Annotated in this window: 52 protein-coding genes and 5 pseudogenes (2 of these 57 only partly in view); 27 read left to right on the top strand and 30 right to left on the bottom strand. The window is 44.9% G+C overall.

All coding sequences use genetic code 11. The annotated features are described in order from the left end of the window. From mobQ (FN001_RS01315) to FN001_RS01305, 3 genes are all read left to right on the top strand, one after another. Positions 1-40, top strand: partial view of a MobQ family relaxase gene (gene mobQ / locus FN001_RS01315; protein ID WP_008394607.1) — the 3' portion only. It extends 1,535 nt beyond the left edge of the window; the window shows 40 of its 1,575 coding nt (coding positions 1,536-1,575); its start codon lies beyond the left edge, outside the window; the stop codon is at positions 38-40. A 66-nt stretch (positions 41-106) separates the two neighbouring features. Next, positions 107-751 (top strand): CHC2 zinc finger domain-containing protein, encoded by a 645-nt coding sequence (locus FN001_RS01310; RefSeq protein WP_142410546.1) that lies wholly within the window; start codon positions 107-109, stop codon positions 749-751. Continuing rightward, positions 720-2,057, top strand: coding sequence for a virulence-associated E family protein (locus tag FN001_RS01305; RefSeq protein WP_142410545.1), 1,338 nt, complete (start codon positions 720-722; stop codon positions 2,055-2,057). The genes FN001_RS01310 and FN001_RS01305 overlap by 32 nt, the downstream gene beginning before the upstream one ends. Before the next feature lie 28 nt (positions 2,058-2,085). Here the strand turns inward: FN001_RS01305 and FN001_RS18655 are convergent, their stop codons facing one another. Continuing rightward, positions 2,086-2,325, bottom strand: a complete 240-nt coding sequence (locus FN001_RS18655) for a hypothetical protein (RefSeq protein ID WP_004612762.1) — start codon at positions 2,323-2,325, stop codon at positions 2,086-2,088. On the opposite strand from FN001_RS18655, the gene FN001_RS01295 reads away from it, so the two are divergent. The 22 genes and pseudogenes from FN001_RS01295 to FN001_RS01200 all read left to right on the top strand — a co-directional run bounded on the left by FN001_RS01295 (position 2,299) and on the right by FN001_RS01200 (position 35,931). Further along, positions 2,299-2,496 (top strand): hypothetical protein, encoded by a 198-nt coding sequence (locus FN001_RS01295; RefSeq protein ID WP_006873181.1) that lies wholly within the window; start codon positions 2,299-2,301, stop codon positions 2,494-2,496. The two genes, FN001_RS18655 and FN001_RS01295, sit on opposite strands and share 27 nt — an antisense overlap. Then, a pseudogene (locus FN001_RS01290) lies at positions 2,497-4,166 on the top strand (recombinase family protein). It abuts the gene before it with no gap. Between the two features lie 105 nt (positions 4,167-4,271). Then, positions 4,272-4,340, top strand: coding sequence for a hypothetical protein (locus tag FN001_RS01285; protein WP_082241415.1), 69 nt, complete (start codon positions 4,272-4,274; stop codon positions 4,338-4,340). Positions 4,341-4,343: 3 nt separating this feature from the next. Continuing rightward, entirely contained in the window at positions 4,344-5,216 is an 873-nt protein-coding gene (locus tag FN001_RS01280; RefSeq protein ID WP_038259682.1) for a VirB6/TrbL-like conjugal transfer protein, CD1112 family, read from the top strand. Positions 5,217-5,279: 63 nt separating this feature from the next. After that, positions 5,280-5,675 (top strand): PrgI family protein, encoded by a 396-nt coding sequence (locus FN001_RS01275; protein ID WP_002596354.1) that lies wholly within the window; start codon positions 5,280-5,282, stop codon positions 5,673-5,675. A 67-nt stretch (positions 5,676-5,742) separates the two neighbouring features. Further along, positions 5,743-8,085, top strand: coding sequence for a VirB4-like conjugal transfer ATPase, CD1110 family (locus FN001_RS01270; RefSeq protein ID WP_418536083.1), 2,343 nt, complete (start codon positions 5,743-5,745; stop codon positions 8,083-8,085). 257 nt (positions 8,086-8,342) lie between these two features. After that, a pseudogene (locus tag FN001_RS01265) lies at positions 8,343-10,178 on the top strand (M23 family metallopeptidase); the annotation flags it as partial. Between the two features lie 114 nt (positions 10,179-10,292). Next, positions 10,293-10,673 (top strand): annotated as a pseudogene (locus tag FN001_RS18650) (C40 family peptidase); the annotation flags it as partial. 21 nt (positions 10,674-10,694) lie between these two features. After that, positions 10,695-10,979, top strand: coding sequence for a hypothetical protein (locus FN001_RS01260; RefSeq protein WP_002596357.1), 285 nt, complete (start codon positions 10,695-10,697; stop codon positions 10,977-10,979). Next, positions 10,954-12,678, top strand: coding sequence for a CD1107 family mobile element protein (locus tag FN001_RS01255; RefSeq protein ID WP_002596358.1), 1,725 nt, complete (start codon positions 10,954-10,956; stop codon positions 12,676-12,678). Before FN001_RS01260 ends, FN001_RS01255 begins: the two co-directional genes overlap by 26 nt. 3 nt (positions 12,679-12,681) lie before the next feature. Further along, positions 12,682-14,781 (top strand): type IA DNA topoisomerase, encoded by a 2,100-nt coding sequence (locus FN001_RS01250; RefSeq protein WP_014081130.1) that lies wholly within the window; start codon positions 12,682-12,684, stop codon positions 14,779-14,781. Positions 14,782-14,796: 15 nt separating this feature from the next. Continuing rightward, positions 14,797-15,159, top strand: coding sequence for a helix-turn-helix domain-containing protein (locus FN001_RS01245; RefSeq protein ID WP_002596360.1), 363 nt, complete (start codon positions 14,797-14,799; stop codon positions 15,157-15,159). 982 nt (positions 15,160-16,141) lie between these two features. Continuing rightward, a complete protein-coding gene (locus FN001_RS18310) occupies positions 16,142-16,492 on the top strand; it encodes a TnpV protein (protein WP_227143085.1) in 351 nt (116 codons plus the stop codon). A 227-nt stretch (positions 16,493-16,719) separates the two neighbouring features. After that, on the top strand, positions 16,720-23,901 hold the full coding sequence (locus tag FN001_RS01240) for a DUF3849 domain-containing protein (protein ID WP_243121912.1): 7,182 nt from the start codon (positions 16,720-16,722) through the stop codon (positions 23,899-23,901). A gap of 166 nt (positions 23,902-24,067) precedes the next feature. Further along, positions 24,068-25,096, top strand: coding sequence for a PDDEXK nuclease domain-containing protein (locus FN001_RS01235; RefSeq protein ID WP_002596362.1), 1,029 nt, complete (start codon positions 24,068-24,070; stop codon positions 25,094-25,096). A 104-nt stretch (positions 25,097-25,200) separates the two neighbouring features. Then, complete coding sequence (locus FN001_RS01230; RefSeq protein ID WP_014081126.1) at positions 25,201-29,229, top strand: YodL domain-containing protein; 4,029 nt, start codon at positions 25,201-25,203, stop codon at positions 29,227-29,229. Positions 29,230-29,232: 3 nt separating this feature from the next. Next, a complete protein-coding gene (locus tag FN001_RS01225; RefSeq protein WP_014081125.1) occupies positions 29,233-29,460 on the top strand; it encodes a transposon-transfer assisting family protein in 228 nt (75 codons plus the stop codon). Positions 29,461-29,645: 185 nt separating this feature from the next. Then, the gene (locus FN001_RS01220) at positions 29,646-31,760 is read left to right on the top strand and encodes a penicillin-binding transpeptidase domain-containing protein (protein ID WP_014081124.1); all 2,115 of its coding nucleotides are present in this window, start codon (positions 29,646-29,648) and stop codon (positions 31,758-31,760) included. Beyond that, positions 31,708-32,949 (top strand): DUF6070 family protein, encoded by a 1,242-nt coding sequence (locus tag FN001_RS01215; RefSeq protein ID WP_142410543.1) that lies wholly within the window; start codon positions 31,708-31,710, stop codon positions 32,947-32,949. Before FN001_RS01220 ends, FN001_RS01215 begins: the two co-directional genes overlap by 53 nt. Continuing rightward, positions 32,949-34,220 (top strand): DUF6070 family protein, encoded by a 1,272-nt coding sequence (locus FN001_RS01210; protein WP_014081122.1) that lies wholly within the window; start codon positions 32,949-32,951, stop codon positions 34,218-34,220. The genes FN001_RS01215 and FN001_RS01210 overlap by 1 nt, the downstream gene beginning before the upstream one ends. A gap of 65 nt (positions 34,221-34,285) precedes the next feature. Continuing rightward, positions 34,286-34,969 (top strand): helix-turn-helix domain-containing protein, encoded by a 684-nt coding sequence (locus FN001_RS01205; RefSeq protein ID WP_142410542.1) that lies wholly within the window; start codon positions 34,286-34,288, stop codon positions 34,967-34,969. Then, positions 34,966-35,931 carry an IS3 family transposase gene (locus FN001_RS01200; RefSeq protein WP_185911801.1) on the top strand — a complete coding sequence of 322 codons (966 nt, stop codon included), beginning with the start codon at positions 34,966-34,968 and terminating at the stop codon, positions 35,929-35,931. The genes FN001_RS01205 and FN001_RS01200 overlap by 4 nt, the downstream gene beginning before the upstream one ends. A 181-nt stretch (positions 35,932-36,112) precedes the next feature. Here FN001_RS01200 and mobQ (FN001_RS01195) read toward each other — a convergent pair whose 3' ends face one another. The 5 genes from mobQ (FN001_RS01195) to FN001_RS01175 all read right to left on the bottom strand — a co-directional run bounded on the left by mobQ (FN001_RS01195) (position 36,113) and on the right by FN001_RS01175 (position 39,139). Then, positions 36,113-37,693, bottom strand: coding sequence for a MobQ family relaxase (mobQ, locus tag FN001_RS01195; RefSeq protein ID WP_142410540.1), 1,581 nt, complete (start codon positions 37,691-37,693; stop codon positions 36,113-36,115). A 187-nt stretch (positions 37,694-37,880) separates the two neighbouring features. Beyond that, positions 37,881-38,024, bottom strand: a complete 144-nt coding sequence (locus FN001_RS17930; RefSeq protein WP_009274458.1) for a hypothetical protein — start codon at positions 38,022-38,024, stop codon at positions 37,881-37,883. Between the two features lie 299 nt (positions 38,025-38,323). Then, positions 38,324-38,620 carry a DUF3847 domain-containing protein gene (locus FN001_RS01185; RefSeq protein WP_002594808.1) on the bottom strand — a complete coding sequence of 99 codons (297 nt, stop codon included), beginning with the start codon at positions 38,618-38,620 and terminating at the stop codon, positions 38,324-38,326. Next, positions 38,613-38,954, bottom strand: a complete 342-nt coding sequence (locus FN001_RS01180) for a DeoR family transcriptional regulator (protein WP_003020305.1) — start codon at positions 38,952-38,954, stop codon at positions 38,613-38,615. Before FN001_RS01180 ends, FN001_RS01185 begins: the two co-directional genes overlap by 8 nt. Then, positions 38,951-39,139 carry a hypothetical protein gene (locus tag FN001_RS01175; protein ID WP_005930722.1) on the bottom strand — a complete coding sequence of 63 codons (189 nt, stop codon included), beginning with the start codon at positions 39,137-39,139 and terminating at the stop codon, positions 38,951-38,953. The genes FN001_RS01180 and FN001_RS01175 overlap by 4 nt, the downstream gene beginning before the upstream one ends. A gap of 483 nt (positions 39,140-39,622) precedes the next feature. On the opposite strand from FN001_RS01175, the gene FN001_RS01165 reads away from it, so the two are divergent. Then, a complete protein-coding gene (locus FN001_RS01165) occupies positions 39,623-40,429 on the top strand; it encodes a helix-turn-helix domain-containing protein (RefSeq protein WP_142410539.1) in 807 nt (268 codons plus the stop codon). Positions 40,430-40,490: 61 nt separating this feature from the next. Here the strand turns inward: FN001_RS01165 and FN001_RS01160 are convergent, their stop codons facing one another. The 24 genes and pseudogenes from FN001_RS01160 to FN001_RS17920 form a co-directional block, all read right to left on the bottom strand. Next, positions 40,491-41,453 (bottom strand): DUF3658 domain-containing protein, encoded by a 963-nt coding sequence (locus FN001_RS01160; RefSeq protein ID WP_014078537.1) that lies wholly within the window; start codon positions 41,451-41,453, stop codon positions 40,491-40,493. Between the two features lie 16 nt (positions 41,454-41,469). Further along, on the bottom strand, positions 41,470-41,859 hold the full coding sequence (locus FN001_RS01155) for a TnpV protein (RefSeq protein ID WP_117534454.1): 390 nt from the start codon (positions 41,857-41,859) through the stop codon (positions 41,470-41,472). Then, a complete protein-coding gene (locus FN001_RS01150; protein ID WP_330423314.1) occupies positions 41,819-42,181 on the bottom strand; it encodes a helix-turn-helix domain-containing protein in 363 nt (120 codons plus the stop codon). The genes FN001_RS01155 and FN001_RS01150 overlap by 41 nt, the downstream gene beginning before the upstream one ends. Positions 42,182-42,251: 70 nt before the next feature. After that, positions 42,252-42,404 (bottom strand): annotated as a pseudogene (locus tag FN001_RS01145) (Maff2 family mobile element protein); the annotation flags it as partial. 107 nt (positions 42,405-42,511) lie between these two features. Next, positions 42,512-44,011 (bottom strand): annotated as a pseudogene (locus FN001_RS01140) (VirD4-like conjugal transfer protein, CD1115 family); the annotation flags it as partial. 137 nt (positions 44,012-44,148) lie between these two features. Continuing rightward, the gene (locus FN001_RS01135; protein ID WP_071143481.1) at positions 44,149-46,032 is read right to left on the bottom strand and encodes an AAA family ATPase; all 1,884 of its coding nucleotides are present in this window, start codon (positions 46,030-46,032) and stop codon (positions 44,149-44,151) included. Further along, positions 46,029-47,597: a MobQ family relaxase gene (gene mobQ, locus FN001_RS01130; RefSeq protein ID WP_242700206.1), complete on the bottom strand. Its 1,569-nt coding sequence runs from the start codon at positions 47,595-47,597 to the stop codon at positions 46,029-46,031. Before mobQ (FN001_RS01130) ends, FN001_RS01135 begins: the two co-directional genes overlap by 4 nt. A 160-nt stretch (positions 47,598-47,757) precedes the next feature. Continuing rightward, positions 47,758-48,093: a DUF3847 domain-containing protein gene (locus FN001_RS01125; RefSeq protein ID WP_071143482.1), complete on the bottom strand. Its 336-nt coding sequence runs from the start codon at positions 48,091-48,093 to the stop codon at positions 47,758-47,760. Between the two features lie 102 nt (positions 48,094-48,195). After that, entirely contained in the window at positions 48,196-48,570 is a 375-nt protein-coding gene (locus tag FN001_RS01120; RefSeq protein WP_072851246.1) for a hypothetical protein, read from the bottom strand. Positions 48,571-48,588: 18 nt separating this feature from the next. After that, positions 48,589-49,212, bottom strand: a complete 624-nt coding sequence (locus FN001_RS01115) for a hypothetical protein (protein WP_097783055.1) — start codon at positions 49,210-49,212, stop codon at positions 48,589-48,591. A 90-nt stretch (positions 49,213-49,302) separates the two neighbouring features. Next, a complete protein-coding gene (locus FN001_RS17925; RefSeq protein WP_185911833.1) occupies positions 49,303-49,494 on the bottom strand; it encodes a hypothetical protein in 192 nt (63 codons plus the stop codon). A 60-nt stretch (positions 49,495-49,554) separates the two neighbouring features. Next, a complete protein-coding gene (erm(B), locus tag FN001_RS01105) occupies positions 49,555-50,292 on the bottom strand; it encodes a 23S rRNA (adenine(2058)-N(6))-methyltransferase Erm(B) (protein WP_001038795.1) in 738 nt (245 codons plus the stop codon). 124 nt (positions 50,293-50,416) lie between these two features. Further along, on the bottom strand, positions 50,417-50,485 hold the full coding sequence (locus FN001_RS01100; RefSeq protein WP_011100846.1) for a 23S rRNA methyltransferase attenuator leader peptide ErmL: 69 nt from the start codon (positions 50,483-50,485) through the stop codon (positions 50,417-50,419). A 210-nt stretch (positions 50,486-50,695) separates the two neighbouring features. Then, entirely contained in the window at positions 50,696-51,307 is a 612-nt protein-coding gene (locus FN001_RS01095) for a recombinase family protein (protein ID WP_071143484.1), read from the bottom strand. 70 nt (positions 51,308-51,377) lie between these two features. Then, entirely contained in the window at positions 51,378-51,680 is a 303-nt protein-coding gene (locus FN001_RS01090) for a hypothetical protein (protein ID WP_071143485.1), read from the bottom strand. 154 nt (positions 51,681-51,834) lie between these two features. Then, on the bottom strand, positions 51,835-52,029 hold the full coding sequence (locus tag FN001_RS01085) for a transposon-encoded TnpW family protein (RefSeq protein WP_071143486.1): 195 nt from the start codon (positions 52,027-52,029) through the stop codon (positions 51,835-51,837). 79 nt (positions 52,030-52,108) lie between these two features. Continuing rightward, positions 52,109-53,956 carry a recombinase family protein gene (locus FN001_RS01080; RefSeq protein ID WP_207732025.1) on the bottom strand — a complete coding sequence of 616 codons (1,848 nt, stop codon included), beginning with the start codon at positions 53,954-53,956 and terminating at the stop codon, positions 52,109-52,111. A 43-nt stretch (positions 53,957-53,999) separates the two neighbouring features. Then, on the bottom strand, positions 54,000-54,374 hold the full coding sequence (locus FN001_RS01075) for a conjugal transfer protein TraG (protein ID WP_142410538.1): 375 nt from the start codon (positions 54,372-54,374) through the stop codon (positions 54,000-54,002). Beyond that, positions 54,371-54,847, bottom strand: a complete 477-nt coding sequence (locus FN001_RS01070; protein ID WP_002596311.1) for a PcfB family protein — start codon at positions 54,845-54,847, stop codon at positions 54,371-54,373. The genes FN001_RS01075 and FN001_RS01070 overlap by 4 nt, the downstream gene beginning before the upstream one ends. 119 nt (positions 54,848-54,966) lie before the next feature. Further along, a complete protein-coding gene (locus tag FN001_RS01065) occupies positions 54,967-55,392 on the bottom strand; it encodes a hypothetical protein (RefSeq protein WP_002596310.1) in 426 nt (141 codons plus the stop codon). 114 nt (positions 55,393-55,506) lie between these two features. Then, positions 55,507-56,055 carry a hypothetical protein gene (locus tag FN001_RS01060; RefSeq protein ID WP_002596309.1) on the bottom strand — a complete coding sequence of 183 codons (549 nt, stop codon included), beginning with the start codon at positions 56,053-56,055 and terminating at the stop codon, positions 55,507-55,509. A 78-nt stretch (positions 56,056-56,133) separates the two neighbouring features. Continuing rightward, a complete protein-coding gene (locus FN001_RS01055) occupies positions 56,134-56,790 on the bottom strand; it encodes a hypothetical protein (RefSeq protein WP_002596308.1) in 657 nt (218 codons plus the stop codon). A 92-nt stretch (positions 56,791-56,882) separates the two neighbouring features. Next, positions 56,883-57,251 (bottom strand): hypothetical protein, encoded by a 369-nt coding sequence (locus FN001_RS01050; RefSeq protein ID WP_014081156.1) that lies wholly within the window; start codon positions 57,249-57,251, stop codon positions 56,883-56,885. Positions 57,252-57,289: 38 nt separating this feature from the next. Next, complete coding sequence (locus FN001_RS17920; RefSeq protein WP_002596306.1) at positions 57,290-57,451, bottom strand: hypothetical protein; 162 nt, start codon at positions 57,449-57,451, stop codon at positions 57,290-57,292. Positions 57,452-57,551: 100 nt separating this feature from the next. On the opposite strand from FN001_RS17920, the gene FN001_RS01045 reads away from it, so the two are divergent. Continuing rightward, positions 57,552-57,671 carry the 5' portion of a helix-turn-helix domain-containing protein gene (locus FN001_RS01045; RefSeq protein ID WP_002596305.1) on the top strand. 87 nt of this gene lie beyond the right edge of the window, so the window shows 120 of its 207 coding nt (coding positions 1-120); it begins with the start codon at positions 57,552-57,554; the stop codon falls past the right edge of the window.

The raw sequence follows: 57,671 nt of genomic DNA, 5'->3' as shown, positions 1-57,671 counted from the left end.
GGCGCAGACGAAACACAAACAACAGGATATGGAACTTTAACAGGCACTTGCCATTTTCAGATTGAGAATGATAAGTGCCTTTTCTTTTTTACAAGGAGGAATTGATTTGAATGTATTTGAAGCTGTGAAGCAGTCCGTTACGACAAGACAGGCTGCGGAGCATTACGGAATCCGGGTAAACAGAAACGGGATGGCTTGCTGCCCGTTCCACAACGATAAGACCCCCAGCATGAAGCTGGACAAGCGTTTCCACTGCTTCGGATGTGGTGCAGATGGGGATGTGATTGATTTTGTAGCTGCCCTGTACGGGCTGGGGAAAAAGGAAGCCGCCGCACAGTTGGCGAGTGACTTCGGGCTTGCCTATGAGGACTGGAAGCCACCGGGCAGGGCAAGGAAGCCCAAGCCCCGGCAGAAATCCCCGGAAGAACAGTTCCGGGAAGCAAAGGCACATTGCTTCCGTGTCCTTGCCGATTATCTACACCTCTTACGGGTATGGAAAACCGACTATGCCCCGCACTCCCCGGAGGAAGCGTTTCATCCCCGGTTCGTGGAAGCCTTACAGAAGCAAGACCAAGTGGAATATCTGCTGGATGTGCTGCTCTTTGGGGAGACAGAGGAAAAAGCAGCTTTGATTACGGACTACGGGAAGGATGTGATACAGCTTGAAAAGCGAATGGCAGAGCTTGCCGCCGCAAACGCAGCAAGAACTAAAAAACACCATGAACGCCATGCAGCCGCCCCAGAGCATTGAGGAAATCAAGGCGGGGCTGGAAACTACCGAGAAAGGCGGTGTCCGTCAGAGCATACGGAACTGCCTGACCATATTCCAGCGTGACCCGCTGCTTTCCGGGGCTATCGCATACAACATCCTGACCGACCGCAAGGACATCATAAAGCCCATCGGCTTCCACAGGGAAAGCACCGCCCTGAACGATACGGACATGAAGTATCTGCTTCTCTATCTGGAAGAAACCTACGGGCTTACCAATGAGAAGAAGATTGATAACGCCATCGGGATTGTGGCGAATGAAAACAAGTACCATCCCATCCGGGACTATCTCAATACCCTTGTGTGGGACGGGACAGAGCGAATCCGTTTCTGCCTGCGGCACTTTCTGGGGGCTGACGCAGACGATTACACCTATGAAGCGTTGAAGCTGTTCCTGCTGGGCGCAATCTCACGAGCCTTTCAGCCGGGGTGCAAATTTGAAATCATGCTCTGTCTGGTAGGCGGTCAGGGGGCTGGCAAGTCCACCTTCTTCCGTCTGCTGGCAGTCCGGGACGAGTGGTTCTCCGATGATTTGCGGAAGCTGGACGATGACAATGTGTACCGTAAGCTGCAAGGTCACTGGATTATCGAAATGTCGGAAATGATGGCAACCGCAAACGCCAAGAGCATTGAGGAAATCAAGTCATTTTTAAGCCGGCAGAAAGAGGTTTACAAGATACCCTATGAAACCCACCCAGCAGACCGCCCCCGTCAGTGCGTGTTTGGCGGCACTTCCAATGCCCTTGACTTCCTGCCCCTTGACCGTTCCGGCAACCGCCGCTTTATCCCCGTCATGGTGTACCCGGAGCAAGCCGAGGTTCACATTTTGGAGGACGAAGCCGCTTCCAGAGCCTATATCGAGCAGATGTGGGCAGAAGCGATGGAAATTTACAGAAGCGGCAGGTTCAAGCTGGCTTTCAGCCCTGCCATGCAGCGGTATCTCAAAGAACACCAGCGGGATTTTATGCCGGAGGACACCAAAGCCGGGATGATACAGGCGTATCTTGATAAGTACACCGGGAGCATGGTCTGCTCCAAGCAGCTCTATAAGGAAGCTTTGAACCATGCCTTTGACGAGCCGAAGCAATGGGAAATACGGGAAATCAACGAGATTATGAACCAATGCATTGACCGCTGGCGGTACTTCCCGAATCCAAGAATGTTTTCCGAATACGGCAGACAAAAGGGCTGGGAGCGTGAAAACCCGGCAACGGACTTATGCAACCCGTCTGAAAAAGCAATGGATGGCTTTGTGGAGGTCACAGAACAGATGGAGCTTCCATTCTGAAAATGACAGCCCGTTGCACCCCCTGTTGCTATCCCGTTGCCGAGCCGGTTGCCGGGGAAAACCCCTTATTTCCGGGCTTTTCTCCCTTATAACAACCAAAACAACAGAAAAATAAAAGAAAAGTATAAATAGTAATCATCGCCAGATTGAGATTGTTTGCAAGGTCTTTTGAAGCCCGTTGCCGGACTTCGTTGCCGACACCCTCTGTCTGGCTATTTTCATGTATGGAGGATAACTGCCTATGGCAAAAAACAAAACAGAGATTCATGTGACTACTGTGTTTGACGGGGAGCTTGACGCAACCGATGTGTTCGTCAGCCTGATTTCCCAGAAATATGGAAAGACAAATTCAAAAGAATATCTTGCTAAAAAGAAAGATTTGAAGTATAATGAAGATGAGGTTCAAAAGAGCCAGATACCGTCTGGATTGTGTGGGTAAATGGCTATGATGAACGAAATGGAATACAGAACAATCGGTTCGGCACTTGCCGGGGGCTATCGTGCGGCGGTCTATTGCAGGCTGTCAAAGGACGATGACCTGCAAGGCGAAAGTGCCAGTATCGCAAACCAGCGTGATATGCTGGAAAAATACTGCGAAAAGCAGGGATGGGAGGTTGTGGCAGTCTATCAGGACGATGGTTTCACAGGTCTTAATATGGAGCGTCCTGATTTACAGAGAATGTTGAGAGCCATTGAGCGCAGGCAAATCAACCTTGTCATCACGAAAGACCTCAGCCGACTGGGGCGTAACTATCTGCAAACCGGGCATTTGATTGAGGACTTTTTCCCAAGAAACGGTGTCCGCTATATCGCCATGAATGACGGTATCGACACCCTGCGTGATAACAACGATATTGCCCCGTTCAAGAATATCCTGAACGAGATGTACAGCAAGGATATTTCAAGAAAGTCCATTCCTCTTATCTTCTGAAAGCGCAGAAAGGACAGTTTACCGGGTGTCTTGCCCCCTTTGGGTATCGGAAAGACCCAGAGGACAGAAACCATCTGCTCATTGACGAGGAAACCGCCCCGATTGTGCGGCTGATTTTCGGATATGCCCTAAACGGTCATGGTCCGAACTATATCCGCAGACGGCTGGAGGAAGAAAAAATCCCCTGCCCCACATGGTGGAACCGGGAACGGGGGCTTCGCAATACCCGCACCAAATGGGAAAAGAAAGACCCGGAAAACGGGCGGTATATGTGGGACTTCTCCGTTATCAAAGACCTTTTGATGAATCCCGTCTACACTGGGGCGATTGCTTCCCAGAAAAAGGACTACCGCTTCAAAATCGGCACGATTGGGGAAAAGAAGCCGGAGGACTGGATTGTGGTGGAGGGACAGCATGAACCGCTGATTGACCGCATGAGCTTTGACATTGTGCAGAACAAGCTGAAATCCCGCCAGCGTCCGGGGCAGACCAATGAAATCAGCCTGTTTGCCGGACTGATAAAATGCGGCGAGTGTGGGAAGTCGCTGACGATACGCTACACAAACGCAAAACATCCCCAGCAGATTTATTCCTGCAAGACCTACAATGCCTTTGGAAAGAACCACTGCACCCAGCACCGGATTGATTATGACACCCTTTACAGCCATGTGCTGCGGAAAATCCGGGAATGTGCCAGAGCTGCCCTGATGGACGGGAAAGCGGTTGCCGACCGCCTGACTAATACCTGTGAAGCCGAGCAGCGGGAACAGCGGGAAGCAATGGAACGCTCCCTTACAAGGGACGAGGAACGGATTGAGGTTCTGGATAAAATGGTCATGCGGCTTTATGAGGATATGATTGCAGGGCGTATCAGTGAGCAGAATTTCAACACCATGCTGGAAAAGACACAGACCGAGCAGACGGAGCTTAAAGCAAAAGTGTCCGAGGGCAGAAAGCGGCTGTCCGATGAAGCCCAGCTTGCCAATGACGCAAAACAATGGGTGGAAGCCATTCAGGAATATGCCAACATCACAGAGCTGGACGCAGCCACCCTTAACCGCTTAATCAAAGAAATCGTCGTGCATGAGCGCATTGACGAAGATAAAACAAGACACATTTCTATCGAAATTCATTTTAATCTCAAACCCATCCCAGAGGTGGAACAGGTCACTGCCTGACCTGTCCCGCCGGGACGGTTCTCTTAAAAACACCATATAGATTTTTTGTACGCCGCCGCCCGCCATCGAGCAGAGTTTTACACCTAATTGGGGATAAAACAGCTCATGGCGGGTGGCGGTATTGTAATTGTGGCACAGACGGTAATTCCGCAGCTTACAAGCCTGTTTTCCTAAGTCATGGGAGCGATTCTCGACAAGATAACTGAATTTATAAAGGAAATACTGCAAGGGTGGGTCATGGACAACCTTACTACGATGTTTACAGATGTGAATGATAAGGTCGGAACAATCGCAGGGGAAGTCGGCAGGACACCCAGTTCATGGAACAGCGGAGTGTTTTCTATGATAGAGAACCTTTCGGAAAATGTGATGATACCCATAGCGGGCATGATCATCAGTGCGATACTCTGCTATGAGCTGATTACAATGGTCATGGATAAGAACAATATGCATGAAGTAGGAAGCGAGTTCTTTTTCCGTTACCTTATCAAAGCCTGTATCGCTGTGCTGCTTCTCAGCTACACCTTTGACATCACAATGGCGATTTTTGATGTGGGAAACCATATCGTGACCAGAGCAGGCGGTATTGTTTCGGGTTCCACTACCATTGATGTGACGGATACCCTAAAAACCATGTTTGACAGTCAGATTGATACAATGGGCATCGGCGAGCTGATCGGGCTTGGTATCGAAACTATGATTGTCAGCTTATGTATGAAAATCATCTCCCTGCTTATTACCGTCATGCTTTTCGGGAGAATGATTGAAATCTACCTTTATATTTCAGTAGCTCCGGTTCCCTTTGCCACATTCAGTAACCGGGAATGGGGCGGTATCGGCAACAATTATATCAAGGGACTGTGTTCACTGGCGTTTCAGGGATTTTTCATTATGGTATGCGTGGCAATCTATGCGGTGCTGGTATCCGGCATTGCGGTTGCGGACAATCTGCACACAGCACTGTGGTCGGTGGCAGCTTATACCGTTGTTCTGTGTTTCAGCCTGTTCAAGACAGGTTCCCTTGCGAAATCAATCTGGAATGCTCATTAGAACACATTTCAAAGAAAGGAGGGAACAGCCGGGGCTTGCAGTATCAGCTCCGGCTGTGATGTTATGGCAATATCCGTAGCAGTGCCAAAGAATTTAAGCGGCATAAAGACAAAAGTAGCGTTAAATCTGACGAAACGCCAGCTTATTTGCTTCAGCGGTGCAGGTGCGGTAGGGATTCCCTTTTACATTTTTACAAAAGGGTTTATCGGCACACAGGCATCGGCACTTTTGATGGTAGCGGTCATGCTGCCTTTTTTCTTTCTGGCAATGTATGAGAAGGACGGATTTCCGGCAGAGAAGATTCTGTATTTTATGATAAGGCAGAAATTCCTCACACCGGGGATTCGTCCCTACAAATCAGAAAATATTTACAGAAGATTAGAAGAAACAGAGCGTATAAAAGAGGAGGTGCGTAAACTTGAAGAAAAAGCAGGCGGCAGAAAAGCCGGACAGACATAAGAAAAAAGGAAAAACGAAGCCGGGGCTGACCTTTGTGGAGCGGAGAAGGCTTGCGGAGTTAAAACACATGCTTGCCGGAACGAATAAAAACGCAGAAAAGCCCACCACAGCACAGAAGACCATTACCTTTCAGAAGATGTACCGGGACGGTATCTGTCAGGTCACTTCTGGCTTTTATACGAAAATGGTGGAGTTTTACGATATAAATTATGACCTGCTGGAAATCGAGGATAAGGGGGAAATACTGGAGGAATACAGCAGGCTTATCAATTATTTTGACCCGTCTATTAAATTTGAGCTGTTCCTGTTCAACCGACAGGTTAACGAGCAGACCTTAATTGACCAGTTTGACATTCCATTGCAGGCAGATGATTTTGATGATATTCGTGAGGAATACACGCAGATGTTAAAGAAACAGGCTGCAAAGGGAAATAACGGTATTATCAAATCAAAGTATCTGATTTTTGGAATTGAGAGTAAAGGCTTTAAGGAGGCAAGGGCAAAACTTGTCAGCATTGAAGCAGATGTGATTAAAAATTTGACTAATCTGGGCACACACGCTAAGAGCCTTGACGGAAAGGAACGTCTGCGTATCCTGCATGAGTATTTTAACCAGGATACTATGGAGCCTTTCCGTTTTTCTTTTAAGGAACTGGCGGAGTCGGGAAAAAGTGTGAAAGATTACATCGCTCCGCCGGGATTTGATTTTCGCTATCCGAGTCGTTTTAAGGCGGGAAAAATGTATGGCAGTGTGCATTATCTGGATATTATTGCCCCGAAGTTTGATGATGAGTTGTTGAAAAAGCTTCTTGATCTGGATGCGAACCTGACTATTACCATGCATATGCAGACAATGGATCCGGTCAAGGCGATTAAGATGCTAAAAGGTGCTTTGACGAATATTCAGAAGATGAAGATTGAAGAGCAGAAAAAGGCGGTAAGGTCAGGTTATGACATGGACATTCTTCCAACGGACATTATCACTTATGAAAAAGATACCCTTGACCTTTTGGACGATTTAAACAGCAGCAATCAGAAAATGGTAAAGATGACATTTCTTCTGACCTGCTATGGCAGAAACAAGCGGGAACTGGAAAATATCACGCAGAGGGTATCCGGCATTATCCAACAGGCGAACTGCAACCTCAGATGTATGCAGTATTTACAGGAGCAGGGACTGATGGCATCGGCACCAATCGGGTGCAACGATACGGGAATTGAACGGGATTTGACAACAAAGAGTACCGCTATCTTAGTACCGTTCTGTACGCAGGAATTATTTATGCCAGCTCCGGCTATTTATTATGGTTTAAATGCCCTTTCCAACAACATGATTATGGCAGACCGGAAACGGCTTCGTACACCAAACGGTGTGATTCTTGGTACACCGGGAAGTGGTAAGTCTTTTAGTGCAAAGCGTGAGATTCTTTCCTGTTTCCTGATGACAAAGGACGATATTGTGGTCTGCGATCCGGAGGGCGAGTATTTTGCCCTTGTGGGAGCATTGCACGGACAGGTGGTAAGGCTGGCAACCAATTCCAAAGATTATTTAAATCCGATGGACATTCAGCTTTCCCATAAAGGGGATAAGGAAGCCTTAAAGCTGAAATCCGATTTTATCATTACTCTGTGTGACTTGATTGCCGGAGGAAAGAACGGTCTGGAAAATGATGAGAAAGGTATCATTGACGAATGTATCCGTCATATTTACGATGCTTATTTTGAAAATCCCGTACCGGAGAATATGCCTATCCTTGAGGATTTGTATAATGCCCTGTTAGAGCATAAGAACAAAAAGGCAGAACGGATTGCAAACTCCCTTGTGCTATATGTGCATGGTTCGCAGAATTATTTTAACCACAGGACGAATGTAGACAGTCAGAACCGTATCATGTGCTTTGACATCAGGGACTTGGGAAACCAGTTGAAAGAGCTTGGAATGTTAATCGTACAGGATGCGGTCTGGAACAGGGTATCGCAGAACCGGGAGCGTAAGATTGCCACCCGCTATTATTGTGATGAGTTCCACCTTTTGCTGAAGGAGAAGCAGACCGCTATCTATTCGGTGGAAATCTGGAAGCGTTTCCGTAAGTGGGGCGGTATTCCTACGGGGCTGACGCAGAACGTAGGCGATTTTTTGAAGTCGGAGGAAATCGAGGGAATCCTCGGCAATTCCGATTTTGTATATCTCCTGAATCAAAATGCAAAGGATCAGGCAATCCTTGCAGATAAGCTGGGATTGTCAGAAAAACAGCTTGCCCATGTAACCAATTCCGAGCCGGGGTGCGGACTGATTCTGTTTGACAACGTGGTTATTCCGTTCGTAGATAAATATCCGGTAGATACCAAGACCTTTGCGGTTATGAATACCAAACCAGAGGAAAGTGTAAGGCAGGAGGTAAATGAGTAGTGGCGGAGAAAAAGAAACAGAAACCGGCTGCATTTGCACAGGAGAAAAAAACCTTTACCGGAGAAATTCCAAAGAAAGCAAACGAGGGTAAAGGTAAAAAATCCGCAGCATATCAGCCGAGAGATGCAGATACCACTTCTGGACACGATGTCCAGAGGTCGAAAAATACAAAGAAGTATCAGAAAGCAGATGCTTCTGGACAGAATGTCCAAAAGTCCGAGGGAGCAGAAGCCGGAGAGAAGTCTAAAAGCGATTTTATGCAGCCGGACAGCACTTTTACGGAGGAAGCCGGAGAGGAGCAGGGTAGAAAAATTGCCAGCGATGACTACCGCCACAGGGACACCTATCATTCGTCACAGAAAAAGGGCAGGTATCAAAGGCGGGAGATAAAGAGCCGGGAGCGAGTAAAGCAATTTGATTTTGAACAGGATTTCCAGACAAAGGACACTACCTTTACCGAAGAGGCAGAACCGGAATTTCATGGAAGCAAAAAGTTAGACCGACTGCAAAAGAAAGCGGAGAAAGCCAGAAAAAAGACGGAAGCTGCAAGAAAGAAGATTCCAAAGAAAACGGAGTATTCTCTGGAGCGTGTTTTTGATGAAAAGACGGGCAGAACAAAGTATGTATTGACTTCTGTAAAAAAAGAGAAACCATTCAAACCGGACAGTCCGGTAAAAAGAGCGGCTGGCAGGGTGGGAATGGAATCTTCTAATTTTGCCCATAGTAAGGTTGCCGAAGTGGAGAAAGAAAATTCCGGTGTGGAGGCTGCCCACAAGACAGAGCAGAGCGGGGAAGATGTTTACCGCTTTTTCAAAGGGCATTACAAAGGGAAAACGGAAAGACGGAGAGCGAAAGCTGCAAAGCTGGAGAAAAAGCAGATGCAGAAAGAGGTCAATTTCCGTTATCAGAAGTTCTTGGAAGAAAATCCGGAAATGCAGGAAAAGACCATTCAGAAGCAGTTGCAGAAAAGACTGCAAAAGCAGCGTATCAAACGGGAATATGCAAAAGCAAGACGGGCGGGACAGACAGCGAAAGCCGCAAAGGAAACAGCGGCGAAGTCCGGGAATCTTTTTACAGCGGCAGCCAGAAAGATACAGGAGATTGCATCAAAAAATGTTTCGCTTCTGCTTGCCATAGGAGCCTTTTCGGTGCTTCTTGTGATGATTATGACAGCAGTATCTTCCTGTGGGGCGATGTTTGCCGGAGGAATCAGTACCACGCTGGCAGGAAGTTATATGAGCGTTCCGGCAGAAATAGATGCGGCAGATTTAGCTTTTTCTGAACTGGAAAAAGAATTGCAGGCAGAGATTGATGCCATAGAAACCACTTATCCGGATTATGATGAGTACCGTTATAATCTGGCATCTATCGGGCATGACCCATTTGCACTGATCAGCTATCTGTCGGCAGTCCATACGGAATTTACTGCAAGTGAGGTACAGGCAGAAATAGAATATCTGTTTGATGAAATGTATGAGTTGACACTAAATCCTACAGAGGAAACGAGGACAAGGACGGTAACAAAAACAGGCACTCATACGGTAACAGACCCGGTTACGGGGGAAACAACAGAAGAGGAATACGAGTATGAAGTGGAAGAGGAATATACCGTAACCATTCTGGAAGTGACCCTGACAGCAAAAGATTTAAACGTAGTAGTTGCCGGACGCATGAATGAGGAGCAGAGAGAAATCTATGCTTTTTATAACCAGACCCACGGGCTGACACAGCAGTTTTATAAGCCCCTTGATTTATATTGGTACAACTATGTGAGCAGTTATTATGGCTGGCGTATCAATCCGGTCACAGGGCAGGAACAGTTACATCGGGGCGTAGATATTGCAGTACCTACCGGAACAACCGTATATGCGGCGATGGACGGGACAGTAACTACCGCAACTTATGACAGCTATTACGGAAATTATGTAGTGATTGAAGATGAAAAAGGCTACTGCACAAAATATGCCCACATGGATACCTTAAATGTCCGGGCAGGACAGAGCGTGACGCATGGAAATGTGATCGGAACAACAGGGAATACGGGAAGCAGTACCGGAAGTCATTTACATATCGAATGTCTGTATCAGGGGGAATATTATAACCCTCTTTTTTATTTTGAAGCAGGCACGGATACGCTGTATGGCGAAACGCCGGGCAGCGGAAGCGGCGGAGGAAATGTGATACCGCCGGATTCCTATGACGATGCAACCGTGCAGGCACTTATGGAAGAAGCGGCGAGATATTTAGACTATCCCTATGTATGGGGAGGCTCCAGTCCGTCCACCAGCTTTGACTGTTCCGGTTTTGTCTGCTGGGTATTTACAAACAGCGGTGTCCATAACCTGCCACGAACCACAGCACAGGGCATTTATAACCAGTGTACGCCTGTGTCGGCGGCAGATGCAAAGGCGGGGGATATTATCTTTTTTACAGGTACATACAATTCGGGCGTACCAGTCAGCCATGTGGGGATTTACTGCGGAAACGGGGTCATGATTCATTGCGGAGATCCAATCAGTTACGCTTCAATCAATTCGTCCTATTGGCAGAGCCATTTTTATGCGTTTGGAAGATTATCAGGAAATTAAAATAACAGGAAGTGAGGAACGATGACGAAAGAGAGAATTGTAAAGGAGCTTTCCAAAGTCCGGGAACAGCTTGCGGGATTGCAGGCGAGGGAGAGGGATTTGGCGGAACAGCTTCAGATGGCAGAGGATGCGGAGAAGATGAAATTCATTGAAAAGAATAAAATCTCTCTGGATCGGCTGATTCTGTTAAACAAGGTCAGCGAAGAAGAAATTATGCGTCTGCTGAAAGAAAAAGAGCAGAAAGAAGCAGCACAATCAGAAGAAAGGGAGGCTTACAGCCATGAAGAACAGGAAGTTATCATCTAAGGCAGTTATATCACTGATATTGTCCGCTGTGCTATTTACCATGCCTGCGGTAGCGTTTTCTGTAAATGGGAACTACGCAATCAGCGCTTTTGCCGAAGAAACAAAAGAAACCGAAGAATCCAAACCGGAGGAAAGTACGGAGCAGACACCCGGCGAAAGTGAAACTGATGTCAGTACGGAGGAAAATACAGAAAACAGTACCGAGGGAAGCACGGAAGAAACTACGGAGGGCAGCACGGAGGGAAGCACCGAAGGCGGCACCGAAGAGAATACAGAAGGCAGTACCGATGAAAGCACCGGGGATGGCACTGTATCGGGAAATGATAAACCGGAGCCGGTATGTAATTGCGAAGATCAATGCGGTGCGTATGAGTATGACAAAAACTGTCCCGTCTGCGTCACAGATTATAAGCTCTGTACCTATAAAAAACCGAATGTGAGTATCAAAATCAGACAGCCGGAGGAGTGGCATAATGACATTGTTTCCGTTTCTTTCAGTGTAAAAGATACCGCAGATACGGGGAATTTTGAAATCGCAAAGATAGAGGCAAAGGTAGGGCAGAATGGAAGCTGGACAGATGTGACGGAGGAAAAGAAATTAAGGATTTCCGAGAACTGTACCGTGTATGTGCTTGTCACAGACCAGAAAGGCAATACCTATGAGAAGAACCGTGCCATAAAGTGCTTTGATACCGTAAAGCCGACCTTAAATGCGGCAGTCAGTGACGGGCTTTTAAGCATACAGGTACATGATACGGATTCCGGTGCAAAGGCGGTATATGTCAATGGATATGAGTTTACAGATCTGACGGGCGGTACGTTAAATATCCGCCTCCAGCAGTTTGACGCAGGGTATGAGTATTTTACCATTTCTGCAATGGACAATGCCGGAAATATGTCTGAGGTTTATAAAACGAAAAATCCGTACTATAAAGACCCTGCCGATACCAGTGATGGGAATCCGGCGGAGCAGCTCCCGGAGAGTGCGACCCCGACGAAACCGGGGAGTGCTACGGGAACCGTGACGGAGCATACCAAAACAGACAGTAACGGAAATACCACATCACAGACAAGTCCTGCCGAACAGAAAAAGCAGGCAATGAAAGAAGCTGCGGAGGCAGAAAGCGGGAAAACAGAAAGTACGGAAAAATCCGGTCAGGGCAAGGAGTTTTATACTATTCAGACCGCCACGGAGAAAGTTTTCTATCTGATTATTGACCGGGACGGAGAGGAAGAAATGGTATATTTTTTGACTGAGGTTACGGAAAATGACCTGTTAAATGCAACTTCCGATAACAGTGAAACCTTGCCGAAAAATTCCGCTGCGTTGGAATCTGCAATTCCGAATGGGGAGAGTGCATTGCCAAACAACAACGGAGAGCAGGCAGATACAGAGGGAAAGGAAACGGAAACAGAAAAAGGTACGGAAGGTGCAGAGAGTACGGGAAATACAGAGGAAACCGAACCGGAGCCGGAAGTGAAAGAAGCACCGAATCCGATGATTTCGTATGTGCTGATTGGTAGTCTTGCCTTAATCGTTATCGGAGCTGCTTATTATTTTAAGGTTGTCCGCAAGAAAAAAGAGGACTTTATCGAGGACGAAGATGAAGATGAGGAAGATAACGAGGAGTATGAAAACGAAGATGAGGAATCGGAGGAAGATACGGAAGAAGATTTCTTTGACGAACAGGAGGAATAAGGTATGCAGTTGGTGGTTACAGAGAAGCCCAGCGTAGCACAGGCAATTTCCCATGTGATCGGGGCGAAAGAGAGAAAAGACGGTTACATGGAGGGAAACGGATTTCTCGTTTCATGGTGTGTAGGACATCTGGTAGAGCTGGCACAGCCGGAGATGTATTCAGAAGCATGGAAAAAATGGAGCTATGAGAGCCTGCCCATGATACCGGAGCAGTGGCAGCATGAAGTGAAAAAGGAAACAGCAACGCAGTATAAAATCTTGAAAAATCTGATGCACGATACAAGAGTTGAAAGTGTGGTGTGTGCCACCGATGCCGGACGGGAGGGAGAACTTATCTTCCGTCTGGTATATGAACAGGCAGGCTGCCGGAAACCAATGAAACGCCTGTGGATTTCATCAATGGAGGAGAGTGCAATCCGTGACGGGTTTGAAAACTTAAAGCCGGGAAGCGATTATGACAGCCTGTACCAGTCTGCACTTTGCAGACAGCAGGCAGACTGGCTGGTGGGATTAAATGGTACGAGATTATTTACTGTACTGTATGGCGGAAAGGTATTAAAGGTGGGCAGAGTACAGACGCCCACCCTTGCCATGCTGGTAGACCGTGAAGTGAAGATTATGAATTTTGAAAAAGAGCAGTATTACATGGCTCATATTCTGATGGATGGGATAGATGCCATGACAGAACGGATTGACGATAAGGCAAGGGCAGAAAGTATTGCTGCAGCGTGTGAAAGTCAGAGTGGAGTGGTTCGTTCCGTTATAAAGGAAAATAAAAGCGTTGCACCACCAAAACTTTATGACCTTACCACGCTTCAGCGGGATGCCAACCGTATCTTTGGTTTTACTGCAAAGCAGACATTGGAGTACACCCAGAGCCTTTATGAGAAAAAGCTGGTCACTTATCCGAGAACGGACAGCCAGTATTTATCCGATGATATGGAAGAAACTGCAAAAGCGGTAATCGGGGCAGTTTATCAGGCGATTCTCTTTGAGGAACAGACCGGAGCAGAGCCGGATATAAAAAGAGTGTTGAACAGTAAAAAAGTGACCGACCACCATGCAATTATTCCCACCATAGAAATTACAAAGACAGACCTTTCCGCTGTGCCGGAGGGAGAAATGAAAATCTTATCCCTTGTCGCTAATCGTCTGTTATGTGCAACCGGGAAAAAGCAGTTGTATGAAACGGTAAAAGCAGAGTTTTCCTGCGGTGGTTACAGCTTTCATGTATCCGGAAAAACGGTTCTGCAGAACGGGTGGAAAGAATTTGAAGCAGCATTGAAACGTACCTACCGGGTAGAAAAAACAGATGAGGATAAGGAAGAGAAGAAACTGCCGGAGCTTTCTGAAGGCATGACGTTTCCAGTTATCCAGACAAAGGTAACAGAGCATTTCACGCAGCCTCCCAAACATTTTACCGAGGACAGCCTGCTTTCTGCGATGGAACGTGCCGGAGCAGAGGATATGGGCGATGAGGTGGAACGCAAAGGACTTGGCACACCTGCCACCAGAGCTGACATTATTGAAAAGCTGGTCAAAGACGGTTTTGTGAAACGGGAGAAAAAGCAGATGCTTCCCACCGAGGACGGGATGAAGCTCATTACTGTTCTGCCGGATATGGTAAAATCCCCGAAGCTTACAGCAGATTGGGAGAATACGCTGACTTTGGTTGAAAAAGGCGAATACACCATGCAGGAGTTCATGGATGGCATTGAAGATATGGTGCGGGAGCTGGTGCAAACCTACCACAGTATCAGTGACGATCAGAAGTCTTTGTTTGGAACGATGCAGGAAGTGCTTGGAAAATGCCCGAAATGCGGCAGCGATGTAGTAAAAGGAAAATTCGGTGCTTACTGCAAACAAAAATGCGGCATGAATGTGGGTAGGGCAATGGGAGCAACGTTTTCCGATACACAGATGAAAAGTCTGCTTGAAGGGAAAAAGACCCTTGTGAGAGGATTAAAAGGGAAAAAGGGAAGCTACGATGCGTACCTGATTCCGGAGGGAATTGAGGATTATTCTTATATCAAAGACGGAAAGGAAATCAAAGGTTCGCAGTACAAATTCAAGATGGAATTTCCACCGAGAAAAAGCAAGTGAAAAGGAGACAGAAAAATGAATACAGAAATGAAAAAGACCGTTGTTTACAGCACCGGAGATAAAATTTTAAACATTATGAAAGAGCAGGATATGGATATTCCAGAACTTTCTTTGCGGTGCGGTGTCAGGGAAGATGTATTGATGGATATTCTGGCAGGTATCCGGGAAGCAGATATAAGTACGCTCTGCAAAATTGCAGACGGACTGGAGATTTGTGTACGGGAGCTTTGCCCTGATGAAGAAAGCTATGTCGTTCCGGTGGAAAAAGATATCCTTGCAAAGCTCATTGTGATCAGCGAGCTGAAGGAGATGGAATTGGAGGAGCTGATTGGCACAATTCTGGAAAACGGTATCGAAGAACACGGTTTTTATGAATAAGGCGGCGGGGGTTATCCCCTCCGTCATTTTGGAGGAATGCTTATGGTAACAAAATATCAGATGATTTCCTATCTGGCGGAGGATACCGCAAAAGAGATAGCGAAAAACGGGCAGGAGTGGACAAGGTATCTGACTACCGCTGCAAGGCTTTATAAATATCCGTTCAATGAACAGATACTTATTTTTGCACAACGACCGGATGCAACAGCCTGTGCGTCCCTTGAACTATGGAATGAGAAGATGAATTGCTGGGTAAACCGTGGAGCAAAGGGAATTGCCCTGCTGGATACGGAAAATTCCTATACAAGATTGAAATATGTTTTCGATGTGTCCGACGTACATAAGGCAAGGCGGATAGGACGTGATCCGAATTTGTGGGAGTTGCGTGAGGAGCATAAAGAAACAGTCCTGGCACAGCTTGAAAAGACATACGGAGAAACGGATAAAAACAGCTCCTTTGAACAGCGGATAATGGAAATATCCAATCGGATTGCTTTGGATTATTATGAAGAACTTCTGCCGGAAATCGAATATGTGAAAGAGGGCAGCTTTTTAGAGGAACTGGACGAGTTAAATGTAGGTGTCAGGCTTCGTGATACGCTTTCTTCCAGTATTGCTTACACCATACTGTCACGATGCGGTGCAGATATGGAACTGTGGAAAGACGAGCAGGGATTTGAATATATCAGCGACTTTAATACGATGAAAACCCTGTCTGTTGTTGGTACAGCCACCACAGATATGTGCAAGCCGCTTTTAATGGAGATAGGCAGAACCATAGGAGCGTATGACCGCCAGATTGCCCGCAGGAAGGCACAGGAAAAAGCTAATGCAGGACGCACACAAACTTCTTTGGAAAATACGGAGAAAGTGCTTGCAAATGAAGCAGATACAGACTATAATGCTTTAAAGCGTGAAAGCGAAAAGGAGCTACAAAACAATCAGGAGATAGAAATACAGAGCAAAAAGGAGGATGCGGCACATGAAACTGACATACGAAAAGAACGGGGATTATCTGATTCCGAACCTGACAGCGAACGAGGAACCGGAGGGAACGCTGACGAAGTACGGTATGATGCGGAAGAACTTCTTACAGGAACACCGGAAAGGGATTTATCAGGGCATGATACTGGCGGGCGAGCTGAAAGCACACTGTCTGGAGATACAGGAGCAGGCAGAGCAGAGAATGGAAGCCCTGAGCGAACAGATGGCGAAAGCAGAGGGAGTGAACGAGGAACTGAAAGCAGCCGATCAGATGAAGTGGGTAGCGAAGATGAACAACATCAGACATTCAGCGGAGGAGATCGTGCTGACGGAACTGATTTACAGTTAGAAAATGACATACAGGAAGAAGAAATACCAGAACCGGATAGTGGAGAACATTCATTATCCGGTTCTTTTTTTCCGAAGCTGTCTGAAACAGAGCAGGGGGAGGACTTACAGCGTGGTATTTTATGCAGTGATGAGTTCCTGAAGCATAAAAGACCGGAAATAGCTGGGTATTTTCAGATAGAGCAGGATGCAAAGATTCAGGCGGATTATCTGAGAAATTCGTTCCGCATGGAAGAATACACCGAGTTCAATATCGGGGAAATGCGGGGCGGCTACCGTGCCGATGAGGACGGTATTACCTTATGGAAAGGCAATTATCTGACCCGTGAAGCGGAAAGCAGGCTGTCATGGGAGGAAGCACGTTTTCTTGTCAATTCCTATATGGAGGACGGAGTATATCTTCTTCCAGGAGAAACCGCAGAGCGGATTGAAACAGCGGGAATGTACCAGCAGCTTGACTTATTTTCCATGTTTACGGAGCAGGCTGGCAATCTTGCCATGAAACAGGCGGAAACAGTGACACCGATACGGTCAGAAACAAAGATACCGCCGGAGCAGATAGCGGATATTCTGCGGAGCGGCGGAGGCAGGGATAACAGCAGAAAGCGTATCTACACCAAATATCAGCAGGGAAAGACACCGGAGGAGATGGCTGCTTTCTTACAGAAAGAGTATGGAACAACCGGAAAGGGCTTTGAATTTGACGGAAAGCAGTTAGCGGTATGGTTCAATGAGGATGGGATGCGTGTCGGATATGGCACATCGACAGAGCGTCCGGTGCTTCAGATGAACTGGCAGGAGGTGGAAGCAAAAATCCGCTCACAGGTAGTAAACGGTACCTATATGGGAGCAAATGAAGCTTATCTGACTGACGAAGCAGAACGTGACCGGATTGCAGGGCATCTCTTTTTCTTTTTCCGGGATGGCATGGGAGAACTGCCGGAGGAGCTTGGGCTAAAAGCAGGAAATTATCCGGAGGCTCATGCAAGAATGATAGAATACCTTTCTACAAAAGAAGGAGTTGAGCTTGTGGCTTCCCACATGGATCAGGCACTTCATCAGCTTGAAACCGGAGAGAAAAAGCTACGTTTCCGTTCAGTTATGCCAAAAGAGGAGCTGCGGGAGGAACTTGACAATCTGCTGATAGAAAAACAAATCTTTCCAACCGCAGACCATGTGGAAATAAAAAGGGAGGATTTTATTACTCAGGACGAGATAGACCATAATCTTGGCAGGGGAAGTGGATATTCACATGGTTCTTTCCGCATCTATGATTATTTTCAGGAAAAGCATGACAGCAAAGAAGCAGCGGAATTTCTGAAAAAAGAATATGGCATTGGAGGCGGCTCTCATGCACTTGCCGGAGCAGACCATAGCTGGCAAGACCACAACTTTAAAGGGATTGAATTAAAAAAGGGAAATATCTGCGAACCTTATGCGAAAGTGCTGCTGTCTTGGAAAGTAGTCGAAAAGCGTATCCGAAAGCTGGTGGCGGAAGATAAGTATTTATCTCCGGCAGGGAAAGAAGCCTATGCCCGGTACAAAGAGGAAGAAGCACAGAAAGCGCTGGAAAAAGCACAGGCGGTAATAGAACGGAAAACGAAGGTTGCCTGTAAAGAAGCCATTGAACGGACGATTTCGGAAAAATTTGACGGGTATCGTCTGCCGAAAGATACACCGGATGAAGTAATCCGAAAATATGGTAGCGAGCGTGTCAGCTATGTACTTGCCAATACTGTCATGCACCTGACGCACGATGGCAGATTTTCTCCCGACAATAAGGCATGGGCAAAAGAAATAGAACCGTATGCCAAGTATGAGAACCGTGATTTGATTGTTTCTTCCCATCCGGCGGTCTTAAATGGATTTATCAATCAGACAAGACGGTATATGGAGCAGGAAAAGGAGATTGCGGCACAGCAGATTACCATTGACGGGCAGTTGTGTTTAAAGATTGATGAATGGAAGTCGGAAGAAAATAACTATGTGCTTGGAAATTCCATGCAGGACAATGCGTTCTTTTACGTACTCATAAACGAAAATGTCCATTTTGAATATGATTACAAACCGAGCAGGGAAGAAATTGAAAACGATTATTTGAATCTCATTGCAATGGAAGATATAGACCGACACGAAGCGGAGGTATTTTCACGCATTGAAGGAACGGAAGATGTAGCGGAAACAGAATCACGATTCTCAGTTGAGGAAACCAGCGATGCCTTTGAGCCGGGACAGGATTTTGCAGTATGGGATCATGGCAGGGAAGATTATTATATAAAAGAGGACGGTACAATTCCCACCTTTGAAACAAAAGAGGAAGCGGAACACTATCTGCAAAGCATGGAACCGGACACTTCTGGACACGATGTCCAAAAGTCAGTGGAAGAACCTGCCATAGAAAAGCCTGTGAAGCAGCCTGCACCAAAGATTGATAAATCCAATGCGGTCAATTTCCACATTACAGACGATGCGTTAGGAGCAGGCAGTGCGAAAGAGAAATTCCGACGAAATATAGAAGCAATCCGTACTTTGGAAAAGGTGGAGAGCGAGAACCGTATCGCCACACGGTCGGAACAGCAGATTTTATCACAGTATGTTGGCTGGGGCGGGCTTGCCGATGCCTTTGATGAAAGCAAATCTGCATGGGCGGGAGAATATCAGCAGTTAAAGGAATTGTTATCGTCGCAGGAGTACGCTTCTGCAAGGGAAAGCACCTTAAATGCCCACTATACCAGTCCTGCCATTATCCGCAGTATTTATGATACCTTAGACCGTATGGGATTTGAAAAGGGGAATGTATTAGAGCCTGCAATGGGTATCGGAAATTTCTTCGGAATGCTGCCGGAGAAGATGCAGGAAAGCCGACTTTATGGTGTGGAGCTGGATGGTATTACGGGCAGGATTGCAAGACAGCTCTATCCGAAAGCGGATATTAAAATATCCGGTTTTGAAAAAACAGACTATCCGAATGATTTTTTTGATGTAGCAGTCGGCAACGTGCCATTCGGACAGTATAAGGTAGCGGATAAACAATATGATAAAAATAATTTCCTGATTCATGATTATTTCTTTGCAAAGACATTAGATAAAGTCCGTCCCGGCGGTGTGGTTGCTTTTGTTACCAGTAAGGGAACAATGGATAAAAAAAGTCCGGAGGTCAGAAAGTATCTGGCTCAGCGAGCGGAGCTTATGGGGGCGGTCAGACTTCCGAATACAGCATTTAAGGAAAATGCAGGGACAGAAGTCACTTCGGATATTTTGTTTTTTAAGAAGCGTGACCGTGTGATGGACATAGAACCGGATTGGGTACATTTATCAGAAGATGCAAACGGTATCGCCATGAATACCTACTTTGCGGAACACCCGGAAATGATTGTTGGGAAGATGGAAATGGTCAGCGGTCCCTATGGCATGGAAAGCACCTGCCAACCGGATGCCACAAGACCGTTTGCAGAGCAGTTAATGGATGCGGTCAGCCGGATTGACGGGGAAATCGAAGCAGTGGAGACGGACGAGCTTGCGGATGAGCTGGCAGATGCCACCATTCCGGCAGACCCGGACGTAAAGAATTACAGCTACACACTGGTGGAAGATAAGGTATATTACCGTGAAAATTCCATTATGAAGCCTGTGGATATGTCAGAATCCATGCAGGAACGCATAAAAGGCATGGTAGGAATCCGAAACTGTACGCAAGAGCTTATCAATTTGCAGTTGGAAGAATATCCGGATACTGTGATTAAGGAAAAGCAGAAAGAATTGAATACCCTTTATGATACGTTCAGCAGAAAATACGGTTTAATCAATTCCCAGACCAACAAAAGAGCCTTTAATCAGGACAGCAGCTATTGTCTGTTATGTTCTCTGGAAAAGCTGGATGACGAGGGAAATTTCAAAGGCAAAGCGGATATGTTCACGAAACGTACCATTAAGAAAGCGGAAGTGGTTACAAGCGTGGATACAGCAACGGAAGCTCTGGCAGTATCTTTATCAGAAAAAGCAAAAGTGGACCTTTCTTATATGGCGGAGCTGACCGGAAAAGAGATTGATACAATCAAAGAAGAACTGACGGGCATTATCTTTCAGAATCCGGTCACAGACAGGTGGGAAGCAGCGGACGAGTATTTAAGCGGCAATGTCCGGGATAAGTTGCAAACAGCGAAGATTTACGCCGAAAACCACCCGGAATACAACATAAATGTGCAGGCACTTACACAGGTGCAGCCCACAGAACTGGATGCCAGCGAGATTGAGGTGCGTATCGGTGCCACATGGGTTGAACCGAAATATATTGAAGATTTCATGCGTGATGTTTTTGAAACACCGCAGCATCTCTTCAACCGGAATACAATGGGGATTCAGTATTCCGATGTGACAGGACAGTGGAATGTAAAAGGAAAAAGTGCGGATTACGGAAACAGTCTTGTAAATATGACTTATGGTACAAACCGGAGAAATGCTTATCAGATTTTAGAGGATTCTCTGAATTTAAAGGACAGCCGGGTGTACGATACCGTGATAGAGGACGGAAAGGAAACGAGAGTCCTGAATAAAAAGGAAACCATGATTGCCAGTCAGAAACAGGAGGCAGTCCGGGAAGCCTTTAAGAACTGGGTATTTGAAGATCAGGAACGTAGACAGGACTTGGTGGCGAAATATAACAAGCTCTTTAATTCTACCAGACCAAGAGAATATGACGGTTCCCATTTGAAATTCCCTGGCATGACACCGGACATCGACCTTAGACCGCACCAGTTAAATGCGGTGGCACACCAGCTTTACGGGGACAATACCCTGCTTGCTCATTGTGTGGGAGCAGGAAAGACTTTTGAAATGATTGCTGCAGCAATGGAAAGCAAGCGGTTAGGGTTATGCCAAAAGAGCCTGTTCGTTGTTCCCAATCATTTGACGGAACAGTGGGCGAGTGACTTTTTGCGGTTATATCCCGGAGCAAATATTTTAGCGGCAACGAAGAAAGATTTTGAGCCAGCCAACCGGAAGAAATTCTGTTCCAGAATCGCCACCGGAGATTATGATGCTGTCATTATCGGGCATAGCCAGTTTGAAAAAATCCCGTTGTCGCAGGAAAGACAGATAGGCATTATCGAAAGACAGATTGATGAGATTGAGCTTGCCATAGAGCAGGCGAAAGCAGATAACGGGGAGCGTTACACCATTAAGCAGATGGAAAAGTCCAGAAAATCCCTTATGACAAGACTGGAAAAACTCAACGATACTTCCCGGAAAGATAATGTTGTAACCTTTGAGCAGTTAGGTGTGGACAGGCTGTTTGTAGATGAAAGTCACAATTATAAGAACCTTTTTCTATACACGAAAATGCGGAATGTGGCGGGCATTGCACAGACGGAAGCACAGAAGTCCTCCGATATGTTTGCTAAGTGCCAGTACCTTGATGAGCTGACTGGCGGAAAGGGCATTACGTTTGCTACGGGTACGCCGATCAGCAACAGTATGACGGAGCTTTACACCAATATGCGGTATCTTCAGTATGGTACGCTTCAGAAGATGGGATTAGGGCATTTTGACAGTTGGGCAGCTTCTTTTGGAGAAACACAGACCGCCATTGAGCTGGCACCGGAGGGAACAGGATACCGGGCAAAGACAAGATTTGCAAAATTCTTCAATCTGCCGGAGCTGATTGCACTTTTCAAGGAGAGTGCGGATATCCAGACACCGGATATGTTAAAGCTGCCTGTGCCGGAAGCAGAATATGAGAACGTGGTGCTGAAACCCAGCGAATATCAGAAAGAGATGGTAACATCGCTGGCAGATCGGGCGGAGGCAGTGCGTAACAGACTGGTAGAGCCGCATCAGGATAATATGCTCAAGATTACCAACGATGGAAGAAAACTGGCACTCGACCAGCGTCTGATCAACGATATGCTCCCCGATGAGGAACATTCCAAAGCAAAAACCTGTGTGGATAAGGCATTTGAGATTTGGGAAGATACCAAAGGGGAGAAATCAGCACAGCTTATTTTCTGTGATTTATCGACACCGAAAGGAGATGGTACATTTAATGTCTATGAGGATATAAGAAATAAACTGATGGAAAAAGGTGTTCCCGCAGAAGAAATCGCCTTTATACATCAGGCAAATACGGAGCTTAGGAAAGCGGAGCTGTTCAGTAAGGTAAGAAGCGGACAGGTTCGTTTTTTATTGGGTTCTACTGCAAAAATGGGAGCCGGGACAAACGTGCAGGACAGACTGATTGCTCTGCACCACCTCGATGTACCGTGGCGTCCGTCTGATATTGAACAGCAGGAGGGGCGTATTTTGCGGCAGGGCAACAGGAATCCAAAGGTTAAGATTTTCCGGTATGTGACAGAGGGAACATTTGACAGCTACTCATGGCAGCTTATCGAGAATAAGCAGAAATTTATCGGTCAGATTATGACAAGCAAATCTCCGGTGCGAAGTTGTGAGGATGTGGACGAAGCAGCACTTTCTTATGCAGAGGTTAAGGCTCTGGCAACGGGGAATCCCTATATAAAAGAAAAGATGGATTTGGATATTCAGGTCAGCAAGCTGAAACTGATGAAAGCCAACCACACCAGTCAGAAATACCGTCTGGAGGACAACATTGCAAAGCATTATCCACAGCAGATAACCATTCTGAAGGAGCGTATCAGTGGCTTGCAGGCAGATATTCAGACTGCAAAAACCAATCTCCCAGCAGATAAGGAGTTTTTCTCTATGAGGGTCGGGAATAAGGTCTATACGGATAAAAAAGAAGCCGGAACTGCACTTGTGGAGATGTGCAAAGAAATCAAGAGCGTTAATGCTCCGGCAGTCATTGGAGAGTATGCAGGCTTTAAAATGGCGGTGTCCTTTGATTCCTTTAACCATAAATTCGTTATGAACATCAAAGGACAGCTCAGTCATAATCTGGAGATTGGTGTTGACCCGCTGGGTAACATTTCCCGTATCAACCATGCGTTGGAAGCCATGACAAAGGAACTGGCAGAAGCATCCACAAAGCTGGAGAATGTGGAGCGTCAGCTTGAAACAGCGAAGGTAGAGGTTACAAAGCCATTTGCACAGGAAGCAGAGCTTTCAGAGAAGTTAGACCGCCTTTCTGCCTTAAATGCCCTGCTCAATATGGACGAAAAGGGAGATGACGGAATAGGTATGGAAGATGATAAATCGGAACTGGGTACTGAGCAGGTGGCAGATACCAGAAAACCGTATCCCATAGAAAATACCCGACATAATTATGCTGTGGAGAATGGAAATCCGCAGGGAATGAGGCTCACAGCAGCGATGGCGGATAAGCCGGCACAGAGGGTATCCTTGAAAGAAAAGCTTGAGACTATGAAAGTAAAGGCTGCGGGGAATAATATAGAAAATTCCGTGCAAAGAGATAAGGGGAAGGAGGAGTATTTGTAATTATTATATTTCTTTTTATGCAAATATGAAATATAATATTAGTTCAAGGGAAATATAGTGATAGAGCGATTTGGAAAAAGCTAAAGAGAAATGGAGACAACGTAATACATAAAAATGGAAATTGAATTTGTCAGACACTGTCTGACAAATTCGGAAAGGATATATTATGAATGATTTAGAGCAGACAAATATGCTTCAGCCATTGGTGGATGAGATTGAAACAGCAGTTTCAAATGCCAAAAAAGAGATAGCTGAAAAAGTAAACAGTGTAATTACAGAGACGTATTGGAAAATCGGAAAATATATTGTTGAGTTTGAGCAGGATGGAAATGTTAAAGCAGCATACGGTTCAAAATTATTAACAACACTCTCGCATCAATTAACTTTGCGATTGGGACGAGGATACAGCCGCCCAAACCTCAACAATATGCGGAAGTTTTATCTTTGTTATGAGAATTGTCAGACGGTGTCTGACAAATTGACATGGTCGCATATTTGTGAGCTGATAAAGATTGATGATGAATTAGAAAGAAGTTTTTACGAAAAAGAATGTTATAAGGAAAAGTGGGATGTAAGAACACTCAGGCGACAGATGGATTCCGCTTTGTTTCTTAGATTAGCTACAAGCAGAGATAAAGAAGGAATTCTGGCACTTGCCAGAGAGGGAATTACTTATGACAAGCCAGAGGATGTTATCAAGGATACTTACACATTAGAATTTTTGGGACTTCCGGAGAAAGAGCGTTATAGTGAGGAAGACTTGGAGCAGAAAATAATAGATAATCTCCAAAAATTCTTGTTGGAATTAGGAAAAGGATTTACCTTTGTGGGCAGGCAGTATCCCTTAACTGTAAACAATATTCATTACCATGTGGACTTGGTATTTTACCACAGAATTTTGAAATGCTTTGTGCTGATTGATTTAAAGAAAAATTCCGTCCAGCATATAGACATCGGTCAGATGAATATGTATATGGGGTATTTCGCAAAAGAAGAAAATATGGCAGATGATAACCCACCGATTGGCATTATCCTGAGTCATAACAAAGATGAACTGCTTGTAGAATATGCAACTTACGGTATGGACAGCAATTTATTTGTTTCAAAATATGAATTGTATCTGCCAAATCGCAATGAACTCCAAAAATTAGTGAACAATATTTTAGAGAAGGATACAGAAAAGAAAGAAGAGTAATAAAAAAGCAATCTAAAAAAGATGCAAATTGAATAGGCATATCGAAAAAGACAATCAGAGATGGTTGTCTTTTTTGCGTGGAAAAAAGAAAGGACAATCGAATTATGGAAGATAAAAATACCGTTTACATGAGTGAAAAGCAAAAAGTCAAAGAGATTACGGATAAGCTGGAAGCTGGTTTGAAAGAGCTTTTTGAGAGTGAAAAATATAAAAGCTATCTCAGTACCATGTCAAAATTTCATAATTACAGTTTTAATAATACGCTGCTGATTGCCATGCAGAAGCCGGAAGCTACGCTGGTGGCAGGTTATCAGGCGTGGCAGAAGAACTTTGAGCGGCACGTCAATAAAGGAGAAAAGGCAATCCGTATTCTTGCACCAGCTCCTTATAAAATCAAAGAGGAACGTGATAAGTTAGACCCTGTAACGGGAGAAATGATGTTTGATGAAAACGGTATGCCGCAGAAAGAGGAAACAGAGGTTACCATTCCTGCCTTTCGTGCGGTATCTGTTTTTGATGTATCGCAGACGGATGGCAAGCCTATTCCGGAACTGGAAGTGAATGAGCTGTTATCTACGGTGGAGGGATATGAGGATTTTGTCCAGGCGCTTATGAATATTTCTCCTGTTCCGATTGCATTTGAAGATATTCCCGGCGATTCCAAAGGGTATTTCAGTACAGCAGAAAAACGGATTGCTGTTCAGGAAAATATGAGCGAAAGCCAGACTTTGAAAACAATGGTGCATGAGGTGGCTCATTCCAGGCTGCATGATAAAGAAGTTAATCAGAGCATGGATATTCCGGTAAAGGACAGGAATACAAAGGAAGTGGAAGCGGAGAGTGTGGCTTTTACAGTGTGCCAGCATTTCGGTATAGATACATCCGATTATTCCTTTGGATATATCGCAGGCTGGAGCAGCGGCAGGAATATGAAAGAGCTGAAATCTTCCCTTGATACAATCCGAAAGACAGCTTCAGAACTGATTACAGGCATTGAGGGGGCAATGCAGGAGCTTCAGCTTAACCGGGAGATGGAGCAGGAACATGGAAAGGAAAGCATTCTGCTGGTACATAACGAGGATTTTTCAGAATACAATCTTGTCAGTGTCCGTGGAATGGACAGTGCAGAACTTATATCCGCTCTTTCTACCATGAATGAAGAGGATAAATCGAATATATCATCTTATCTTGAAAGCAAAGGAGCATGGACTACCGAACTTGCTGACGAGCAGACGGAAGAAGCGGAGGAATATCATATTGATGTCCGCTATAACATGGATACAGACGAGCTTATTGATGTAAAGGAAAGAATGGAACACCCCATTGATACCAATTTATCTGTCATGGGGCAGGCAGAACAACTTATCAATCAGTTGGAAGCAGAAAAAAATATTTTCACGTCTGAGGAGCGAAATCTGATTGTAAATTATGCCTATAAACTTGATGATATGAATAAAACAAGGGAACTTGCAGAGAAACTGGCATATAGGGAGCAGTATGCCCAACAGGATGTGGCATTGACCATAATTGATGCAAAGGCGGAGATTGATGCCCTGCCTGATCCGATGATTGGTTTGTCGGAAATGAGGGAATATGGCTATCAATGGAATGAAATGCTGCCATTAACACAAGAGAAAGCATTGGAATTATTTGAACATGATTTGCCTGTATATTTGCTTCATACTGACGGTGCGGAATCATTGGCAGAAAGCAGGGAGCGTATAGAAGAGCATGAAGGTATCTTTGGGGTTGAAAAGGAAACATGGAATAAAGCATTGAAACAGCAGACTAAGATTACACTTATCTTAATGGACGAACAGGAGCGAGAATATACATACCCGTATCCAGTTGTGGCTGTCGATATAGAAGAAATGGGTGGGGATAGAACTGCGGTATTCAAGACCTCAGAGCCTATTTCAGATACTGATGTGGCAGAAATTCATAATGCTTTTTATGGAACTGATTTGGAATTTGAAATAGAAAAAGAATTAGGTATCACATGGGTGGAATCTATTAACTATGAGGACGGATCTGTTATTACACCTGAAATGGCAAGAAAAGAGCAGCTCCTATATGCTAGTACTGATAAATATGGAATTTATCAATTAAAGCCTAATCCGGAATTAGATTCCTTACGTTTTGAGGGGACGGAATCCTTAAAGCGTATGGGCATTACAAAAGATAATTTTGATGCAATTAAACCAGAGAATTATACACTTTTATATGTGGGCGAATTATCTGAACTGCAAAAAGAGACGCAGGGGGCAACTTTAGAGGCAATCTTTGAAAAATTCAACCTTGACCACCCAGAAGATTTCAGAGGACATTCGCTATCTGTCAGCGATATAGTGGTGCTTCATCAGAACGGACAGAATACGGCTCATTTTGTGGATTCTTTTGGATATACGGAAATACCGGATTTTTTACGGGAGCAGACACCGGAAAAGGAAGAAATGCAGGACACTTCTGGACACAATGTCCAAAAGACAGAACCGGAAATAGATGGAGATGAAATCATTGATCTTGGCGATGAAACAGAACAGGTGCTTGCGGAAATGAAAAAAACTTTGGAAAGTGAACAGGAAACAGAACTGGCATTTTCTATTGCAGACCGTTTTATCAGCATTCAGGAAGTGGATGGCGGTTATGATTATTCCATTATGGGAGCTGATTATAAGGAGATTGACGGAGGAATTTATGATAATCCTGATGTGACGATAAGGGAAGCCTTGCATGATATTTTAGAGGATTTGAAGTCACAGCCGGATTACAATGGTGCAAAAGGAAATATCCAAAGAGAAGATGAACTGATACCGATGGATTATGATGGACTGATGGAAAAAGCAGAGGAAGCAAATCGTATTATTCCGGAGAGTACACCAAGCAGTGTGGTGGCAGATTTTAAGGCAAAGACCGGGGAATTATTCCACGATATTAGTGAAATGAATCCGGAAGAAATCGAGGAAACTGTGAAATGCCATGTGCAGGCGAAGATTGAAGAGTATGATATTAATGCAACAATCGTGGATGTTGCTGTAACAGGAAGCAGATGCAGGGGATTAGAGCATGAAGGTTCTGACCTTGATGTGGTGGTGGAACTTTCCACAGCGGAACGGGAGGACGATTTATTTAATGCCTTTAATGAGGATGGACTTCATATCGGAGAAGTAAAAGTTGACATCAATCCAATTACAGCCCAACGAACAGGTACGCTGGAATCCTATCTGCCACAGATGGAAGAATATTTGGAGGGCGTCAGACAGGTAAGAGAGCAGGAAAAGGAGAGCGCAGAAGTAACTTTAACTGTTTCGGAATGTGGAGAATTTCATAATCTTGGTGAGTGTTATGAGAATATTCCTACGGTGGATGAAGCTATAGCAATCTGGAAGCAGATACCTTCAGAGCGGATGAATGGTATTCCGGCAATCGGAATCAATATCCTAGGGAGAGGGGCGGAACCCTTCGAGGATTACGAGATTGATGTTTTATCTGGAAAGAGGATTGACCTTGGGGTTTTGGACTATGTTCCTGATATTAAAAACAATCCGCAGGCAATGGAAGTCATTACGGAACTGGTGGCTAAATTGCCCGATATGGAGATAGATGGCGTGATGAGTGAAGAAATGGAAGCAAGAGTGTGGGAACTGCGTATGCCGGACTTGCCACAAGAGGAACAGCTTGCAGTAGAACTTGACCGACTTTCCTACGATTATGATACTGTACTGTATCACGATAGTACAAGAAATATGACCGAGAATGTATCAGAGCTTGCAGAATCCATAAAACAGGGCGATACCGGACATTTAACAACGTGGCTTGCAGACATTATTTCGGAGGGAGCTGTACCAGAGGAAATAAAACGAGCAACGGAGCTTCTGGAAAAACTGACAGAGTATAAGCCGCTTGCCAAGATTGAGGAGGCAGAAGAACAGAATTATAATATGATTGATAATGTGCTGAATAATGGTGTTGGGGAGAAAGCCCAAAGGGAAGAAAATAAGAGAATGGAGGAGAAGCCTACGGTAAGGCTTTCCTTAAAATCCCGTCTTGCGGAGAAAAAATCACAGGTAGAAGGGCAATCGAAAGAACATGATGTTCAAGAAAATGAAAAGAAAAGTCAGAGGGAGATGTAAGTGATGAATAAGAGATTTACCGTAGAAGAGAGTAATTTAATCAGTATTTTTATGGAAGAAGGTATAGATTCAGATGTGGGAGGCAGAAAAAATGTCATAAATGGTATCAATAAGACACTGAAACATCTGGAGGATGATGAGATGGTTGAATTGTCATTATGTGTCCTTGCAAAATTAAAGGAATTGACGGATCATGAATTTATGAAGATGGAGTTTGTAGCGGCAGAGTAACATCAAACGTAAGGCAGAACATGGCTTTTGGTGGCTGTGTTCTGTCTTTTTGAATAAGAACTTGACTGATAAATATTACGGGTGTAATATTTATAACGAAAGGGAGTAAATTTTTTTGCTTCAAAATCTTACACTTGTAATATATAAGCGTAGTACATTGATACGAATAAGAAATGGAGGTAACGATGAAGGCAAAACATAGAACCAAAAGAATACAAAGATATAGAAAAATGTTGGGCATTATAGTGTTAATGTTAACAATTACTTTGATTGGAGTAGTTGTGAGTGCAACAGTATTATATAAAAGAAAAAATGCGTGTAAAACACCAGATACTATCTTAGTAGAGTATATGATGCATATTCCAAAACAAGAATACGAAGAAATGTATGCAATGATTGATTTGGAGTCATCTGGATATATCAGTAAGGAAGATTTTCTGAAGAGAAATTCCACTATTTATGAGGGAATTGAAATGCAAAACATGTCGATAAAAAATGTCGAGTATGTGGAGGAAGATAAAAAAGTAACATATTTGACTTCGTTTGATACAGTGGCAGGAACTATCAGCTTTGAGAATGAGGCATTTTTTATAAATGGAGAAGAAGGATATAAATTGGTTTGGGATGATTCCATGATTTTTCCTAATCTGACTTCTGCAGATAAAGTAAGAGTTTCTACTACACAGGCAGAGCGAGGAGAAATTCTGGATAGGAACGGACGTGTCCTTGCAGGAAAAGGTACAGCATCTTCAGTTGGAATTGTTCCGGGCAAGTTGGAAAACAGAGAGGAAGCAATCGCACAGATTGCAGGACTATTGGAAATCACAACGGAAGCGATAGAAAAGAACCTGTCTGCAAAGTGGGTAAAGGATGATTCTTTTGTACCTATTAAAACGATTCCAAGAGTGGAAGAAATTGAGTTAATGTCTATCAGTCCAGAGGAAGAAGTTTTAAAGGAGAAAGAAAGGCATGATAAGTTGCTGGAGATTCCCGGAGTGATGATATCTGATGTTGAAGTGCGTGAATACCCATTAGGGGAAGCCGCTGCGCATTTGGTCGGGTATGTTCAAAGCGTTACTGCGGAAGATTTAGAGGAACATGCAGGAGAAGGTTATACAGCCAATAGTGTAATCGGCAGAAGCGGAATGGAGGGCTTGTTCGAGAAAGAACTGAAAGGCCAGAACGGTTGCAGGATTTACATTGTAAATTCGGAAGATAAAGAGAAGGAGGAACTGGCTTGTATCCTGGTACAGCATGGGCAGGACATCCGGCTTACGATAGATACTGATTTGCAGGTTTCCTTGTACGAACAGTTTAAGGAAGATAAAAGCTGCTCGGTAGCCATAAATCATTATACCGGAGAGGTATTGGCTTTGGTCAGCACACCGGCTTATGACAATAACGATTTTATTATGGGATTATCGAGTGAGCAGTGGACTGTACTTAACGAGGACGAGAATAAGCCAATGTATAATCGGTTCCGGCAAGTGTGGTGTCCGGGATCTACCTTCAAACCAATTATAGCTGCGATTGGTTTACAATCAGGAGCAATCGATCCAATGGAAGATTACGGGAACGTAGGATTAAGTTGGCAAAAAGATGCATCGTGGGGTTCATATCATGTAACAACGCTTCATGCGTATGAACCAGTCATTTTAGAGAATGCCTTGATTTATTCTGATAATATTTATTTCGCAAAAGCAGCATTAAAGATTGGATCGGATGAGTTGGAGAATTCTTTGATACGGCTTGGTTTCAATGAGGAACTACCATTTGAAATTAAGATGGCAGAATCTCAGTATTCCAATACAGAAGGCATTGAAACTGAAATACAGTTAGCTGACAGCGGTTACGGACAAGGACAGATTTTAGTGAACCCGTTGCATATGGCATGTATTTATTCTGCTTTCTGTAATGAGGGAAATGTAATAAAGCCTTATTTGGTATATCAGAATGAAGCGGAAGTTGAGTATTGGATTCCGGGTGCCTTTTCTAACGAGACAGCAAGTCGTGTATTGGAAGGAACAAAGAAGGTTGTGAATGATTCTAATGGAACTGGATATGCAGCCCATCGAGATGACATTCTTTTAGCAGGAAAAACAGGTACGGCAGAAATAAAGGCATCGAAGGATGATACTTCGGGTACAGAATTAGGATGGTTTGCAATTTTTACAGCAGAAGATACGGAATGTCCTATATTGATTATCAGTATGGTAGAAGATGTGAAAGGAAGAGGAGGAAGCGGATATGTTGTTAAGAAAGACAGTCTGGTTCTGGAAGAGTGGTTTAGCAGTCATTAGTTTTGTACTGATGTTTAGTATTTCGGGGTGTAGCGATACACCACCGGAAGAAGATACAGTTTCGGAAACAGTAATTGATGTTCAGGACGTTTCAGAAGAAGAACAGGAGAATGAAGAAGAAATTATAAACATCTGCATAGATCTTTATGACAAGGCAGCAGAGGAAAATAAGTTAGATGATTTGGAAATAATTCGGAGTATTGTAAATCGTCTTGGAGAAAACGAGTATCCTGCTGTTGACAGCAGAAATCAAGTGAATATGACGGAAGCGGAGCAGGTACTGGAATTTTGTGAAAAGGTGGATGCACAGGAAGAAGCAGATATAACGATTCTTGAAGTCGGCTATTTGGGCGGATTTGTAAAATACGATTTGCACACAAAAGACGGAAATGTAGATGTGGTCAGAAGCTATTATGGATACGAAAATGGAGAAATACAGAAAGAAGTTACTGGGAGGTATCAAGCAGAGTATTGGAATTATACAGAAGAAGGTTACCTGATGTTTTCTGGTGTCTGGTTTTCAGAAGAATTATACGTTCTTACATTGAGTGGAGCAGAGGAGCATACCGCATTACGAGTACAGCCATTGGATGAAACATATAGGGAACTGAGTCGGAAATATCTTCTTCCAATCAGCTTTGAACAGAATAATATGTTTATTGTGGATTGGAGTGAAGAAGATTTTGGGGATTTGAATTTCTATGATATGTATGACATTCTTTATCCAAAAGTGAATGGTCAGTATGTTCCTTATGTTGCAGATGACAATTTGTCAGTCAGTGCAGTTTATCGGATTCCAAAAGAGGAATTTGAAAGCGTTATTATGAAATATTTCAATATTGATAGTGAAACGCTGCAATCCAAAACTGTCTATGATTCGGAGGATTCGACCTATGAATACAAACCGAGAGGCTTCGAAGAAGTAGAGTATCCGGAATACCCATATTCAGAAGTAATCGGGTATACGGAGAACAGTGATGGAACAATTACACTTACTGCTAATGTGGTATTTCCATATTTGGGAAATTCCAAAGTATATGCCCACGAGGTTGTGGTTCGTCCTTTGGAGGATGGCGGGGTACAATATGTATCCAATCGAATTATACCCTCCGAGGATAATTCTGAGGAAACATGGCATACGCCACGGTTGACGTTAGAAGAATGGGAAGAATTATACGGAGGCGAATAATGGAAGATGTGAAATGGCTGCTTAGAAGATGTGGTCTTCCGATTTTGCTGCTGTTGATTTTCGTAATAGCCGGAGTGGTCTGTTGGGGAGAACTGCATACAGAAAAGCAAAAGGTGGCAGAAGAAGTATGGGAGCCACCTGTAGAAATCGAAAATAGCGAAGCAGAAACAGAAGAAGCCGAGAATGCGGAAACTTCCACAGAGTCAGCATATTGGTTTATTCCGCAAGCCAGTGATGATCTCCTTACAGAAGAGGAGAAGGAGCAACTGCAGAGTACGGTTTTGTCAGCAGCAGAATCGGTCAGAGAAATCTATAAGGATATTGTAATTGCAGATGCACCAAGCTACTCTTCCGGTATTGGCGAATTTACCAAAGAGCAGAGGAAAGCTGTGGTGGAGCAATTGGGCAGAACCGGTCTGGTAAGTGTTGAAGAAGATACTGCTATGCAAAATCATGAAGCAATCGAAGCATTTTATGCAGATTACCTGGATGGACAAGACTCGATGGTTACGGTATTTGAAGTACAGAGAGATGGGCTGATTGGAGCAGTTACCTTTATCTATCGGAAAGGTGAGTTGCAGACCTATTACATAGGAATTCGGTGGAGAGAAGGTGGTATGCCAGAAATACAGGGAACTTCGGTAAGTAATGTGGCTGAGATTAAACTGACCGAAAAAGGATATTTTATCTACGCATATGAATATGTGATTGCACATGCAAGTTTGAGACAGTATTGGAGAATAGAACCGCTACCAGAAGACTGCCGGGAATTAACGCAAGAATACATATCAGGACTAAGTTATGTGAATTACAATCTGCTCGTTACCGATTGGGATAGCAGCAATGTGGAGGACATTCTGATGCCTTGTATGTATGAAGATGTTTATAGGATTTCTACGGGGGAAAATCTGAAAACTGAGGGTTGGAAGATTCCGGCAGAGGAATATGAAAGGATAATGACTACTTATTTTCCGGTATCGGTAGAACAGTTGAGAGAGCATTGTGGATATGATGAGGGCAGCAATAGCTATGAATATGAGATGATTTATGCCAGTCCATACCCACCTTTCGGAGAAGTAGTTGACTATACCCAAAATGCGGATGGAACGATTACACTTATCGTGGATGGAGTATGGCCGGATTATAATTCTGATCTCGCTTTTCGGAATACGGTTGTGGTCCAGCCATTTGAAGACGGAACTTTCAGGTATCTTTCCAATTCTATAGAACAAATAGAGTTGGAACTGCCGCCAATAGCAAAAGCACATTAAATTTTGATATGATACCTCCAAAGTAGACAGGTTAAATAACCAAAATCTACTTTGGAGGTATTTTTATGGGTAGGAAGCCCAGGTGTACAGTTGAAGAAAAAGTTGCTGCTGTTGAGGATTACCTGAATGGAACACGTTCTGTCTCTGAAATCATGGCAGATTTATGTATAAAAAGTACACGAACCATAAGGGACTGGATATTGGCATATCAGAATGGAGGTATGGAAGCTCTTTGCCCTGTTACAGCCAATCACTCCTATTCCAGGGAATTTAAGCTTGAAATGATTCAAAGATATATTGCCGGGGAAGGTTCGGTTACCGATTTATGCGCCAGATATGGCATCCCTGCACATGTTACACTGCAAAACTGGATTTCGTTGTATAATGCCAATAGAGAACTTAGGGATTATGATCCCAAGAGGGAGGTCTATATGGCAGAAGCACGAAGAAAGACAACGATAGCTGAACGTAAAGAAATCGTCGAATACTGTATTACCCACAACCGAGATTATAAAGGAACAGCTTCTCTGTATGATGTTTCTTATGGGCAGGTGTATTCATGGGTAAAAAAATGTGATGCTAGTGGGGAAGAGGGTCTGTCCGATAAACGCGGACGTCACAAAACGGATGATGAAGTCGATGAGCTAGAACGGTTACGCCGGGAGAATATGCGACTAAAACGCCAGCTTGATGAAAAAGACATGGTAGTGGAACTGTTAAAAAAAGTGAAAGAATTCGAAGGGATGTGAGGTTTGGAAAACTACGGTTTGAATCAAAATATCTGGCAATAAAATATTTTCATGAAGGAAAACAATGGAGCATCAACTGGATGTGCAAACAGCTGGGGATATCGCACGCGGCTTACTACAAATGGTTGCACCGACCGATTACGGAGCAGGAATCCAAAAATAGAAAACTGGCAGAACTGATAAAGGAGTATGATGAGCAGTTCGGGCATATCCTGGGATACAGACGGATGACAAGCTGGATCAACCATTTCAATCACACCAGTTACAGCAAGAACAGAGTCCACAGAATCATGAAGAAGCTGGGAATCCACTCTGTTATTCGTAGAAAAAAGAAGAAATACCATCCGTTCAAGCCGGAGACGACAGCGGAAAATAAGCTGAAAAGGGATTTCAATGCCACAAAACCTAACGAAAAATGGGCTACTGATGTCACGGAATTCAAGATTCCTGAAACAGGAAAGAAGCTATATCTTAGCGCCATCTTTGATTTATATGACCGTTTTCCTGTTGCATACGTTGTAAGTAAAAGAAATGACAACAAGCTCGTATTTGATACTTATGACAAGGCACTTATTGAAAATCCGAATGCAAAACCGATTTTTCATAGTGACAGAGGATATCAATACACCAGCAAGGTTTTCCAAGCAAAGCTCCAGAATCAGGGCATGGAACAATCCATGTCCAGAGTGGGGCGTTGCATAGATAACGGTCCTACAGAAGGGTTGTGGGGAATCATAAAATCGGAAATGTATTGTATGTACCAGATAACAGATGAGCAGTCCCTTCGATCAGCAATTGACGGATACATGAAGTTTTACGCCGAGGAAAGACCTCAGGATCGGTTTTACTGTAAAACTCCGTCAGAAGTAAGGCGGGATGCATTATCGGCAAAGGAACCAGTGCAATATCCCATTGCTGAAAACAAACGGATTGCAGCATACAAATCCAAATGGTGTGCGTAACTTTAAACATACCCCCAGAGTTGCATTGTAAAATTGACGATGGAATAAATGTTTCATAAACATAAATATCCGCCACATCAGATCAGATATGGCAGATACATTTAGAAATTAATTTTAAATATTTTGCTTGTCTACTTGACAAGGGGCAGATCATTCTCAATCTGAAAATGGCAAGTGCCTGTTAAAGTTCCATATCCTGTTGTTTGTGTTTCGTCTGCGCCGGGGCGTTTTTCTGTGCTTTCTTCTCGTCAGCCTTATCCTGCAAGACTTCTTTGAGGGGCTGCTTCTTGGGCGGCTCTTTGCTTTCCTCTGTGCCGGGTGTGGCTTTCCGTACCCAGTAGCGGATGTCCCGCAGCTTCTTCAAATCCTCCTGTACCTCGGTCAACGGTATTTTCAGGGCTGCAATTTCTTCCAGAAGCGTTTCCTGCTCCTCTTGCAGTTCCTTTTGGGTGCTGTCCTTATCGTCCGGGTGCTTGGCAAGGTAGGCGGTGGCTTTCGCATACCGGGCAACCTCCGGGTGTTCCTGTTTGAATTTTTCCTTTGTTTTCTTAAAAAATATCTTCTGGTACTTCTCATAGACAGCCTTACATTCTTTGCAGTCTGTCCGGCTGGCAAGAATCCCGTCAATCACTTTGCTTCGGGCTTCCTTTGGCTTCATCTGATTGCGGTAATCTGCGGCTGATTTCCCGGAGGATTCCAGAAATGCTTCTAAGTCCTCCACAGTGGAAAGCCCCTTTTGCCGGAGATAGGACAGGGCTTCGCTGACTGCCTTTAAGTCCTGTGAAGTCCCCCGGTTCTGTCCAGCCCTTGTCCAGTCCTTCCGTTCTTCCTTTCGTATCGCCATATACTTCATCAGCAGATTGGGAAGAAGTGTCGCTTCCTCCGCCGCTTTTTGTGCAAGCAGCTCTTTCCGTTTTTCTCCCAGCTCGGTAATCCAGCCTTTGAGGTTTTGGATAAGCTGCCGGATGGACTTCATCAGGCGGTTGGCGGCTCTGATTTCCCGGTTCAGGTTTCCGATATTCGTCTGGATACCACGCTTTTCCATCTGCCGGACAGCAGCCCCCTCATGGACAGTGGGGACAATATCAAGCCCCTGTCTGGCATAGGAACGCAAGTCCACACGCTCCGGACGGTCATTGGCTTCCAGATAGCGGTTCTGGATGACCTCCCATTCATGCCGCCAGATTTCGCAATACTTCTGGTCGTTCCAATCCACCGTATCCTCCTTGTGGCTTTTCCATCTGCCGGACGGAAGTTTTATCCGTTCCCCGTTTTCGTCAAGGTCATAAACCTTGCGGCTCTTGGGAAGCCATTTTCCATGTTCGTCCATTGCCCTCATAGTGAGCATGACATGGGCGTGGGGATTGTGTCCCGGCGGATGGGGGTCATGGATTGCAAAATCAGCAATCATGCCTTTGGAAACAAACTGCTGCTCACAAAACTCCCGGACAAGGACAGCATACTGGTCGGGTGGTATCTCTCTTGGGATGGTAAGCACCCACCGCCTTGCAAGCTGGGAGTTCCATTGCTTTTCCACCGCTTCGGCGGCGTTCCATAGGGTATTGCGGTCTGCATACTCCGGCGGAGCATTTGCCGGGAGCAGGATTTCATTGTGGACGATACCACGCTTTTCCGGGTAGTGCTTCACTTGCTGGTCGTATTCACAGAACAGCTTTTCGCCACTCTGGTAAGCAGCGGCGGCAACCGCAGACTGCCGCTGGCTGCGCTGAACAATCGTGATTTCGTTGTGTGGACAGGGCATTTCGTGTTCCTCCTTTCGCTAATTGGTGGACGGGGTGGCGTTTTACCACCTCATTTTGGGCAGAAAAAAAGCAGGAGACCTTTTTCAGATTTCCTGCTCGGTGTGCCGCTATGTGGGCGGCGGGTATTTAATTGTAAAAGTTCGGGGCAAGTTGACCCGATGTGAAGCTGACAAACTGGAAGTTATTTTACTTGCGTTCTATAAATCCTATGATTGAAAAAATCAATCCTACAATCCCAATTCCGATAACGAGCAGCCCCATTCCTGATGAGCAAAGAGAAATTATAATGGCAAAGAGTAGTATTGCAATACCTAATCCAATTTTCTTCATTGTAAATCCTCCTTTACAAATGCCGATTTGTTGTCATCTTCATTATACTTCATTGGCTATCGAAAAGATAGCATATTTTATGAAACTTGTCGGCTGGGAACAGCTTGCAACGCAAGGTGTCCCCAGATGGCAAGTCCACAAAAGGGTAGCTGGCGGCAGCCAGCGCAGGGGAAGCGTAGCGTCCCCTGTTTGATTTGGAGCAGACCATGACTGCGGAAAATCACAGCCCTCCGGCGAGGAGCCTTCGGAGAACGCAATGCACCAACCTCTGGGTGGTGTATAATTGCGCCCTTAGTAAACTAAGGGGTTTCCGGCTTCTCCCGTTCCAGCAGTTTTTTCAATAGTTCCTGCGTGTCCTGCCTGTGAAAAATGAGTTTCAACAACAGCATGACATCATCATCTGTCAGGCGTTCCGGCTCTTGCAGAAAACTTTCCAGCATACCGCCACGAGTACAGAGCCGGTGCGTCCGTTCCTTTCGGGTAAGCTGCTTTAACTGGTGCTGCAATGCCTTTTCATCATTGATGGCTTTCCGCAGTTTCTTTTCGCTTTTCTCCAACTCCCGGTTGAGCTTTTCCAGCTTTGAGGTATCAGGCAAGGGCAGCGTCCTCCTTTCCCGGTATCAGCACATAAATCCGGTTTGGTTCTCCAACGCCCTGACGCACCCGCATGATAAGTCCGGCGGTTTCCAGTTCATTCAGAGAACGCTTGACCGTCATGGGACTGCGGGACAGGACTGCGGCAATGGCTGTGACAGGGAAGCAGACAAACAGGATTCCGTTCTCGTCCTCCTGACCTTTGGAGAGCATAGCGTCCAGCATCCGGCAGTACATGACCTTTGCGGTGCTGCTGACTGGAAATCCTGTCAACGCTCTGGGAAAGGGCATACAGGGCGGCAATGGTGTGTCTATCGTCATAAATTCAAAATTCATTCGGTGTGTTCCTCCTTTTTCTTTGCTCGTTTGGATAAATAACGGGGGCAGTCAATCACAACCGCCCGGAAGCTCTGCCTGCACCCATGCTGGCATTTCCGGCATAATTCGTTGTAAGTGACACGCCCCCGGTCATTGAGGTAAAAGGAAAGCTCATGCTTCCTCTTTTTGCTCATTCTCGGCATATTGTGTTTCCTCCCGTTTTAGTGTATGGTTTCGGGGCGATTTTCGGCAAAATTACAGCCATAGAGCCGATTAAAATCTCCCGAAGTATCAGCGATAGGGTAGACTATCCCCCTATCAGATTGTCGTGTTTCGGTATCATTTCGGTGTCAGTTCGCCAGTTCTCCCCGGTGTCGTTCCTCCCCTGAATCTCACAGCGGCGTATCGCTCCCTTTGGTACGCTCGTTTCGGTCAGGGTTCCTCCACATCCCTGCCAAAAGTCATGGCACTACATCGCCGGGGAAGCATATCCCACACAGGCTGGTCATTCGATTGGAATAATCCATCGATGAACTACCTGTATCATAGAACATTTTTGTGCCCTGTGCCGTATGTCCACAAAGTAGGAATTAGGGGTAAAAATCAGAAATTTCCACGATTGCGGAAAGTGTGATATAATCCAGATAAGCGGCAGCAATGAAACCATTGGAAAGGAGCGTGCGCCCATGAAAGGAGCAACAAGCATACAGGAACGCCTTTGGGAACTCCGCAAGGACAAAGGCTTAAATCTGGAAGAACTATCAAAGCTGACAGGCATTTCCAAATCAGCTCTTGGAAGTTATGAAAAAGAGGATTTTAAGGAAATCAATCATGGCAACCTTATCACGCTGGCAGACTTCTATGGGGTCGCTGTTGATTATCTACTGTGCCGGACAGAGAACAGGGAGCAGATCAACACACCATTGACGGAGCTGCATTTGAATGATGAGATGGTGGCACTGCTGAAAAGCGGTCGGATTAACAACCGTCTGCTCTGTGAGCTTGCTACACATAAAGATTTCATCAAGTTTCTTGCAGACATTGAGATTTATGTGGACGGGATTGCTACCATGCAGATTCAAAACCTCAATGCACTTGTCGATACCGTCCGGCATGAAATCATTGAACGGTATCGCCCAGGCGAAGATGACCCGCATTTGAAAGTGCTGCAAGCCGCCCATATCAGTGATGATGAGTATTTCAGTCACATGGTTCTGGATGACCTCAACCTGATTATCCGGGATATTCGGGAAGCCCACAAAAAGGACAGTGAGAGTGCGCCCCAGACCACCGTTGCCGATGAATTGAAAGAAAATCTCGAAGCAGTCGAAAATTTCAAGGGCAGCCGGGATGAAAAGCTGGTTGTCCTTTACTGCAAGCAGCTCGGTATCAACTATAAAAATCTGTCAGACGAAGAATTTCGCTGGCTGATTCGGATTCTCAAAAAATCAAAGAAAATGGGAACGCCTATCAGCCAGAGGAAAAAACGGTAAAAAAAACCGCTGTTGCATGGTTGGGGTGCCTTCCATGTAGCAGCGGTTCTTGCTGTGGTTATTATTTCATTCGTTTTCTTAATATCCGGCGATAATTTGTTTCTCCCTTTGGTGCGTCCTGTATAATTTCCAACACACCATCTTCAAGCATTTTATCAATGCGATTAGAAATCCATACATCACTAATTCCAAGTTGATATTTTCCTAAAACATTACCTATAACAATAGCCATTTTGAATTGCTCTGGCTGTTCCGCAATTTCACGAAGAATGAAACTATCATATATATCTTCTGAAACACTTTGCAATTTACCATTTAGCATTGCACGCAAAGGTGCATTTTCATTTTGAAGTTGATTCCATTTCATAGCACAAGCTGAAAGAAATACAGGCTTAGCTTTTTCTTGTAGAGTTATATATTTTCCCCATTCGCCAGGAGAAACCTCACCCCATGCTATTTTGGATGTCATAGTATTTTCTTTTCCATATTCCCAGGCAGGTAACTTAACCAAATAAATTGTTGTCTGACAGTTTAATGGTCGAAGTTGTTTCATAAGCCAGTACATACCGCAAAGTTCATCCGGATTATAGCTATACCAAATACGAACTTCTTCCCCAGCTACATATCGTTCAATAACCGAAGACAATGTAGTTTTAATTTTCTGTATTTTTTCTTCAACCTGATAGTCTAAATCCTCTACAAACCAGACAGACAGCATTTTCTTGAGAACATTTTTCCGCTGTTCGCCAATTCCATTATCAGAAATATCTCCCACACTAAGAGCCATATCAAAACAATAAACATCACTGCTCTTGCCTCCCAATGGAATAGCATTCTCCCAAGCAATATGTTCTTGTTCCTGTGCTTGAATTTGTGCTTCTTTCATTTCATCTGAAGATGGAACACTCCCATCTTCGTGCCTCATAAAGACCGAAACTGCACTTCCTCTATACTTTCCCTTACCGTAAGTTTGGGCAATTTTCAAACTTCCACAGGCACTTTCACCAAATACAATTTCAATCATCTTATATACCTCCGATTTAATTACTCCCGTATGAATAAATTATATCATGCAAAACAATTTCTTCTGCTCGGTTGTGAATGTTATTGCAACGCTGCACCCATTCCATTTGACGGGTACGCTTCAATTCCTCGGTCACGCCCTCGGTGGCTTTCATCTGCTCCATGATGGTGTCTAACCGTTCCTGTGCCTGTTCGTTCAGGTCTGCAAGGTATGTCCATAACTCCCCGGTCAAGGTCAATGTGTTCAATCTGGCTGGGTGGACTTCTCTTAAATATTCCCGGTGCATCCGTCCGTACTTTCCGATGGGGCGGTGTTCTTCCGGCAGCTTCAAGTCTGGGATGTAGTAATCTCCAACAAGGATATAATCAATTCCGTTTTCTGTTATTCTTGGTTTCAATTCGCTCATGTTCCTTACCTCCTGTGGAAGCAGGCTCGTCTGGTACTAACTCAATTACATCGGTAATCTCACAATTCAGCGTTTCGCAGATACGGGCTAATGTGTCCATGCTGATGTGCTTTCCCTCTTTGCTCATGTTGGCAATCATATTCGTTGTCATACCAGCGGCAAGCCTTAAATCTTCTTTTCTCATATCACGCTCTAACAGTGTGTGCCAGAGTGGTTTATAGCTGATGTGCATATTATTTTCCTGCCTTTCTATCCATACCACCGGGGCGGTTGCCCCGGCAGGAACTTTTCTCTTATTATAACACCAATCTTGTGAAATCACAATTTATTCTTGTAGCCTGCCGCTGATACCGTCTGGATTGGTTTTTCCTTTCTTTTTGTTCCCTTTAATTAGCCATGAACTGCTTGACCCCTTGTGATTTTGCCCCTGGGTTATCATTTCCGTATCCCTCAAGAAGATTGATAACGCCCCATACTGCCACGCCTGCTCCGATTGCGGTTACAACGGTCTTTAATCCTGTTACTGCTGATGTAAAAAATGCCATATTCAGTTACCTCGTTCTTTCCGAAAATTTATTTTTTGCAAAAAATAAGGAGCATTGCTTTCTATCCGCAAAACTCCTGTACCTCTGGACATCGTGTCCAAATGTTCCTATTCAGTTGTATCCGGGGAAATCTCCCCGCATTCAAAGGCTTCATCTACCTTTGTCTTTTCTGTGACCTTCAAGTGGTGCAGATGTTTCACATACTGTTCCATATCAAAGGCATTTTTCTTGTCATAATCGGACAGCTCTTTGTACCGCTTGTGCTTCGTTATATCGAATTTATCCGAGAAAAATGGTCTGACACCTCTAAGCTGCATAATACATTTCCCGCCATCCATGACAGCAATCTCATCTTGGCTCATCAGTTCCTTTCCGGTCTTTTGGTAATTCAGACCGTAGGACTGGCTCGTCCCCCTCGTATCCGAGGTGTTGTACAGGTCAATGGTTTCTTTCCCCAATACCTCTGCTAATTCCTTTAGGGTGGTCTTTTCCTTTCCTCCGAGAAACAGCGTAGTGTCGCAGTTGCCCTCTATGGTATCGGCATTGTCCCTGTAAATCGCTTTGAGCTGTGATTTTGACTGCAAAATAATAGAAGCTGATATTTCCCTGCTTCGGATCGTAGCAATCAGCTTCTCAAACTGTGGAATCTGCCCGATGTTCGCAAACTCATCAAGGAGCATACGCACATGAACCGGGAGCCTTCCGTTATAAACATCGTCTGCCTTGTCGCAAAGCAAATTAAAGAGCTGGGAATACATGATAGACACCACAAAGTTAAACGTAGCATCTGTATCAGAAATAATAACGAACAACGCTGTTTTTTCCTCTCCCAGCGTGTCAAGCTCCAGTTCATCATATTCCATCAGGTCACGCAGCTCTTTTATATCAAATGGTGCTAACCTCGCACCGCAGCTAATCAGAATCGACTTCGCTGTTTTTCCTGCCGCAAGCTTATATTTCTTATACTGCCTTACAGCAAAATGGTTCGGGTCTTTTTCCTCCAGCTCCTCAAAGAGCAGATCAACAGCATTTTTGAAGTTTTCATCGTCCTCTCTTGCTTCACTTGCATCAATCATATCAATCAGCATGGCAAAATTCTGTTCTTCCTCCGGTGCTTCGTACCAGATGTATGCAATCAATGCTGTATAATAGAGTTTTTCTGCTTTGACCCAAAAGTCCTCACCGGATTGCTGCCCCTCTCCTTTTGTGTTGACTATGATTGTGTTGACGAGTTTCAAAATGTCCTTTTCGCTCCGCAGATAAGCAAATGGATTATAATGCATGGATTTTGCAAAGTTTATGGTGTTGAGGACTTTAATCTTATACTTGCCCCGCTTCAGCATCTTCCCACATTCCACTAAGATTGTGCCTTTCGGGTCAGTGACGCAATAGGACGAGTGCATCTGCATCAGGTTCGGCTTCACGAAAAATCTTGTTTTACCGGAGCCGGAACCGCCAATCACAAGAATATTTTTATTTCTTGCATACTTCGGTTCTTTCGGTCTGCCGGACATCATCAGACGCTCCGTAGCGGTCAGAAGAATATTATTTTCAAATACAGAATCCATATATGGCTCTATATCTTTGGCATTCCCCCATGAAGCGTTTTGTCAAGTGCTTTTCGCAATTTATTGACGCAAAACAGGATTTTTTCAAGAGAAAAGCCCCATGCGGTCAACATGGGGCGAGTTGATAAAGTGAAAGTGCGAAAGTGCAAGGTGCAAAGGCTCTGCGTTTTGCACTTTCATTTTGCAGTTTCGGGCGGCTGCTTCTTCTTGATGAAGTTGTACCATTGACTTCCAACGCGCCTTGCGCCCAATATGCCGCCCATGCTGCGCTTGGCATTTTGTACCGTTCTTTCGGATATTCCGGCTTCGGCTGCCGCCTTGACAATATCCTCGCTTGCCATTTCCTTACCGTCTGCAAGTAAATCGAGTATCAACCTTTCCGCTTGCTCGGTCTTGGTTTCGGTGTTGCCGCCTGTGCCGGACAGCAGTTCATCAGCGGTAATGTCATATTCGCCTATCCATGAAAAGCCGCTTTCCGCGCCCAACGAAAACGCCATAGGCTTACCCTCCGGTGCAAGGGAAGATTTGTCGTGAATGATAACGCGCACATTCGGCTCTCGTTTCACGCGCCCTATGAGCAGCACACTACGAGCGGCGGCTCGGAAGTCGATAGAGCCTAATCCCCGGTATGCGCTCTGACCTCCGGCAGCTTTGTTCAAGTGCCCGATAAGCACAACGGCACACCCGGTACGCTCTGCAACTTCGGCAAGGCGGCGAAAGATAGGGCGTATTTCGTTTGCCTTGTTCATATCCGTTTTTTCGCCTACATACGCCTGTATGGGGTCAAGGATTATAAGACGCGCCCCGGTCTGCCGGATTGCCCTTTCTATGCGTTCATCGGATAAGGACAATTCCTGTTTGCCCTCGTCAATGACAAGTACCCGGTCAAGGTCTGCGTCCGCTTCCATAAGGCGCGGCTTGACGGTATCGCCCAAACCGTCCTCTGCGGTCTGATAGATAACATTAAAAGGCTCATGCTCTGCCATAGCCGGAAAGGGCTTGCGGTTGGTACAGGCGGCGCAAAGGCGCAGGGCAAGGGTGGTTTTTCCCTCGCCGGGGTTGCCCTGTACGATTGTTACCTTTCCAAAAGGGATATACGGCTCCCATAGCCATTCAACGGTCTGTGTGTCAACCTCGCTCATGCGGATAATTTCAACGGTTTCTTCCTGTTGCGGCTCACGCAAGCCATAGACAGCTTCGCGCAGATATTTTCCGTCTGTAATTTCCTCTTTACGCTGTAAAACCTCGTTCCAGTCTTTGAACAACGGTACAAGGCGATTGACGGTGTAGCCTTGGGGGATAATGCTGTTAAGGCGGCTGCAAGCGTCTGTCCCGGCTTTGTCGCTGTCAAGGCAGAGATAGACGGTCTTGATATTCGGACGGTCAGAGAGAAAACGCAGCAGGGCTTTTTCACTCACGCCGCCCAATGACAGATAGCTTTGTTTCTGCCATTCCTTTTTGAACAGGCAGAGGAAAGATAACAGGTCAATGGGGGCTTCAAAGACAAAAAGCCTTTCGCCCTCGCCCCGGTAGCAGAAGTTAAAAGTCTTGTCGCTGCCTTTCACATCAAGCCGGAAGCTGCCCACCGTTCCCCGTTGGTGGGCATATCTCGGTATGCCGCTTTCATCTCTGCCGACAAATACGGCGTTATGGTGGGCGGCTTCCTCGTAGAGATCGCCGCAGGAAAAGAAAAAGCCCGACACATCTTCATCAATGCGCCGGGCGGCTGTAAGGTAGTTCCTCGCTGTTTGGTTGTCGGGGCTTTTGGGTGGTAGTCTGAATTGCAGATAGACGGGTGGGGGTGCTTCGCCCCGTTCGCCTATCAGCATTTCAACGGCTTCAAGAAAACTTTTGCCGTAAAACTCCATGACAAAATCAATCGGACCGCCGCCTTTGCTCTGGCTGTGCCGATACCATCTGTTTTCTCTGACCGTCAAGCTGTCGTGCCGTTTCCAACGGTACTCCTGTCCGGCGCGTTCAAGCTGTTCGCCCTGGGCTTGCAGGAATGATACAAGGTCGGTCTGATTTGCCCGGTCAATCTGTTCTTTGGTGTAGGTCATAGGGAAATATCCTCCTTTTTGCGTCTTGGTGTTTGGTGTGTCTGTTCCTGTGTGCGCTGCTCGGCTTGCTCTACAATATCAATGCACTTTCGGATTTGCTGTAACTCCTTAACCTCGCTGCGCTTTGTTTTCAGTTCTTCATATTCGCCTGTGGATTGGGCTTTCAGTTCGTCAAATTCTTTCTGCCACTCGGACACCTTGAAAGACTTTGTACCCTCCGGCAGATTTGCGTGCAGGAAACGGTTGGCGGCGTTCCAGATAATGAGGTCGCTTTCGTGGGCTTGCTCAAATTTTTCTCTCTTTTTGCCCCATCCGTTTTTCAGCGTTTTCAGTTCATCGTGAATGGGCTTCAAGCGGTTGTAGTTGCTGCCATGCTCGATAAACTTTTCCAATGTCCTCATGCGCTTCTGCTTGGCAACAACGCTTGTATTCAGCCGCTTTGCTTCTTCATCAACAGAGGAAAGGGCAGCGTCCAAATCTTCAAGGGTAGCAATGCCCTTGCTTTGCAGATAGACAATCGCCTTGCTGATTTTTTGCAATTCCCCGGCAGTATGCTGTTGCTGCCAGCCCTGTGAATACTTCCGGCTTTTCTCTCGTTCAATGCTCAAATACCTTGTAAGCAGCGTGGCAATATCGGGAGAGTGCGGGGCAGCTTGCAGTTGCTTCTTAGCGGCGAAAACCTCCGCAAGCCATTCTTTCAAGCTGTCGATATAGCCCCGGATTTCCCGCATAAGTCGGTTGGTCTTTTGTATCATGCGGTTGATTTCTCCCTTGTCGGTGGCTATGCCTTTCTTCTCCATTTGGGAAGCTGCAACACCCATGTGGACGGTGGGGAGTTCCTCAATACCACGCTCTGCATGGCTGCGGTGGTCGATACGCTCCGCGCTGCCGCTTCGCTCTAAATAGTCGTTGGCAAGGTCAGCCCACGCCTTGCGCCATAGGTCGGCGTTCTCCTGCCTGTTCCAGTCCATAAGGTCAACCTTGCGCGTCTTGTATCTGCCGCTTGGCAGCTTTACGCGCTCCCCATTTTCGTCAAGGACATATTCCTTTTTTGACTTCGCCGCCCATGTGCCTTTTTCATCAAGGGGGCGCATAGTCAAAAGGATATGAGCGTGTGGGTTGCCGTTGCCTGTGTCGTGGATATTGAAGTCGGCGCACATTCCTTTGGAAACAAATTGAGAGGAACAGTATTCCCGGACAAGGCGGGTCTGTTCCTCTCTTGAAAGTTCAACAGGTAGGGCGATTTCGATTTCCCTCGCAAGCTGTGAGTTATTCGATTTTTCGATTTGCTCCACGCTGTTCCATAGAATAGAACGGTCAGAGAAAGAGGGTGGGGCATGGGGCGGCAGCATGATTTCAGAATGAACAACGCCGCCTTTTCTTGTATAGTCGTGGGTCAGTCCGTCCCACTCGTTTGTCAGCTTCTCTCCGGCGCGGTAGGCTGCTGCGGCTACGGCAGATTTGCCCTTTCCCCGGCTGACAATCTTAATGCTGCAATGGTAGATTGCGATAGTATCACCTCCCGATACGGTCAACAAAACCCCATGAAAGTGAATAGCTTGCAAAGCAAGGTGTTCGCTTTCGTGGGGTACACAAAAGGGTAGACAGCGCAAGCTGTCGCAGGGAAAGTGTAGGTTTCCCTGTCGCGGCGCAAGCCGCCAATCTCTGCACAAGGCAATAATGCCCGGTGCGGAGATAAAGCCCTCGGCAGAGCGCACACGCCCGTTAGGGTGTATAAGTGCGCCCTTGTGTGCAAGGGTAATTCTTCGGTGTCGCTTCTCCGGCTCGTTTTCTCAAAAACTCCTGCGCTTTGTCGCTGAAAACCGCGGTGTAGAGGAAGTCGCGGGCTTCCTGTTCTGACATATCAATGAGTGCCGGGACAAGGCTTTCAAGGTAGCCGCCCCGCGAACAAAGACGGTGGTTGCGCTCCTTGCGCTTCTCAATGGCAAGTTTGCGGTCAAGCATTTTGTTCCTGTTCTCATACTGCCGGATTTTCTTCTGTGTCAGTTCCATTTCGGCGTTACATTCCTCGATGGTGGTCGGTGGTTTTTTCTTCGACATGGTAGCCCTCCTTTTTGATTTTTAGTAAAAGAAAAGGGCGGCTACTTCGGTTTGGAAATAGTCGCCCTGTTGGGGAATTATGTTATTGTTATTTGAATAATATTATTCTGCCGCGTCTGTGTTACTTTTATCTGCTTTCTTCATTTTCAAGGAGCCCAAAATAAAGACAGCTCCGAAAATGAAACAAAGGACAGACCAGATAGCAAGGTCAGAGAAGCTACCGTAATTTACAATTCCCAGCAGTCCGCCCAACAGATAGAATACTCCGGCAACAATTCCGCCGCCTTTGCTCTTTCGGGTTGCTACTCCAACGATGCCTGCAATCAGCATACAGAAAGCAAGCAACATTCCTGATGTTCCGCTTACTTCGCCGTTATCTGCTAAAGCATTTCCTAATCCGGCAGCGCAAGATTGAAAAGCTACTAAAACAAATAAAACCATGCTGATAATTCCGATTACTAATTTTGCCGTTTTCATGTTGCACACCTCATCTCGTTACGGATTTAATGTAATTACCTCATTTGCAAAATCTTCGCCCATAAAATCATCAGCATCGTATGCTCTAAACAGGACTTCGATTTCTTCCACTTCGGTAATTCCGTTTTCCTCTAAAGTTGTATCAGACCATGCCATAGAACTAAATGCACATTTTCCGGCAGAAACAGAAGTTGCATAGAATGGGTCTGCCATAAAGCCGTTTACAGATGCGTCATCAACGCTGAACATTACCGTTTTGTCTGTCTTGTTCAGCAAGAACAGATTGGCAGTATAGCCCCATATCTCATCATCTTCATAGCCTGTTACGATAACAGTAACATAATCATTATCGATAATCACATTATCAGTAGCCTGTGCTTCTCTCACAAATGCAACAGCGTTTTCTTCTCCGTATGGATAGACATGGATTGTTTCCTTTCCAACAGGGTCAGCAGACCAATCATTGCTATCATACACCTTGAAAGTCAATTCAATATCTGTGTATTCAACAATACCATTTTCCTCAAGAGTATCGGTGCTAAAGTTGATTTCTTCGTTAGCCTTTTTGCCAGCAGCTACCTCGCTTGCAAACATTGGATCGCACTGAACACCATTGATGGAAGCACTCTCGACAGAGAACATATAGGTTTTCTCTGTGGACTTGTTTTCAAGCTGTGCTTTCAGAGTGTAGCCCCACATATTATCGGGGTCGATTTCGGTAATTTTTACCGCTCACTCTGCGTTGTCAATGGCAACAACTTCCTCAAATACGATTTGATTTTCGGTGTTGTCGTTTTCGGTGCTTTCTTCATTTTGAGAAGAAGCGGGGGCATCGTCAGATGCGTCAGGTGTCGCTTCTCCGCCACAAGCTGCAAGAGATAGCACTAAAGCAAGCGAAAGAAGCAAGGTTACAAGTTTTTTCATTCCATTCCCTCCGTTATTAAAAAGTGTAACTTTCCAAATTTAAAAAAGCGACTCATAGAATTATTTCCTCCCGTTAAATAATAGATAACTATTAAAAATAGACAATACTTGCTCATAAGTAATGGTACTTAAATTGTTTACTTTGGCGTGTTTCATTGCTTGATGAAACTGATTTTTAGTAAACAGTTGACGATATTCTCGATTGACCCATTTTGAAACAAAGTACGTATATAGCTTCCAATATTTATCTGGAACATCTGTGGTATGGCGGGTAAGTTTTATTAAGACACTGTTTACTTTTGGTTTAGGATGAAAGCATTCCGCTGGCAGCTTAAGCAATTGCTGAATCGAGACTTGAGTGTGCAAGAGCAACCCTAGTGTTCGGTGAATATCCAAGGTACGCTTGTAGAATCCTTCTTCAACAATCAGATAGATGTCAGACGCACGGCTTTCAAAAACCACTTTTTTAATAATTTGTGTGCTTAAATGGTAAGGAATATTCCCAACAATTTTATACCTCTGTTTGTTAGGGAATTGAAACTGTAGAATATCTTGGTGAATTAAAGTGACACGAGTATTCAGTTTTAATTTTTCTGACGATAAGTTGAATAGATGACTGTCTAATTCAATAGACGTTACCTGTTTACTTATTTTAGCCAGTTTCGTCGTTAAATGCCCTTTACCTGTTCCAATTTCGTAAACGGTATCGGTTTCTTTTAAATTCAATTGTTTTATTATTTGGTTGAGTACTTTTTCACTCGTTAAAAAGTTTTGAGAATATTTTATATTTTTGTTCATGTAATCTCTCCTGAAGTGATTACATCTATAAACAAATACAGAAGTTAAACGATTTGTTTGTAATTTTAGTTATCTGTTTAAAAAGTCATAAGATTAGTCACTGGTAGGAATTAATCTAACGTATTTATTTATCTGCGTAATCACTGTTTTTAGTCTGTTTCAAAACAGTAGATGTTTTATCTACATTACGCATTTAGAATACCAACATGACGAATCCCTCCTTCTTATCCCTTTAGTAACGTGTACTTTCCTGTAAACGCATTTTATCGACAAATTAGCCGGGATATAAACGAATATTTACATTTCAAGACTTGAAAAACGCCGTCTGAAGAAGTATAATATTAAATACCTATAAGCAATAGGCGGTTTACAGGAAAGTACACCTTTCTGTAAAACCGCCTATTTACAATAATTTGGCTTTTTCGTAGATTTCTGCCCGGTAGCGAAAGGTCGCAAGGGGCATACCACACTCTTTTGCGGCTGCTGTGCCGGTAATTTTCCCGGCACGCCACCTCTGATAAACAGCATGAAAGTTATCCGGCAAGGGGCGTGGTGGTCGCCCAAAGCGCACACCCCGCGCCTTTGCTGCCGCGATACCCTCTGTTTGCCGCTGTCTGATATTGGTGCGCTCGTTTTCTGCCACAAAGGACAGCACTTGAAGCACAATATCCGAGAGAAATGTTCCCATAAGGTCTTTTCCCCGGCGCGTATCAAGCAGGGGCATATCCAAAACCACAATGTCAACGCCCTTGTCCTTTGTGATGATACGCCATTGCTGTAAGATTTCTTCATAGTTGCGTCCCAGACGATCTATGCTCTTGATATAGAGCAGGTCGTCTTTTTTCATTTTTCTAAGCAGCTTTTTGTACTGTGGACGCTCAAAATCTTTGCCGGATTGCTTATCCATAAAGATATTCTTATCTGAAACGCCTACCTCGCGTAAGGCGATAAGCTGCCTGTCCTCGTTTTGTTCTCTTGTGCTGACACGCACATAGCCGTAAATGCTTCCAGTCAATTTTTATCCTCCTGTTCGTTTTACATAGACATCAACCGTCCTTACCTAATAATTTTACTGTATCTTTGTGTCATGGCTTGCTTTTCCCGGCTGAAATACCATGCTTCTTTGCATAGTCGCTTGCCGCCTGTCTGCGTTCCTCGCTGTATGGTGCGGTCAGACGGAAAGAGAAGCGTCCCTTTGCAATCTCAAACTCCATACAGCCCGTTTCCGGGTCGCTGTCGGTCAGCTTACAGACAGAGGGGAAGCGGCGGCTGTACGCGGTCAGCCTGTTCTTCAAGTCGGTGTTGTGGGTGCGGATATGGATAAGGGGGTCTTTCTCGTCAAACCAAATATCGGTGGTCTTTTCCTGCTTTTTCAGTCCTGTTTTCATAAACTCTCCTTTCTGCGCCCCTGTTACGCAGTAGGGGCATTTTTCGGGTGTTTTCTTCGGCTCTTGACTTGGGAAAAACGGCGTTTTTTCAATAGAAAATGCTCTGGCGATACATTCCTCGTCCAGAGTGTTCCAATCGTCAAATATTCCGTTTTTACGGCTCTTGACCGTCAGACGCAGAAAAATGCGAATAGTCGGCAAGTATCGCTTTCAGCAGCTTGTCGCGGAATGTTTCTGCGCTTCTGTGATTGAAAAACAACTCCGCAACGATGGTCTGTCCGTTCCGCTGTGTTGTGATGATACCATCCGGCTGCTTCTGCGCGGTGGTTGTGGTTTTCTTTTCTGTCATTGGGTCACTCCTTCCTTTGGGTGCAAAAAAAGGATTTCCCATAGTTGGAAAATCCCTTTCTGCTGTCGGTTATTCTGTTTTACGATACGGGCAGCGCAGCGGCTTGCGCCTTTCGCTTTGCCCGATATTCCCGCGCCTTGATGCGTTCATACTCCCGGCGTTTTTCAAGGTTTTTCGCCCGGTATTCCTTTGAGTAGTTCCGATGATAAGCGCGGCTCTTTTCCTTTTGGGCTTCTTCGATTTTCTCCCGCATTTGCCGGATTTCTTCCTCTGTCGGCTCTGCAAGCTGTGTCAGTTCGTTTTCAAACTTGCCGATATAGCTGAAATATATCCCGATATGCTGAACAGCTTGTTTTGCCCTTTTCTTATCGCGCTCATGCACTTCAATTCTGCTGATAAATTCATTGAGAATGGCGGGGGTAAGGTCGGTAAAGGCGGCGTAGCGTTCTATCAGCTTCAAAAACTTATGCGCCCATCCTCCTGCGTCCTCAAACGCGGATAACTGTTCTTTGAGTTCTGCAAGTTCCGCTTTCAGCGTATAGTATTCCTCCGAATATTTCTGTGACATTTGCTCGTATCGGTCTTGTGGGATAGCACCGAGGGCGTTATCCTCGTAGAGTTTATTCAGCACCTTGTCAATCTGTTCAAGGCGTGTTGTAATTTGCGGAATACGCTTCTGCTGTTTTTTGCTCTTGTCCGTCTGCTGCATATCAAGGTTTTTTCGGACTAATGCTTCAAATTCCTCCCGGTTGCTTATGGAGTATTCTGCAACTTTTTTCAGAACATCCGCGATAGTCTGCATGACTAAATCAGCGTCTATGATGTGCGGGGAATTGCATTTGGGATTTTTGGCTTTGCCCTTGTGGTACTCGCTGCAAAAGGCAACATGACGCTTGCCGCCGTTCCTGTAATCTATGCGAATGTGCATTTTTGCGCCGCAGTCTTTACAGAACATCAAGCCCGACAAAGGGTGGATTTCTCCGTCCCCGTTAGGGCGTCTGACAGGCGCGTTTTCCAAAATCCGCTGTACGGTTTCAAAGTCGGCGCGGTCGATAATCGGCTCATGCACATTCTCGGTTATCTGCCATTCGCTTTTATCTACATAGTGGTTGCGCTTGTCCCGAAAATGCTTTGTGGTCTTGAAATTGACAACATCACCACAATACTCCTGCCTTGTGAGTATCTTGGTTAAGGTTGCTTTGTTCCATTTATAGCGATTTTCCTCGTTCAGCGGTCTGCTTTTCGCTGTCCCTCTGTCGTGCTGTTTGAGGTAGAACGTAGGCGTGAGGATTTGCTCGTTTTTGAGATATACGGCAATTTGGTTTCTGTTCTTCCCGCCGATAAACAGACGGAAAATCAAGCGTACCACTTCGGCGGCTTCCTCGTCGATTATCCAAAAATCCTTGTTGTTCGGGTCTTTCATATATCCGTATGGGGCTTCGGTGGCGATGGGTTTGCCGCTTGCACCCTTGGTCCTGATACCCGTTTTTACTTTCTTGCTGATGTCCTTTGCGTACCACTCCGACATGATATTGATAAAGGGCGCAAACTCCAATGTATCGGGATTGTCGCTGTCTATGCCGTTATTGACCGCGATAAAGCGGACATTGTTCCGTCTGAATACCTCCATTGCATTGCCGACTTGGAGATAATCACGCCCCCAGCGCGTCAGGTCTTTCATAATGCAGACGCCTATTTTTCCGTTTTCCACATCCTCCATCATGCGGGAATAGGCAGAGCGGTCAAAGAACCTGCCGCTTTCGTCATCGTCAATGTAGTGCCGGATATTGGTTAATCTCTGCTGTTGGGCGTACCGTTCCAGAAATGCCTTTTGGTTTACAATGCTGTTGCTCTCGCCGCCATCTCTGTCCTCGTCCCCGACGGAAAGGCGGGAGTAAAGGGCTGTAATTTTATTATATTCGTTCATGTGCATACCTCCTGCGTCCACATAGTTTTCCTTACAGTTAAGATTATGCACCACACCGTGCAGAACCGTATTCCACACCCTGCCGGAATTTCTTGGCATTCTTCGCCTTATAATAAACAATGAATTTTAAGGCAACGCCTCCGGCGATTCCAATCAGCAAATCACTCAGAAAAAAACTGGGGAACGGATTGGAAAACATCCTGTCCATTTGGCTCATTACTACCATCATCTTGTCAGACGCATTACTGCCCTCTGCCACTCTCCATAAAAATGCTGCCTTATTACAGAAGTACCCGGCAAGCACATAGGGAAGATTCAGCAGTATCAGCTTTTTAACATCTGCACTTTTTGCTTTTTCCTTCAGCTTTTTGGGGACAGCTTTTAAATCTTTGGTAATGCCTGCTATGATATTAGTCATAGGCTCTGCCCCCTGTCCTTATTCTTTTCCCGGCTCCGTTCTTTGTTCTGATCCTTTGATACCACATCCCGGAAATGCTTTAATTTCTGCCTTACAGAAGTCCTACTGTTCTTTTTCTCATTTCCATAAACAAATTCCTTAAATGCCTGTGCCACAGCATCGGCATCCCTGCCCTTGAAAAATACCAGATACTTCGGTGGCTCGGTGGTCTTATCCTTTTTCACAGCAAAATCAACATTGTATTTACGAGCTACCCGCTCAAAGGATTTGATATTGCCATCTGTGATTTCAATGGATGAAGCACCTGCACCCTCGCCCACCAGTTCCTTAACCGACACTTTCCCATGCGTTTTCTGTGCCTGTTTTCTGCAATGATTCAGATACATTCTCATGGCAGATTTCAGGATATTGGCATCCAGCTTTGCAGCCTTAATCACAAGGGCGATTGTTTTCTGCGTTACTTCTTCCTGCATCTGTACCTCCTTCTTTCCTTTTTACTGCTGTTCCTTCAGGGCGGAACAAGCAGCCGATGTAGTAAATATTTCATGTTCTCTCCTTTCCGCTTCTGGACATCGTGTCCAAAAATTCTGATTTACAGGCAGCCTGCTCTGATACAGTCCTCGTACTCCCTTAATGCTTCCTCTGTATCTGCATCCACAGATAACTGGATACGAACAAAATCATGCAGCGTTCCCGCTAAAAGAAAATCCTTATAAAGCCGCCCAAAATCCTCAACAAACTTCTTTATCAAATGTTCCGGATCATCTCCAGCATGATATTGTACATAAATCTGACTTCTGCCTGTGTTTCCCAGCATATCCGTCAACTGATACGTCAGCTCTCCTGTCTGCTTGACCGAAATCTGAATCAGATTGTAATTCTTTCTCAATTTAAAATAGCTACTATGATACTCCGACGTTATTGTGATGTTTGGATTTTCTTCCAGTTCCATCACAACATCTGCCAGTTTTCCCAATAACGCTGCGGCTGCTTTTTTCTGAAATTCTCTCTTTTTCATTTCATCTGACCTCCATCCGGCTTCTGGACATCGTGTCCAAAAGCAATAAAAAAGGGCAGCTACAAATCTTTCGACTCATAACTGCCCTGACGCTGTTTTCTGTTTTTCCATGCCCTATTCCTTATATCGAATGACAGGGCACTGTTTTTGTTTATTTCCTATTTTTCTCCGCTCCAAGGCAAACACCATATCTCCGGTTCGCTCAAAAAAGCCGATGTCCTTTTTCCAGCTCATTCCACATTTGCAATGCTGCAAACCAATAAACTGCTGTTTCATTCTCCTGCCGCATACCGGACACCGCTTATTACTGCTTCCCTTTTTCTTTTTCGGCACATCCTCCTTTTTCTCCTTCGGCGGCTTTTCTTCCGGTATCCCATTTTCCGCAATACGAAGCTCATATCGTGGCAATTTTAAAAGATATGCTCGGTAAACCTCTTCATACGGAACCCAGATTGCAAGAGATTTCAGTTTTTCATAAATCCGGTCAATAATCTGCTTTGCTACCTCCTCATTTGGTATCTCTCCATTTTCCTTATAGAAAATGCAGGTTTCCCGAAACATCCAGTCTGCTATTTTCATCTTCTGCTTCTGTTTTAAATCCTTATAGGTCTTATTCGGCTGTTTCTGCTGTTTATATGCCAGTGAATGATGATTTGGTTTCATACAATCCCTCTTTCGGACAAATTCTGTTCAAAGCCATTATAACAAAATTTATGCCTGTATCAAATATTTCCGGTACATTTATTTCAACAGCATAACCGTACACATCTGTGCATGGAACAGACCATTCTCCACCGTAACATTATCAAGCAGCAATGCCTGAAACAACACATTCCTCACATTTTCAAGACTGACGATTTTCTGTTCATTCTCCGGCAGATGTACAAACTCCACACCGTCCTCCACAGCAGATTTTCTTGCGGCTTCACAATGAGTAAAAAGTCCCAGAATATACTTATTTGACATGGCAAAAGCATAGGTTTTCTGTCCATCATATACAATCTGGTACTTCTCCGCTGCTCCTTCCGGCAGACTGAAAACGCACTGCACTATTTCTAAACAAACCTTACCTGCATAGTCCGGTTTCAGTTTATTTTTATAGCGTTGTATTTTCCACTGGATTTCACTACGCTCCACAGGGGAATGGGTACGCTTAAACTGAATTTTCCGGCACAACATATCCAAATCCATATACACGTTATTTCCTACAAGATGCTCCGTATATCCTCTATATTCCCCCAACCGCAACAAATACGAAAGCACCTCATTCAGCTTTTCCTCTGATTCTATGAACTGAAACGGTTTTTCTCCAAATTCCAGATATTCAAACTGTAATGGGCAGCTCCCTTTCTCTATCTCCCGTTCCATAACTCTTTTTACATCTCGTAATGATTCCATTTTGCTCCTTTCCGCTTCTGGACATCGTGTCCAAAAGCAATAAAAAAAGGGCAGCTACAAATCTTTCAATTCATAACTGCCCTGACGCTGTTTTATTTCAGTTCTATTTCTGCCATTTTTGCAAATACTGCTTTTTGCTCTAAAAGCTCTTTCTGTTTTTCCTCCGGCAGACATTTGAAGATTTCCTCATATCCCATTTCCAGCATCGGCGTTCCCTTTGCGAAGAGATAGAGCCGGGTATCAAGCCATTCCTGCCATAAGTCCTCAAACATACTCTCACTGTCTGTATAGGTTATAACATCATTAAATCCATACTCCGGTGTGTAATATTGCAGCTTCACAAAACCGTACCGTCCTACATCCAATACCAAAATGCTTTCCAGCTCATACAGTTCTGCATAGGCTGCGGCAACCTTTTTGCACCGTTCCCGTTCTATGTCTGTAATGTAACTTTTCTCCACAGTTGCAAACCTCCTGTTTCGAGGCATCGTGCTGCCTCTTATTCAATCTTCCGTGTTTCTATTTCAAAAACACTTCCGTCCCTTGTTTTTATTGTAAAAATATTTGCGGCATCAGAGGTATCTATATCCTCAATCCCTAAAGCCACATCATTTTCATCTAATACTTCGTATAGCTGATCCTTAAACTCATTATGTTCCATAACTTTTTTACTCTCCTTGTATGTTTTATGGTGCGTACACGCACCATATTATTATATGTTTCATGCACTTAGAATACAAGTGTGGAAAGGAGCTTTCAGTATGATTAAATACGATCCGCTTTGGCGTACGCTAAAGGAAAAAGGAATCAGCCAGTACCAGCTTATCAAAGATTATGGCATTGATAAAGCACAGCTTCAGCGGCTTCGGCAGAACCTTGTT

Source organism: Clostridium sp. Marseille-P7770, from assembly GCF_902143525.1.
Lineage (GTDB): Bacteria > Bacillota > Clostridia > Lachnospirales > Lachnospiraceae > Pilosibacter.
Note: the sequence above shows the minus strand (reverse complement) of the source record. Positions and strands in the feature narration are given on the sequence as shown.

Excerpts from the sequence above, each read along its gene's own strand:
- mobQ (WP_142410540.1), bottom strand. The coding sequence starts at position 37,693 with ATGCCCTGTCCACACAACGAAATCACGATTGTTCAGCGCAGCCAGCGG.
- FN001_RS01205 (WP_142410542.1), top strand. The coding sequence starts at position 34,286 with ATGGGTAGGAAGCCCAGGTGTACAGTTGAAGAAAAAGTTGCTGCTGTT.
- FN001_RS01215 (WP_142410543.1), top strand. The coding sequence starts at position 31,708 with ATGTTGTTAAGAAAGACAGTCTGGTTCTGGAAGAGTGGTTTAGCAGTC.
- FN001_RS01055 (WP_002596308.1), bottom strand. The coding sequence starts at position 56,790 with ATGGAATCATTACGAGATGTAAAAAGAGTTATGGAACGGGAGATAGAG.
- FN001_RS01235 (WP_002596362.1), top strand. The coding sequence starts at position 24,068 with ATGAATGATTTAGAGCAGACAAATATGCTTCAGCCATTGGTGGATGAG.
- FN001_RS18310 (WP_227143085.1), top strand. The coding sequence starts at position 16,142 with ATGAAACTGACATACGAAAAGAACGGGGATTATCTGATTCCGAACCTG.
- FN001_RS18655 (WP_004612762.1), bottom strand. The coding sequence starts at position 2,325 with ATGAATCTCTGTTTTGTTTTTTGCCATAGGCAGTTATCCTCCATACAT.
- FN001_RS01090 (WP_071143485.1), bottom strand. The coding sequence starts at position 51,680 with ATGAAAACAGGACTGAAAAAGCAGGAAAAGACCACCGATATTTGGTTT.
- FN001_RS01280 (WP_038259682.1), top strand. The coding sequence starts at position 4,344 with ATGGGAGCGATTCTCGACAAGATAACTGAATTTATAAAGGAAATACTG.
- FN001_RS01155 (WP_117534454.1), bottom strand. The coding sequence starts at position 41,859 with ATGAGCGAATTGAAACCAAGAATAACAGAAAACGGAATTGATTATATC.
- FN001_RS01245 (WP_002596360.1), top strand. The coding sequence starts at position 14,797 with ATGAATACAGAAATGAAAAAGACCGTTGTTTACAGCACCGGAGATAAA.
- FN001_RS01275 (WP_002596354.1), top strand. The coding sequence starts at position 5,280 with ATGGCAATATCCGTAGCAGTGCCAAAGAATTTAAGCGGCATAAAGACA.
- FN001_RS01295 (WP_006873181.1), top strand. The coding sequence starts at position 2,299 with ATGGCAAAAAACAAAACAGAGATTCATGTGACTACTGTGTTTGACGGG.
- FN001_RS01160 (WP_014078537.1), bottom strand. The coding sequence starts at position 41,453 with ATGATTGAAATTGTATTTGGTGAAAGTGCCTGTGGAAGTTTGAAAATT.
- FN001_RS01175 (WP_005930722.1), bottom strand. The coding sequence starts at position 39,139 with ATGCCGAGAATGAGCAAAAAGAGGAAGCATGAGCTTTCCTTTTACCTC.
- FN001_RS01060 (WP_002596309.1), bottom strand. The coding sequence starts at position 56,055 with ATGAAACCAAATCATCATTCACTGGCATATAAACAGCAGAAACAGCCG.
- FN001_RS01135 (WP_071143481.1), bottom strand. The coding sequence starts at position 46,032 with ATGACCTACACCAAAGAACAGATTGACCGGGCAAATCAGACCGACCTT.
- FN001_RS01230 (WP_014081126.1), top strand. The coding sequence starts at position 25,201 with ATGGAAGATAAAAATACCGTTTACATGAGTGAAAAGCAAAAAGTCAAA.
- FN001_RS01220 (WP_014081124.1), top strand. The coding sequence starts at position 29,646 with ATGAAGGCAAAACATAGAACCAAAAGAATACAAAGATATAGAAAAATG.
- FN001_RS01255 (WP_002596358.1), top strand. The coding sequence starts at position 10,954 with ATGAAGAACAGGAAGTTATCATCTAAGGCAGTTATATCACTGATATTG.
- FN001_RS01075 (WP_142410538.1), bottom strand. The coding sequence starts at position 54,374 with ATGACTAATATCATAGCAGGCATTACCAAAGATTTAAAAGCTGTCCCC.
- FN001_RS01305 (WP_142410545.1), top strand. The coding sequence starts at position 720 with ATGAACGCCATGCAGCCGCCCCAGAGCATTGAGGAAATCAAGGCGGGG.
- FN001_RS01115 (WP_097783055.1), bottom strand. The coding sequence starts at position 49,212 with ATGTTCTCTGTCGAGAGTGCTTCCATCAATGGTGTTCAGTGCGATCCA.
- FN001_RS01165 (WP_142410539.1), top strand. The coding sequence starts at position 39,623 with ATGAAAGGAGCAACAAGCATACAGGAACGCCTTTGGGAACTCCGCAAG.
- FN001_RS01250 (WP_014081130.1), top strand. The coding sequence starts at position 12,682 with ATGCAGTTGGTGGTTACAGAGAAGCCCAGCGTAGCACAGGCAATTTCC.
- FN001_RS01225 (WP_014081125.1), top strand. The coding sequence starts at position 29,233 with ATGAATAAGAGATTTACCGTAGAAGAGAGTAATTTAATCAGTATTTTT.
- FN001_RS01065 (WP_002596310.1), bottom strand. The coding sequence starts at position 55,392 with ATGAAAAAGAGAGAATTTCAGAAAAAAGCAGCCGCAGCGTTATTGGGA.
- FN001_RS01180 (WP_003020305.1), bottom strand. The coding sequence starts at position 38,954 with ATGAATTTTGAATTTATGACGATAGACACACCATTGCCGCCCTGTATG.
- FN001_RS01240 (WP_243121912.1), top strand. The coding sequence starts at position 16,720 with ATGGAAGAATACACCGAGTTCAATATCGGGGAAATGCGGGGCGGCTAC.
- FN001_RS17930 (WP_009274458.1), bottom strand. The coding sequence starts at position 38,024 with ATGAAGAAAATTGGATTAGGTATTGCAATACTACTCTTTGCCATTATA.
- FN001_RS17925 (WP_185911833.1), bottom strand. The coding sequence starts at position 49,494 with ATGAAAAAACTTGTAACCTTGCTTCTTTCGCTTGCTTTAGTGCTATCT.
- FN001_RS01085 (WP_071143486.1), bottom strand. The coding sequence starts at position 52,029 with ATGACAGAAAAGAAAACCACAACCACCGCGCAGAAGCAGCCGGATGGT.
- FN001_RS01270 (WP_418536083.1), top strand. The coding sequence starts at position 5,743 with ATGCTTGCCGGAACGAATAAAAACGCAGAAAAGCCCACCACAGCACAG.
- FN001_RS17920 (WP_002596306.1), bottom strand. The coding sequence starts at position 57,451 with ATGGAACATAATGAGTTTAAGGATCAGCTATACGAAGTATTAGATGAA.
- FN001_RS01080 (WP_207732025.1), bottom strand. The coding sequence starts at position 53,956 with ATGAACGAATATAATAAAATTACAGCCCTTTACTCCCGCCTTTCCGTC.
- FN001_RS01260 (WP_002596357.1), top strand. The coding sequence starts at position 10,695 with ATGACGAAAGAGAGAATTGTAAAGGAGCTTTCCAAAGTCCGGGAACAG.
- FN001_RS01125 (WP_071143482.1), bottom strand. The coding sequence starts at position 48,093 with ATGTCGAAGAAAAAACCACCGACCACCATCGAGGAATGTAACGCCGAA.
- FN001_RS01120 (WP_072851246.1), bottom strand. The coding sequence starts at position 48,570 with ATGAAAACGGCAAAATTAGTAATCGGAATTATCAGCATGGTTTTATTT.
- FN001_RS01070 (WP_002596311.1), bottom strand. The coding sequence starts at position 54,847 with ATGCAGGAAGAAGTAACGCAGAAAACAATCGCCCTTGTGATTAAGGCT.
- FN001_RS01210 (WP_014081122.1), top strand. The coding sequence starts at position 32,949 with ATGGAAGATGTGAAATGGCTGCTTAGAAGATGTGGTCTTCCGATTTTG.